Raw genomic sequence first — 56,236 nt, forward strand, 5'->3', positions numbered from 1 at the left:
GGCAAGGGATGAGAGTCCGAAAGCGCTTACGGATGAAATTCAAAAAAATGGTTCGCTAACCTATGACTTACATCTATTTTCAGCGAACCAAAAAATTCCCACAAAGTCTTGACTGACTCGTTATATGGAATTTAATTTACAATTAACCCTATATGTGGTAATATAGGGAATTAAAGGGGCTTGTATAAAATTGCTAATTTAGGAGGTAGTAACAATGAAGCAATGTGTAGACCTGAAAAAAATTGTGATTTTAGGATTACTTGCTAGTCTTTTAACTTTTGCATTAGGTTTAATGTCAGCTCAAGTTACTACTGAAATAGGAACTGTAAATTCATCTTTCGCATTATTAGCTACTAAACTCGGAATTAAACAGGCTACAGCAGGGCTTATTATTGATTTGGTTTCTGGAGGTTCAACCCTTTGGTCAATTGTTGCGGCAGTAGCTGGAATTAGCGGCGCCGGATTAATTGCAATTGGAGGTATTACTGCAATTAAAGCCGTTATTAAAAAGTCAGGAAGAGACTTTGCTATTTCTTGGTAATTAAAGCTGGAAGATTACAAGCCCCCTCTTTTTTCTGTTTACCTAGTCAGGAGGTGCCAGTTAAATAATGTTTACTAGTAATTCTGTCTTTTCTTTTTTAGATAAAATGATCAATATAATAAAATATAACAGAAAATCTGCTCTGCGAAAATTTTTAGTAGACTGGCAGCTGGATAAAATTGATCTTAGAAAGATATATGCATGGATTACACTCATTATGATTTTTATTATGAGTGCTTTGTTTTTTTTAACAGTATTTTTAACTGGTTATATCATCAAGGATCTAGATGCAAATACATGGTTAAATGTCTTTTTGAGCTTTGTAATATTTCTTGCTTTCTTCAACTCATTAAGTTTCTTTAATAAAAAATCTTCTGTTTTTTATTATGACACGACAAAAATGTTGTCTCAATTAAAAAGTTATAGAGTGTTGCAAGTCATTGCTTCTATTTATGGTGACTCATTGAAAAATACAGTGATAATGTGGTTCGTTTTGTTAATGCCTGTAGTTTTAGGGATACATATAAATTACTCAAGTTTTGAGCTGAAATTTTTGATTTACTATTTTCCGCTAATTATTCTATTAAGTTTAATAATGACTATGTTTTTTTCATACTTCCGCTTTTTGTTTTCCCATTTTTTTTATATACAATCACTGCGTTTATTAAATCGCTTTTTTCTATTTATAGTCGTTGGGCTCTTATTTTTTTTATTACCCTTCACGATCGCTTCACTGTTATTCAATTCACAAAAATTTGGAATTAAATTAGCAGATATTGTGATAAAATATCAGTCTTTTTTAATGGAACTCGGTCTGCCTAAGGACATATATAATCTCGAGTTTCATAAACTTTTCATCGTTTTTCTTTTCATGCTATTCATAGCTGGTGTATTCACTTTGATATGGATCAAAACATTAAATCATTTAGATTTAATACCTTATTACCAAATTCGTACCCATAAAAGCTCTATATCTGATAAAGATAAGTTCATGAATACGAATAAATATTTTTTTGTAAAAGACATACTTCATATTAAGCGTGTTAGTTCATGGTTTATTGGGCATATAGGAAAAACTATATTTGGCTTGCTAGTATTTATCGGAATCGCCTTGCCAGTCGTACAACATTTTATTGATTCAACATCACCGTTGTTTTTTTTATCCATTATAACAGTATTTGCTTTTGCCATATTTCAAATTGTTGGCGAATCACTAAAAATGATATTAGCGATTGATACAGAGGCCAAGAATATACACTTGCTTGTTTATACCAAATATACAATGTGGGATATTGTCAAAGAAAAATGGTATATATATTTTATTTTTACATTTCTAGTCACTTTTTTCGTCGTCTTATTATCTTCTGTTTTTATAAATGTAAATATTTTTCTGTATGCTTTATCAATCACTATTATGCTCACCTATGGTGGACTGAGTGGTTTATTTCAAATATTCTCAACAGCGTTATACCCACGGATAAATTGGGAGCATCCCTATGAAATTGGTGAATCCCATAAAGCTAATTTTATAGAAAGCATTTTAAATAATGGTCTAACTTATCTATACACGGTTTTCATAGGAGGATTACTGATCGCAGATCAATTTTTCGGATTAAAATTAAACACTATGGTTGCATGTATTCTTATATTAATTCTCGTTGCTTTTTTCTTTTGCGCTTATGCCATCGTTGCTGCGTATACTAAACAAATTTCAGTCAGGGAGGTTTTCTTAAAAAATGATTAAGGTGAAAAATTTATCTAAAAGATATGATGAAAATATCGTTTTAGATAACCTTAATTTCCAAGTGGATACGGGTTGTATCTATGGGATTGTTGGTACGAATGGTGTTGGGAAAACTACCTTTCTACGTATCCTTGCAGGTTTATCCAAACCAGATAATGGTGAAATATACATTGATAATATGAATCCTGTTGGTAATAAAAGCAATAAAAAAATAAGTTTTGTTCCTGATTCCGCTTCTTTATATGAATATTTAAGCGGGGAAGAATATCTTTTGTTCTTTGCATCTATTTTAGATGTTCCGAAAGAGTTGCGAAAAGATAAAGTTTCTTATTTAATTGACCTCTTCAATTTAACATCAGCAAAAGATGAATTGATTAAGACATATAGCCACGGAATGAAACAAAAGGTATCTATTGCATCAGCATTATTGAACGATCCAGATATATTATTATTAGATGAACCTTTGACAGGAATCGATTTAATCAATTCACATATTATAAGACAGTATATAAAAAAGTTTGTAAAAGCAGATAAAACAGTTATTCTAACGACACATTTACTTGAATTGGCACATTCTCTATGCGATAAAATAGGGATTTTACATAAAGGTAAAATTGTCGAGGAATTTTCAACCAATAAATTAAGTCTCGATTCAATAGAAAAGCGTATTACATCAGTTTACTTAGGTAAAAATTCTGGAGAAATGATGAGCAAATGAATTTTCAGGGAAGGGGTATAAAAGATGTTGTTCGTAAGCTTGTATCTAATAACAAAATATTGTTTGTCATTTCTTTACTTTTATTTTTTGGGGGGATGGCAGGGGGGTATTTGTTTAGAATAGATGCAGTAAGAGGAGACTTAAACTATATACAGGCTTCTGATGTAGAAAACTTACTTTTTAATAATATAAAGGCATCACTAGTTATTGCTTCAGGATTACTTTCTCTTGGTATTTCTACTGTTATATTTTTGATAACTAATGGGTTAATAGTCGGTTCCTCTATTCAGCAGCAATTGGAGCTTGGATTGTCTATTTCAAGTATTTTTGTAAAGCTAATCCCGCATGGAATATTTGAGATACCTGCGATATTAATAAGTGGAATCATTGGATTAAAAGGCGTATCAATTATTATTGAATATTTCCGTACTTCTTTAAGTGCAAAACAGCTAATAAAACAGACGTTATTTGAAATAACCCTATTAACCAGTATAATATTAATTTTCCTTACATTGGCAGCAATAATAGAATGGTATATAACCCCATTATAATATTGGAGGTCATGTCATGAGTGCAAAATTTGCAAATTTTCTATCAACTGCCCTTTTTTTCTTAGCATTGATCGTTATAGTACTAACTAAAAATCTATATTTAAGTTTATTCCCCTTAATTTTATCTATGTTTATTCTTGCTTGGCAATTAGGAGGAAAGATAAACAATAAAATGTTAAAATTCATTTTTTTGGGCTTTGAATTTCTGTTTCTTTTTATACTCTCATTTTTTTTAATAAATCATCTTCTTACGAGGGGTATATAAATGAATATTATGAATAAACCAAGTATCAAGTTAGTATGGTTTGGAATATTGGTAAATTAGTTATTGTTTAACATTTTATTTTTTACAATTAGGAAGTGCTCTTCTTTCAAACAGAATGCTGAATTTATAACCATTGACCAAGGAAGGCTTAGGCAGTATGTGATTTGCTTATCCCAAAAAGTATAGTCTTACATTGGTCAGTTGTGCAACTATTTTCGAATTAAAACAAAGTCATTATTGTTTTCAAAAATGATTTTGACTGAAAAATAACTGGCCAAATCACAAAATAGAGATGACGTTGATATTGAGCTGCCTGATGTTTTTGCAACGATAAAAGTTCAACTATTTCGCTCCGATTAATGTGTACGTCTTCATGACAAAATTCCATCCTGCATAGATAGCGAATCGGTCAAGGGGAAAATTGCCTTTGGCTGCGAGAAAGCCCAAGGAAGTTTCGGCATATTACCCTTTTTGGAAAAGATTATCCCTAATTTTTTATCGCCCATATTTTAGGTACAGGGAGATCTTTGGCTTTTTTATTTAGGTACTTGCACTACTAATACGTGTCTGCATAGATTATGGTGAAATATTTAAACACAAAGGATGAGTGCACATGGTTGCATATTTGGATTACACATCACCTAAAACGCAATTCACCTTCGATGTCAACAAGAGTAGATCGTTCACAAAGGATAAACACAACTTTATAAATATCTTGGGAATTAAACAGTTAAACACATTAGAAAACATATCTTTATTGGATATTTTTTTAAGCAAAAATAATGTTATAGAACCTCACTATCATCAAAATGCAGCTGAGCTGGTCTATTGTATTTCCGGTGCTGCCACTGTCTCGATGTTGAACCCATTTACAAAACAAATTCATAACTATCCAATTAAGCCGGGGCAGGTGGTAAATATTCCGCAAGCATGGTGGCATTACGAAGTAGCAACCAAGGATAATACACACCTTCTGGCAATATTTGATGCCCCGACTCCTGAGGTGATTTTAGGTTCAGATATCTTAAAGCTTACTCCGTCAAATATCATGGCGCATACTTATTGCCTGAATGAACAGGAATGGAAGAAAACTATAGCTCCTATTCAACCGAACACATTTATCGGCCCACATAAAAACTGTAAACGTAAGAAATATGAAAATGATCAAACTAGATCGACCCGCCAAAATCCAAATTATATCCATCATTACCATCATTACCCTTATAATTACCCATTCGCATCTTATAGTCCCAGCCTTTTCTAAGACAGAGCCTTTAAAGGAGGTATTTTTCCTTTGATAGGTTTTGTTTTGAAAATTTACTAAAAATTCCAGTCGTATGATACAGTTCCTGATTATAGAAATCTTATGGCAATTCTCTTTTTTGTTGAAACCATCTCTTAGATGAGGAAAAGGTGGTTGGAAACATTGCTTCGTAAGCTGTTGGGGTATAATCACCGGAAGAATATTTCAGGAAGAACTATGCTAAGCAAATATGCGGCTGTGAGCGACATGTGGTGTAGCTCCTCAACTCATAAATTCGTTTCGCAAATATTCTTAAACCCTTGGGCAATCCAGTAAAAGACTTTGCCCAAGGGTTTTATGTTTGCCGAAGGAGGTTTTCATGATTTGCCTTAAAAATCTTTATACATACTTTGCAACAGTTAGTTCCCAAAACGAAAAAAAGGCGGGGGTTTTTGCATAACTAAGTTGATTTTTGATCAAGCGGTGTTGAAGGGAGGGCTTCTCTGTTTGCAAATTGTCCAATTGTAACCGCAGGTTTAAATACTTTTTGCCAATTGGTTCGACCAGCAGCTTGAAAATAGAATAATCGAATGGCTTTCACTCTGTTGTGTCCGATAAAATAAAAAAATTTACACTTATCTACTGAATGAATCAATTTCTTCCTGTTCCATAGAATAACAGGAACGATTTCGAAAATCTATTAAAATATGTCTCCATCGTTAAAAGGTGAACAAGCTTGAGGAAGTCATGATGAGAACAAGGATTCAGTCTCCTCAAAAACAATTTGACAAAAGAAAAAGCTGCTAGCCGCTTGTCATCCATGTTTTATGTTTAATTTTCATTATCAGCAATGACAAGCTGGATATTGTGTTTTTTGGCAAATTCCTGGTATTGCTCGCTCGGAGCAGTGTCCGTAATAATATAATCAACCTCATCAAGACGGCAATAAGTCATTAAAGCGTATTTATCAAATTTATCATGATCTACCAATAAATAAACTTGTTCACTTCTTTTTACAATTGTTTGTTTTATTTCGCTTTCAAGCGGGGAAGAGTTCGTTACGCCATTTGAAATGGAGATGCCGGTTGATGCCATGAAAGCTTTATTAATATTGTAGCTTTGTAATATATCCATATTTTTGAGACTGACAAACGATTTCGTTTTACGTTCAAATACTCCACCTGTTGTCAGAACGTTTAAGTTTGGATAAGGGTACGAATTTATAATAAAGTCCAAATTGTTTGTGATGATCGTAACCTGTTTTGTTTGCAAATATTCCACCATTTCCAATGTTGTTGTTCCCGAATCAATATAAATAATATCGCCGTCCTCAACATATTTTGCGGCTGCTTTGGCAACGGCTTTTTTCTGCTTTTGATTGCGGGTTTGTCTGACCGTAAATGATTCTAATGTTGTATGATTAACAGCAACTCCTCCGTACACCTTTTTGATCGTTCCCCGTTCAACTAATTGTTGAACATCGCGCCGGATGGTGTTTTTTGACACATTGAATTCCTTAACAAGTTCGTCCAACGAAACGGTTTGATGTTCAAAAACATATTTTTCTATTTGTTCTATTCGTTTAGATTTTAACATGTGGATCCCTCTTGCTTTCTTTAGTTTTCACTGGCTAATATTTGAAACAAATTATAAAGTTAACCAAAACTTAACCATCAACGTTAATTATATCTATATTACCCTATAAGTTCAATAATAATGAAGATTTAGCCGATTAGTCGCAGAAATATTTTTAAATTTTTGTTGACTGAAAACGCTTTTAATATTATCATAAAAATCGAGATATAACCAAAATATAACTAATATATAACAATAATATCATCAATTTTTTAAAAAACATACCAACTATTTATGATCAACTAGTGTTGATGAATTAAGGGGGACAGAAAATGTCTAACGCATTAAAATTAAAAAATTACATTAATGGCGAATGGGTTGAAAGTAAAGCAACAAAATATGAAGATGTTTACAATCCTGCTACAAAAGAAGTAATTGGCCAAGTTCCGCTTTCTACAAAAGAGGAAGTGGATGAAGCTGTAGAAGTTGCCAAAAAAGCTTTTGAGGAATGGAAAAACGTCCCTGTTCCTCGCCGTGCAAGAATTCTATTTAATTTTCAGCAGCTGTTAATAAAGCATAGGGAAGAATTAGCGCGGATCATTACGATTGAAAATGGAAAAAGTTATTCTGAAGCATTAGGAGAAGTTCAGCGCGGAATAGAAAATGTAGAGTTTGCGGCAGGAGCGCCTACTTTAATGATGGGGGATTCCTTATCAACGATTGCGACTGATATTGAGGCGACCAATTACCGCTATCCGATCGGCGTGGTCGGCGGGATTACTCCGTTTAACTTCCCGATGATGGTGCCTTGCTGGATGTTCCCAATGGCAATAGCGCTTGGCAATACTTTTATATTAAAACCATCTGAAAGAACACCGCTCTTAATCGAAAAATTAGTCAACTTGTTTACAGAAGCGGGTCTTCCAAAAGGTGTATTAAATGTGGTAAATGGAGCGCATGATGTTGTCAATGGAATTTTGGATCATCCGGATATCAAAGCGATTTCGTTCGTTGGCTCCAAGCCGGTTGGCGAATACGTTTATAAACGGGCTAGTGAAAATTTAAAACGTGTTCAGGCGTTGACTGGAGCGAAAAACCATACGATTGTGTTAAAGGATGCCAACTTGGATGATGCTGTTACCAACATTATTTCTTCAGCATTCGGATCAGCAGGAGAACGATGCATGGCATGTTCAGTTGTGACGGTGGAGGAAGAAATTGCTGATCAATTTATCGCCAAGTTAAAAGAAGAAACAGAAAATATTAAAATGGGCAACGGCCTTGATGACGGTGTCTTGCTAGGACCGGTCATCCGAGAAGAAAATAAAAAACGCACGATCCGTTATATTGAAAAGGGTGTTGAAGAAGGCGCAACCTTGGTATGTGACGGACGCAATCGCGCAACTGACGACGGGTTTTTTATCGGACCTACGATTTTTGACAATGTTACAACCGATATGACCATTTGGAAGGACGAAATTTTTGCACCTGTCTTATCGATCATTCGGGTGAAACATTTAAAAGAAGCGATCGAAATTGCAAATAGATCTGAGTTTGCCAACGGCGCATGTATTTTTACAACGAACGCTCAAGCCATTCGCTATTTCCGCGAAAATATTGATGCAGGTATGCTAGGCGTTAACTTAGGAGTGCCGGCTCCAATGGCGTTCTTCCCGTTCTCCGGATGGAAGTCTTCGTTCTTTGGAACATTGCACGCCAACGGAAAAGACAGCGTTGATTTTTATACGCGCAAAAAGGTTGTAACAGCGCGCTATAAAACGCCAAGTTTTGAATAATAGATTGGTAATGTGATAGAAGATTCATCCTTCAGGCTCATTATTCAGCTTCATGAGCCTGAAAATGAATCGGAAAAGAGAGCGCGACGGCTTTGTCAAAAGCTTTAAGAAAACAATTGTTTTTTCGGTTTTCTTTCCTTTAAGAAAAAGAAAACCGCCGCCATGTGAGGGAGGTATATATGAGTCATTTGCTGCGAAAACCGAACAATAAAGAAATCGAAAAGGGAGTAATAGTTGTTCATGAAGTAACATCAGAAAACTCTCCTTTGGAATATGTGGGATTTAAAGTCATTGATTTAGATCCGAACGCAAAATATTCGGAATTATTAGGAAACCAAGAATGCTGCATCGTCGCCTTAACGGGAAAAATTAATGTTTCAGTCGGTGATGAAAATTTCAAAAATTTAGGCACGCGGGAAAGTGTTTTTGAAAAGATCCCGACGGACAGCGTATATGTTTCCAATCAGCGCCATTTTGAGGTTGAAGGAGTAACAAAAGCGCGCGTTGCCTTATGCTATTCCCCGTCTGAACGTCAGCTGCCTACGAAATGGATTAAAGCAGAAAATGTAGGAATCGAGCATAGGGGGATACTTAACAATAAACGTTTTGTCCACAATATTTTGCCTGATTCAGATCCAAGTGCGAATAGTCTTTTAGTGGTGGAAGTGTTTACGGAAAGCGGCAATTGGTCAAGCTATCCTCCGCATAAGCATGACCGTGATAACTTACCAAATGAGTCGCTATTGGAAGAGACCTATTATCATGAAATGGATCCGCCTCAAGGATTCGTTTTTCAGCGAGTTTATACGGACGATCGTTCACTAGATGAAACGATGACAGTTGAAAACGGTGATGTTGTCATCGTGCCGAAAGGATATCATCCGGTCGGCGTACCAGACGGTTATACCTCTTATTATTTAAATGTTATGGCAGGCCCGAAACGGATTTGGAAATTTTACAATGACCCTGATCATGAATGGATATTGAAACGTTAAAAAATACAAGGAGCTGTTTATCAAAGATGAGATATGATTTCAATACTGACAGAGAATTTGACATCATTGCAATTGGCCGTGCATGCATTGATTTAAACGCTGTGGAATACAACCGTCCGATGGAAGAAACGATGACTTTTACAAAATATGTTGGAGGCTCTCCGGCTAATATTGCCATTGGCTGTTCAAAATTAGGGCTGAAGGCTGGATTCATCGGAAAAATTTCAGACGATCAGCATGGTCGTTTTATTGAGCAGTATATGCGCAATGTTGGGGTTGACACATCCCATATGGTCGTTGATCAGGAGGGGCATAAAGCCGGATTGACTTTTACAGAAATTAAAAGTCCGGAAGACTGCAGCATCTTAATGTATCGTGAAAATGTAGCAGACCTCTATTTGAAACCGTCCGAGGTAGATGAGGAATATATCAAAAGATCCAAAATTTTGCTTGTTTCCGGTACGGCGCTATCTAAAAGCCCTTCGAGAGAAGCTGTTTTGAAAGCGATCTCTCTGGCGAAAAAACATGATGTGAAAGTCATATTTGAATTGGATTATCGCCCGTACACTTGGATATCTACTGATGAAACTTCTGTTTATTATTCATTGGTGGCGGAAAAGGCAGACGTTGTGATCGGCACCCGCGACGAATACGATATCATGGAAGGAACAAAAGACGGGAAAAACGAGGAGACCGTTCGCTATTTATTTCAGCATTCGCCCGACCTGATTATCATTAAGCATGGCGTTGAAGGCTCTTATGCGTATGCGAAATCAGGTGAAACATTTCAAGCGAATGCTTATCGGACAAAAGTATTAAAAACGTTCGGTGCAGGGGATGCATACGCTTCAGCCTTCTTGTATGCGCTAATTACAGGCAAGGACATTGAGACGGCTTTAAAATACGGGAGCGCCTCAGCAGCTATTGTCGTCAGCAGACACAGCTCTTCTGATGCAATGCCGAAAGCAGAAGAAATCGAACAACTCATTGCCGAAAGATCATAATTGAATACGATCAGGGGTGAAAAAGATGGGAACTATCCGGTTGACAACAGCTCAAGCTTTAATCAAATTTTTGAACCAACAATACATTCACGTTGACGGTAAAGAATTTCCCTTTGTGGAAGGAATCTTCAATGTGTTCGGACATGGCAATGTTTTAGGAATTGGTCAGGCGCTTGAGCAAGATCCCGGCCATTTAAAAGTAATTCAAGGGAAAAATGAACAAGGAATGGCGCATGCAGCCATTGCTTACAGCAAACAAATGCTTCGGCAAAAAATATTTGCCGTCACCACGTCGGTTGGACCGGGGTCGGCCAACTTGGTCGCGGCAGCGGGTACAGCTCTTTCCAATAATATTCCCGTCCTTCTGCTCCCTGCAGATACCTTTGCAACCCGCCAGCCTGATCCTGTTTTGCAGCAAGTGGAACATGAATATAGTACGGCGGTGACAACCAATGATGCGCTCAAGCCCGTATCAAGATATTGGGATCGGATCACACGCCCTGAACAGTTGATGTCAAGTTTAATCAGAGCTTTTGAAGTGATGACAGATCCGGCCAAAGCGGGTCCTGCGACCATCTGCATTTCGCAAGATGCCGAAGGGGAAGCGTTTGATTTTGATGAGAAATTTTTTGAAAAACGGGTGCACTATCTTGACCGCAAATTGCCGACTGATCGAGAGCTAAAGGGAGCTGCAGAATTAATAAAATCAAGCAAAAAACCACTTATCATTGTGGGCGGCGGTGCAAAATACTCCCAAGCGAGGGATATTTTAATCAAGCTTTCCGAGAAGCACGATATTCCGCTTGTCGAAACGCAAGCCGGAAAATCGACAGTCGAATCAACATTTAAAAATAATTTGGGCGGAATCGGAGTAACCGGAACATTAGCTGCCAATAAAGCGGCTAAAGAAGCGGATTTGATTATTGGAGTGGGAACAAGATATACAGATTTTACGACTTCGTCGAAAACAGCGTTCAATTTTGAACAGGCAAAGTTTTTGAACATTAATGTCAGCCGTTTGCAGGCCTATAAAATGGATGGTTTTCAAGTAGTCGCAGACGCCAAAACAACTTTGGAGCTGTTATTCCCGCTGTTGGACGGGTATAAAAGCGAATTCGGAGATCAAATTGTCGAATTAAAAGAGGAGTGGCTGAGAGAGCGCGACCGTTTAAGCAAGATAGTGTTTGACAGGGAAAACTTTACACCGGAAATAAAAGATCAGTTTTCCCAAGAAGTGCTGAATGAATATGCAGATGCGTTAAATACAGAATTGGCGCAGACCACTGCATTATTGGCGATTAATGAAGCGGTTTCGCCTGACAGTATCATCATCGGTTCAGCTGGTTCATTGCCTGGAGATCTTCAACGCTTATGGCATTCAACAGAACCTAACACATACCATATGGAATACGGGTATTCGTGTATGGGATATGAAGTATCGGGTGCTTTAGGAATCAAGCTTGCGCAGCCTAACAAAGAAGTTTATGCCATGGTCGGCGACGGCAGCTTCCTCATGCTGCATTCTGAACTGGTTACAGCCATTCAATATAATCATAAAATTAATATTTTGCTGTTTGACAACTCAGGATTTGGCTGTATTAGCAACCTGCAAATGGGCAATGGAATGGGAAGCTATTATTGCGAATTCCGAACACATGACAATCAAATCATGAACATTGATTATGCAAAAGTGGCTGAAGGCTACGGAGCCAAAACTTACCGTGCCAATACAGTCGAAGAATTGAAAGCAGCATTAGAAGATGCCAAGAAACAAAATGTATCTACTTTAATAGAAATGAAAGTGCTTCCAAAGACCATGACAAATGGCTATGAAAGCTGGTGGCATGTCGGGGTTGCGGAAGTCTCTGAGAAGGAAAGTGTGCAAAAAGCATTTAAAGAAAAACAAGAAAATTTAAAAACTGCCAAACAATATTAAAGAAGGAGACAAACAATGGGAGAGCAAGACATCTTATGGGGAATTTCGCCGATTGGCTGGAGAAATGATGATATACCGGAAATCGGAGCTGAAAATACGTTGCAGCACCTTTTAAGCGACATTGTTGTCGCAGGTTTTGAAGGCACCGAAGTTGGCAGCTTTTTCCCTGAGCCGAAAGTGTTAAACAAGGAATTGAAGCTGCGAAACTTAAAAATAGCAGGACGGTGGTTTAGCAGTTTTATTATCCGCGACGGCATAGAAGAAGCTAAACGGGCTTTCCATCAGCATTGTCAATACTTGTATGAAGTTCATGCAGATGTGGCAGTAGTTTCTGAGCAGACTTACAGCATTCAAGGTACCGATAAAAATGTTTTTTCCGAAAAGCCGCACTTTACAGATGCCGAGTGGACCCAATTGTGCGAAGGTCTGAACGAACTGGGAAAAATCGCTGTGCAGTACGGTTTGAAATTAGTTTATCACCATCATATGGGAACGGGGGTTCAAACCCTTCCGGAGATTGATCGGTTAATGGAAAACACTGATGCAAACTACGTGCACCTGCTCTATGACACAGGCCACATCTATGTTTCCGATGAAGATTGCCAGCAGCTATTAAACAAGCATATTGACCGCATAAAACACGTGCACTTTAAAGATGTAAGAAAAAAGATAATGGAGGAGTGCAAAAAAGAAGGAAAATCATTCATGAATTCCTTCTTAAGCGGAATCTTTACGGTACCAGGGGACGGCTGCATTGATTTTACCGTACTTTATCAAAAACTATTGGACCATCAATACAAAGGATGGATTATCGTTGAAGCCGAACAAGATCCGTCAATAGCCCATCCATTGGAATACGCTTTAATTGCTCGTAAGTATATAAATGAAAAATTATTAAACAACTCTTAAGCAGGGCATGGAGGATGAAACAAACAACAGTTTCGCTCTTTAAAAAAATGTCACCCGTTAATCGAAACAATCGATTCGTAACTTTGATTGTAATGGGATGCTGGGCGGTCATGATTTTACCTTTGCCGTTCAGAAAATTTTGTGAAAGGTGATCAAAATGGAAAAAGTAAAGTGGGGAATTATGAGTGCAGCTAATATTGCTTACGAGCAGCTTCTTCCTGCCCTGAGACAATCCTCTCGTTCCGAAGTTGTAGCGATTGCGAGCAGAAGCAAAGAAAAAGTCGCCCGATTCAATATTCCAAAGGTTTATAGTGATTACGATCAATTGTTAGAAGATGAATCGATTGATGTAGTTTATATTCCTCTTCCAAATGCCCTGCACGCCGAATGGGCAATAAAAGCTGCACAGAAGGGAAAGCATATTTTAGTAGAAAAGCCTGCAGCTGTTAGTACGAAAGAATTATTGAAGGTTCAGGAAGCTGTAGAGCAAAACAACGTAATTTTTATGGAAGCCTTTATGTATCAATTCCATAAACAACATGCACGTGTAAAGGATTTATTGGCTTCGGGGATGATCGGAAGCATATTGCATGTAAAATCACATTTTTCTTGGAGTTTGCAAGACCGGGATGATATTCGTTTAAACCCCGCATTAGGCGGAGGAGCTATGTGGGATGTCGGGTGTTACGGAGTTCATGCGATGAGCCAGATCATCGGAATAAAACCAGAGAAAGTTGTTATGTTGGGGGAAGTTGACCCTGAACATAAAGTGGATATGTTATCAACTTGTATTTTTGTAGATGAGTTTGGAAGAACAGCCGAAATTACCGCCAGCATGAAGCTGCCATTTATTAATCGGTATGAAATTATAGGAGAGCGCGGAACCATTTTAGTAGATTCCTCTTTTCGGCCTGATGTGTCATCAGATCAAAAGGGCAAAGTAATTGTAAAAGATGACAATAACGAAATAATACTGTTTGAAACATATAAAGATAATCAGTATTTCAATCAAGTGGAGCATGTAAATGATTGCATTATCAACGGAAAACAACCAGTTTATGGAATCCGAAATTCTATTCAAGTTATTCATTATATAGAAAAAGGTTATGAATCTTTGCGCAATCAATCCGTAGTAGCAAGTCTAAATAAATTTTAGGAAGGTAATGAAAATGAACAGAAAAATTCGCTGTGCAGTGATCGGGCTAGGACGTCTTGGATATTGGCATGCCGTAAACGTTAAGACAAAAATCCAATCCGCCGAACTAGTATACATTTGTGATAGAAATGAAGAGCTTGCCAAAAAAGTTTCCATAGAATTAGATGTTCCTAACTTCACTACAAATCCAAGTGATATTTTTTCCAATGATCGGATTGAGGCTGTTATCATTGCTTCTCCTACGAGTACGCATTTTGAACTGTTGAAGGAAGCAGCTTTTAGCAATAAAGCAGTTTTTGTTGAAAAACCGCTTGTCAGCAATTTAGACGAAGCGAAAGAAATTTTTGAAATAATGAAGCGGCATAACACAATTTGTCAGGTCGGCTTTATGAGACGGTTCGATCCAGCGTACGCTGAAGCCAAAAAAAGAATTTTAAGAGGAGATATCGGAAAACCAATTTATTTTCGGGGAATTTCCCGAGATCCAGCATCGCCTCCTGAAGAATTTATAAAAAATAGCGGCGGTATATTTATTGATATGGCCATTCATGATTTTGACATTGCAAGGTATTTAATGGAATCAGACGTTGAAGCAGTATCAGCTCACGGCAAAGTTTTAAAATATCCGTTTATGTCCAAATATCAAGATGTGGATCAATCTCTCTGTTATTTAGAATTTGAATCGGGAGCCGTTGGTGACGTTGAATCCAGCAGAAATGCCCATTATGGCTATGATATACGTGCGGAAGTAATAGGTACGGAAGGAACGATTTTTATTGGCGGCTTGCGTCAACATAACATTCAAGTTTTGACCAGTTCTGGCGCAGTTCATGATATTGTTCAAGATTTTCCGACCAGATTTAAAGACGCCTATTATCTCGAACTGGAAGACTTTTTCAATGCTTTACTAGAGGGGTATCAACCTAAAGTAACTGTTGAAGATGGAGTAAAAGCTCAAGAAATTGCTGTTGCGGCACAAGAATCGTTTTTTAAGCAAGAAAAAGTTTCCTTGAAAACATCTAAAATATTATGATTTTGTCTTCAGAATAGCTGTTGATTCTCTTAATAGATTAGTTCCTATACGCAGAGAAAGGAGGAAAAAACATTGGCTAGTGCTGAAGGAAGCTTACTGGTGATGAAGGGCATTAAAAAAAGCTTTTCAAATAATCATGTTTTGAAGGGCATTGATTTTGAAGTGAAACCTGGGGAAGTTCATGTGCTGTTAGGCGAAAATGGGGCTGGTAAATCAACGTTGATTAAAATTTTGACGGGAGCTTACCAAAAAGATGAAGGAGAAATTTATTGGGAAGGCCAGCCGGTTCAAATCAGCTCACCTTTGGATGCCATGCAGCTTGGAATAGCAACGATATACCAAGAACTAAACGTGATTCCAGAGCTGAAAGTCTATGAAAATATATTTTTAGGCCGGGAAATTAAAGGGAATGGAAAATTTTCATTTATCAACCACAAACAAATGAAAGAAAGCGCGAAGCAATTTTTGCAGATGCTTGGACAAGATCCAGCTATTGCAGAGCAGCCGCTCGGTTACTTAGGAATAGGTCAGCAGCAGCTAGTTGAAATTGCGAAAGCTCTTACTTTAGATGCGAAATTAATTATCATGGACGAACCAACAGCGAGTTTGAGCCAGTCGGAGGTAGAACAGTTATATAAAACGGTCGAACAATTAAAAGAAAAAGGAATTGCTATCATATTTATTTCTCATAGACTTGAAGAAATTAAACGAATTGGCGATCGAATCACTATTTTAAGAGACGGCTTTAAAATCGATACACTTCCAGTAAAGACAACGAGCACGGATCATTGGATTGAACTGATGGTAGGTAGAACTCTTGAAGAAAAATATCCAAAACAAACCTTTACGTTAGGGGAAGAAGGCTTTCGAGTCGAAGATTTAAAAGTTAGCGGCTTTAAAGAACCTGTCAGCTTTAGTATTCGCCGCGGCGAAATTGTCGGTATTTCCGGACTTGTTGGTGCCGGCAGAACGGAGCTGGCAAGAGCCATTTTTGGTGCAGATAAAAAGGAAAAAGGGAAGATCTATGTTGACGGAAAATTAGTCGACATTAAATCACCTAGGGACGCCATCTCTGCCGGAATAGCCTTTATTACAGAGGATAGAAAAAGTGAAGGTTTGCTGCTGGATCAACCGTTATACATGAACATTGTCCTTGCTAATATGGATAACTTTAGAAAAAAGAGCAAATTAATAGATTTGAAAAAAATCAAGCAGGGAGCCATGGACTATGTAAAAGAATTGAAAATCCGCCCGGGAAATATTGAACTGAATGCAAGAAAGCTGAGCGGAGGAAACCAGCAAAAAGTCGTTATAGCCAAATGGCTTTGTACAAAAGCGAAAGTCTTTATATTTGATGAACCGACACGTGGTATCGACGTTGGCGCTAAAGTGGAAGTATATCGGTTGATGAATCAATTAGTTGAAAATGGAGCCATCGTTTTAATGATTTCGTCTGATTTGCCGGAAATTTTGGGAATGTGCGATCGCGTACTTGTGATGTCTGAAGGAAAAATAACAGCAGACTTTCCTATAAATGAAGCTTCGCAAGAGAAGATCATGAAAGCGGCTACAGGAGGGAGTAATTGATGAGAGAGTTAGCGGTGAACAGCTCGGAAACGAATGTTGAAAAGAAATCTGTCAAGCATTATCTTAGTAAGTTTGGCGCTCTGATCGGGCTTATCATTTTATGTACAGTTCTCACGATTCTATCGGATAAGTTTTTAACCATCAACAACATCATGAATATCGCCAGACAGTCATCCATTAATGCATTGTTGGCTTTAGGGATGCTCTTGCCGATTTTGACTGCAGGTATCGACTTATCGGTCGGATCCATTTTAGCTATTTCAATCATGTTAATGGGGATTGTTTCCGTTAATATGGGCATGCATCCCATTTTAGGAATTCTTGTATGCTTATTAGTTGGGTGTTTTTTTGGGTGGTTAAACGGAATATTGCTGACAAAGCTTAAATTGCCTCATCCGTTTATTTCTACTCTTGGAACAATGAACATAGCACGTGGTTTAGCGCTGATTGTAACAGCAGCTGCACCAATTGCCGGATTTCCGTATTTAATTCAATTTTTGGGGAGAGAATTTGTCGGTCCAATTCCTGTGAGCTTTTTGCTAGTTATCGTGATGTATATCATTTTCCATATATTTTTAACTAGAACAAAAACCGGAAGATATATTTATGCAATTGGAGGAAATAAAGAAGCAGCTCATTTATCTGGAATCAATGTTGATCGTGTTCTTGTCATAGTTTATACAATCAGTGGTTTTATGGCATCGCTGGCAGGATTAGTTATGGTAGGAAGAGTAAATTCTGCCTTCCCGCTTGCAGGTTTATCATATGAGTTGGATGCCATTGCAGCGGTAATTATTGGCGGAGCAAGCTTTTTTGGTGGAGTTGGAACAGTTTGGGGAACTCTGATAGGAGCTTTAATTATTGCTGTGTTGAGAAATGGCCTTAACTTATTGAATGTTTCAGCCGATTTTCAAATGGCAGTCATAGGATTTGTTATTATAGCGGCTGTTTATGTAGATGTGATTAGACAGAGAAAAAGCAAGAAAGACTAACTTTTTTAAAAATAGTGTTAATATTTAAAATTTATTTATAAATTCAAGGGGGATGATTTTATGAAAAAATGGGTGAAATCTTTAGGTGTTGTAGCAATGGCTGCTAGCATGATTATTGCATCTGGATGTGGGGGTGAAAAATCTTCAGGGGGAAGTAGTGAGAAAGAAGGCAACGATTTAGAAGGTAAAACAATATCAGTCGTTTTAAAAACGTTAAGCAGCCCATATTGGAAATATGTAGAGGCTGGTGCGAAAGCAGCTGGAAAAGAATTGGGTGTTGAAGTAAATGTTGTAGGACCAGCTTCAGAGTCTCAAGTGATCGAACAAGTAAATATGATTGAGGACCAAATCAATCAATCGCCGGGGGCATTAGTTGTTTCGCCAACTCAGCCTTCAACTGTTGTTCCTTCACTAGAACAGGCTACACAACAGGGCATTCCTGTATTGCTCATTGATACAGACGCAGAACTGAAAGATAAAACAACATTTATTGGAACAGAAAACTTCACAGCTGGTCAGGAAGCTGGAAAATTGCTTGCATCAATGTTGAATAAAGGGGATGAAGTAGCTCTTATTAGCGGTGCTCTTGGGAACACTGCAACAGATGAGCGTATAAAAGGAGCCAAAAAAGCTTTAGAAGATGCTGGGATGAAAGTAGTAGCTGAACAACCGGCAGATAGTGATAAATCAAAAGCGATGTCAGTAATGGAGAATATATTACAGAACAATAAAAATATTAAAGGTGTATTTGCTGCAAACGATGATATGGCACTTGGAGTGCTCCGGGCAGTTGAAGCTAAAGGAATGAAAATCCCGGTCATTGGCACAGACGGTACAGTTGAAGCTGTTGAATCGATTATAGCCGGAAAATTAGCCGGAACAATTGCTCAAAGCCCTTATGACATGGGATATTTAGGAGTTGAAAATGCAATTAAAGCTATAAAAGGTGAAAAAGTTGAAAAAAGAATTGACAGCGGCATTGATGTCATCACAAAAGAAAATGCGCAAGAAAAATTAGAATTCTTGAAAAGCATTACGAAAGAATAAATTTTTGTTAACTGATGAAAAGATGGTTGTTCGCAACAACAAGTGTGTCGGACACGTAAAACCATTAAATAGCTCGAGCTTCTTTAGCTCGAGCTCATTAATATAATGATCCTTTATTTACTTAAATAAAAAACTTTTAATGATGAGCAAGCAGATTTCATCATGCCAAATGATGGTCATTTTCTTGGTGAAAATGGAGGAGATCGGAACATGATAAACATTGGAATTATTGGAGCAGGGAGAATCGGGCGGCTGCATGCAGAAAACATGCAGCATATACCAAATGTAAAGATTAAAGGAATATCGGATGTAATGATTGCTCAAATGGAAGATTGGGCAAAAGAAAAGAACATTTCAATAGTTACGGATAATTATGAGGATCTTTTACGTGATCCGGAAATCCATGCCATTTTTGTTTGCTCTCCAACTTCTACGCATGCCGAAATTATTAAAAAGGCTGCGGCGGCCGGTAAGCATATCTTTTGTGAAAAACCGGTTAGTTTTTCAGTTGAAGAAACAGTAGAGGTAATTAATGAAGTTGAAAAGGCTGGCGTCAAATTTCAAGTAGGATTTAACAGACGCTTTGATCCGAATTTTAAAAGGCTACACGATCTTGTTCAACAAGGACAAATTGGAACACCTCATATTTTAAAAATTACTTCAAGGGATCCAAAACCGCCAACCATTGATTACGTGCGGACTTCAGGCGGTTTATTTATGGATATGATGATCCACGATTTCGATATGGCTCGTTATATTGTAAACAGTGAAGTAGTTGAAGTTTTTGCTCAAGGAGCCGTTTTAATAGATTCAGAAATTGGCAAAGCCGGTGATATCGACACGGCAGTTGTAACACTAAAATTTGAAAATGGTGCATTAGGTGTCATTGATAATAGCAGACAGGCCGTTTATGGATATGATCAGAGAGTAGAAATTTTTGGAGATAAAGGGGCGGCAACTGCTGATAATTGCCGGCCGACAACAGTTGAATTATCAACATCTGACCATGTTGTGAAGGATAAACCGCTCTATTTCTTTCTTGAACGTTATTCTGAAGCCTATATTGAAGAAGTTAAGCAATTTGTTCATGCTTGCATGGATAATGAATCTGTTTTGTGCAGTGGATTTGATGGTTTGCAAGCACAAAGAATTGCCAAAGCTGCGCAAGAGTCATTTGAAAAAGGAGTACCGGTGAAAGTCGAGTTTTAACAAACCATTTAAGAAAAAAATTCGTTGTTTTTCATTGAAGATCTTGTATAGAAAACGTAATAGCAAGTACAGATTTTCCCCAGAAAATAGTCGGTATAGGAAAAGGATGATGAATAAATGCCTTTAGTGACAATGCGAGAGATATTCGCAAGTGCGGAAGAGGACAATTTTGGAATCGGCGCATTTAGTGTTGCAAATATGGAAATGGTTATGGGGGCGATCCAAGCGGCAGAGGAATTACGATCGCCCATTATATTGCAAATTGCCGAAGTTCGTTTGAAGCATTCTCCGCTTCATTTAATCGGCCCATTAATGGTTGAAGCTGCGAAACAATCTGTTGTCCCAGTAGCGGTTCATTTTGATCACGGTTTAACTTATGAAAAAATTAAGCAGGCACTTGATATCGGCTTTACATCTGTCATGTATGATGGATCACATTTACCTTTAAAAGAAAATATAGAAAAGACAAAAGAAATTGTTAAACTGGCGAACTTCTACGGTGCAACCGTTGAAGCTGAGATTGGAAGAGTCGGAGGAAGCGAAGATGGGTCAGAAGATATCGAAATAATTATTACAGGGGTTGAAGAAGCTGAGAAATTTGCGGAAGAAACAAAAGTAGATGCATTAGCAATTGCGATCGGAAACGCCCACGGCGTATATAAAGGTGAACCAAATTTGCGGTTTGACCGTTTGAAGGAAATTGATGAGCGAGTTGAAATACCGCTTGTATTGCACGGTGGATCGGGAATCGAAGAGAATGATTTTAAAGAATGCATTAAGTTAGGAATTAGAAAAATTAATGTTGCTACTTCAACCTTCAACAATGTTATCAATCATATAAATAAAAATGTCCAATCTTCTTGCTATACAGATTATTTTGTGTTTCATCAAGATGTTATCCGTGCCGCATATGAAAATGTCAAATACCATATTGAGATTTTCGGAAGCTCCAATCGAATAGAAAAATTGATGCAAAAAATATAGTTTTCTGTACGCTTATTCCCAAAAGATTTATTCCTGCCGGGGAATCGAAAAGCTCATCCAAGAAAATATGGAGAAACTGGCGGCTTTTTCTTTACCCATGCTGAAAACAGTCACAGGATATGGCAGTGAAGAAAACTATATGCAGTTGGTGTTGAGAAAGAGCCTCGATTTGATTTTCTGATTCCTTATGGAACCTACGTACAAGAACAACACACAAATACAAAAAGACATCAAAATTGCGAAAAACTGGACGTATTGTGAGCAAGATAATTGTTTTATCTGCCCAAATGGAAGGAAAGTTGCGTTTCAAAAATACCAAAACAAAAAGGACCCGTCTGGTTATGAACAAAGCTTCAAAATCTATGAATGTGAAGACTGTCGTCATTGCCCTCTAAAATCAAAATGCACGAAAGTGAAAGGGAACTGTAAAATTATTACAATAAAAGGATATGTAGGGTGCATGTAATAAAATCTGACCACTTTTTTGAGAACTGGTCTATAGAATAAGTGAGGACTACTTCCTTACTAAGAAGAAAGGAGGTAGTCCTTTTTTGTAGTCAAATTTCCTATCGAGAAGTACTGTTAGAAGGATTGAAAATTTAACTAAATTTTGATGAGCTAATCCATGCATTACACAAACTTTTTTGTTCATTCCTTCGTACAAAAATCCAATAACATAATAAGTTTTTTAAAACTTCACTTTCCTTTGCATAATTGTATTTCAATCAATCCATATTATCTAAAGAATGGTGATATATGAATTTTGTTAGGAGGTTTATTATGGGAATTTTAAGCGGTAATCCAAAAGAAGAGCCAATGCACTACGGAGAAATATTTGGCGTATGGTCGTATTTACAAACGGCTAAAGGATTTGTTGCCGGATATCAAACATTGCTCAACCACACAGGCGATAAGGATTTAAAACGTTTTATAGAGGATAGCATCGAAAACGTTTTAAAACCGGAAATACAAGAAATAGAAAACTTGTTAAAAGAAAATGGAATAGCACTTCCGCCATCACCCCCAGAACGGCCAAAAGCATGTTTGGAAGATATTCCAGCTGGTGCGAGATTTGCCGACCCGGAAATAGCTGCAATGCTTAGCAAAGATATTTCTGCTGGTTTAGTGGCATGCAGTACAATTATAGGAGAGTGCATCAGGGAAGATATTGCTTTAATGTTTGGTCAATTTCACGTAAAAAAAGCGCAATATGGTGCTAAATTGCTTAGAATAAACAAAGAAAAAGGCTGGCTAGTTCCACCGCCGCTCAACGTGAAAAGTTCGGATTGCTAAATATGGAAAAGCTTGCGATGCCGCAAGCTTTTACTTTTTAAAAATCGTCTTTTGTATGCCAACCATTCATCACGTTTGTGGAATAACAGTAAATCCCCAATCCCTGCCTTAAAACATTTGATAATAGCTTCCCTTCTTTTATAGAAGATATATACCTTGTAATTGCATTCATTTCTCTTTTTTTACCATCTATTTTTTCTTTAACGCACTCGTTTATTGAATTGAATAGGTTTAAAAATGACGCCCTAAACGGCTTCTATATCTAAAGAATAATTGTTCTTTTGATGGACATATTAAATGTTAACAATTATTAAAAGGAGGTGAAAACCATGTTAAAAAAAATTCTCAATTCATTTTGCGCTCTATCAGTTGCGTTGATGCTTTTTGGGATAGTTGCCTACGCTGAAAATGACAGCATAGACGTCAATAACAACACAAACAAAATTACTCAAATGGCTCAAAATACAGATGTTGATAATAGCGATGATAATGAAGATACAGATTGGGGATGGATTGGTTTAGTTGGTCTTGCAGGACTGTTAGGGTTAAGAAGAAATGACAGAAGAGATTAGACCCAATATATTTATTAAAAATCAATAAATGTTTTTTTTTTTGATCTTTTTTAAATATTTCGAGAAATAAAAATTGGTCCGGTTTAGTTTGTTACCAAACTAGGGATTCTTTGGCTGAGAATGGCAATATCAAGGTGTTTATGACTTCGAATTAATCGTACTTGGCTGTTCTCGGATATGCGGAATTTACAAACCTATATGAATAAACAGAAACATTAATAAAACGTCATATAAAGCTTCATTTTCTTACTTTTACAGACAGATTCTCTATGCCAATACGAAAAACGTTGCTCTGAAACATCGTCCAATTCAATTTAACTGGACACATTTTGGAGATTTTCAGCGTGAAGAAAATCCGATTGTATTAGCGGATCGAATTTTTTTCCGGCTGACTTGATTACATCGGCTAACAATCAAAAGGGTTATTTGAACTTGAGGCTGGCTATAATCTTTCCTTTCCATCCGTGTGTCGGAACAGGTAAAATAGATGATCGATGGAAATTATCGAAAAAAGAATGAAGATGGAAGAAGTCGATTAAAAAGGAATTAAATGATAAGTGAAAACTTTTAAAAAACGCACCTGAAAAAAAGATGGAAGTTTTCCTTTCAGGTGCGGAATGTCATTTTTAATGCTTCTGTCAAATGTACAATAAACACGTATCCAGCATAAGTGTAAGCAAAATTTATGAAATTCCGGCAGCTTCGGCCAAATATTCGACTAGATGCAATGCCCGCACAGAATCAGACAGTTTTTCGCGTTCGATACCAAGCTTCATCTGTATGAGACATCCTGGGTTGGTCGTAATCACGACTGATGCTCCGGTCGCTTTCGTATGCTTCATTTTCTCATCAAGGATGTCCATTGAGGCATCATAGTTAATAATATTATAGATTCCTGCTGAACCGCAGCACATGTTTGCTTGCTCCATCTCAACAAAATTAATTCCTGAAATACTTTTTAGAAGGTTTAAAGGCTCCTCAGTCACTTTTTGAACATTGGTCATATGACACGAAGGCTGATATGTGACTCGTTCTTCCGGATTTGACCGAAGATTAGGCAGTCCGCCGCAAGCGACTAGCACTTGGCTGATATCTCTTGATTTTGCAGTGAACGCAGCCGCTCTATCAGCCCATTCTGGATCATCTGCGAGCAGGTGGTCATATTCATGCAGCATAGCTCCGCATCCTCCGGCATTATTCACAATAAAATCAACGTTCTCTTGTTCAAATGCGGCGATGTTTTGTTTTGCGAGACGCTTGGCTTCCTCTATTTCACCAGAGTGCGCATGCAGTGCGCCGCAGCATGTCTGATTAGGGATGACAATGACATCACAACCCGCTTCTGCAAGCAGCTGTACAGACAACCGGTTGATGCGATGGAACATAGCATCCATGATACATCCGGTGAAAAATGCAACTGTATATTTTTTTTCACCTTTTGCTTTCGCTTTGGAAGGAGCTTGTTTACGCTCTGCTGGTGAAACTGCCTGAGACATTGTCGCTTCGAATTCACCTAAATGATAAGGCAGCTTTTTCATAATACCAGTTTTGCGCATCGCTTTTTGCAATCCGCTTTTCTCATAAAGCCAAAACGTATTGCCGATCACATTCATGGCTGTTTTACTAGGGAATACGTTCTGAAACATTGTCTTTCTCAGCAGACGAACAGGAGCTTTAAATTTCTTGCGTTTCACAAGTGCAGCCCTTGCTGATTCAAGGATGGAACCATATTCCACTCCAGTCGGACAAGCCGTTTCACAAGCCCGGCATCCAAGGCATAAATCCAACGGCTCTTCAAGCACTGATAGATCCGTGATTTTTCCTTCGCCAACCATTTTGACTAAATTAATACGTCCGCGCGGTGAATGTGTTTCTATTCGCGTAGTTACATATGTCGGGCAGACGGGCAGACAATAACCGCACTGTACACAGCTGTTCGTTTTATTATATTGAAATTCTTCCCTTAGTTCTTCTAGAGATTCTTTCATGTTAACTCAACTCCAATTTCTGCCCCTTTTCGGGGAAAATTTTTCCTGGATTCATGATGTTATTTGGATCCCAAACTTTTTTAATCCGCTTCATCATATCCAGACCGACTGGTCCTAATTCCATTTCCATAAAAGGAGCCTTCATAGTTCCGATGCCGTGTTCGCCTGAAAGCGTTCCGCCAAGTTCAACTGCTGCTGTGAAAATTTCAGCGACAGCTTGTTCTACGCGGCGCATTTCTTCTATGTCGTTTTTGTCGCAAATAATGTTTGGATGCAGGTTGCCATCACCTGCGTGACCGAATACGACGAGGTGAATATTATATTTATCTCGAATTTCCTGCAATCTTGCGCACATTTGAGGTATTTTGCTTCGTGGTACGGTGGCATCTTCTGAAATTTTGGTCGGTTTTATACGTACGATAGCCGGAGATACCAGCTTTCGAGCTTTCCAGATCTCCGCTTTTTCCGCTTCATTTTTTGGAATGCGAACAGCTCTTGCTCCGACAAGATAACATAGTTCCGCTGCTTGTTTGATCTCATCCTTTAAAGCTAAAGGATGGCCGTCGAGCTCAATGAGAATAATCGCTTCTGCATCTACAGGCAGGCCTAAAGGCTCGTAATTTTCGACCGCCACAATCGAAGCTTGATCCATTAACTCCATTTTGGCAGGCAAAATACCTGACGATAAAATTTTTGAAATGGCGCTTCCCGCATCAACAAGGCTGTCAAATACCGCCATAATGGTTTCGGAAGCGGGCGGCTTTGGAAGAAGGCGCAAAATTGCTTTTGTAATGATGCCTAAGGTTCCTTCTGATCCGACAATGAGTTTTGTTAAATCATAACCGGTTACATTTTTTACAGTGCGTCCGCCAGTATGAATGATTTCACCCTCAGGAGTGATAACCTCCAAACCAATCACATAATCTTTCGTTACTCCGTATTTTAATCCTCTTGGACCTCCAGAGTTCTCAGCTAAATTTCCACCAATAGTAGACACATGTGAACTGCTTGGATCTGGAGGATACATTAATCCTTTTTTCTCGGCTGCTTTGTGAATATCCGCTGTTAATACTCCCGGGGATACAACGGCGATTAAGTCTTCTTCATGAATTTCAAGTACATCATCTAATACCGATAAATCCAATACCATACCGCCTTTGACAGGCAGCGGGCCGCCGCTTAATGATGTGGCTTGACCGCGAGGATAAACTGGGATCTTCTCGCGATTGGCAAGCTTCACAAGGGATGCTAATTCTTCCACGCTCTTTGTTTGAATGACCACATCCGGCAGAAATGTTCCGAAAGAGCCGTCAAATGAATAGCTGAAACGGTCGCTCTCATCAGTGAGTACTTTACCGGTTTTAACTATTGATTTAATCTCTTCAATATGACTCGGTGTAACTACCTTCATATGAATCTCTCACTTTCCAATTTTCTATATCGTATAATCTCTTAAAAGCAGACTTAATTTTTTCTCAGCATTTTTTAAATGGATGAGACATTGGATTTTGGCGAGGTCCGGTTCTTCTGCTTCGATTGCTTGTAAAATATTGTAATGTTCTTGATATACAGCTTTTCGTTTTTGTTTTAACTCCACGTTAGGTCGCAACGTAATCTTTAATGTTTTTTCATAAAGAGAGGATAGATTTTCAAGTGTTTGAATTAAAACTGGATTATGTGTAGCCAAAATAATCGAACGATGGAATTCGATATCGGCCTCTGTTGAAATGTCTCCTTCTTCTAAAGATTCATTTTCCATTGTTTTTAAAATTCGTTTCATTTGCTCTAGCTGTTCAGGTGTACGTCGGAGTGCTGCTAAATATGCTGCTTCCGGCTCCAAAATTTTTCTCATTTCAAATAAATATTTAATGCTGTCCACATCATCGCTCTCAATTCGAATACGCTGTAATAATGATGAATTTGTTGATTCTTCTACATAACTCCCGCCGCCTTGACGCGAGGAAATGACACCTGCTGCACGCAGCATACTTAAAGCCTCGCGAATAGGTACTCTACTTACACCGAATTGAGCAGCCAACTCCATTTCTGTCGGCAGCTTAGAGCCTGGTGGAAATTTTCCGATTTCAATTTGTTTCAATAATTCACGAGATATCATTTGCGAAACTTTTTCTTTTTTGGCCATGACTCCCTCTCCTTTCGTAGTTCTAAAATAGGGAATGGACGAAATTTGTATAACAAATTTATTGATTTATATAACAAATTTATAATAATTTTTTTGAAATTTTAATTTACAACACGCTATTTTATGATTATAATAATCAAAAAAAATAAAAAACACAAGATATACAGTGAAATTTGTATTACTAATTTGTATTACAAATAACAAGTTGTTAGAACATGTTATTTACATTAGGATCCAACACAAAATAGGGACCCTTTATTCTAGTCTGAAAATGTAAACACTTACATTTTATAAGATTTTTTGGCCTTCAGCCTGTGTACTTTAAGGTGTGTTGATTCCTAATTGTAAATAAAGTGAAGTAATTTCGTTTCAATAATTTTCGGAACATTTACTTCATTCAATCTATACAGTTTTTTCTATATTCATTTTAAATTTAGGGGGAGTGGGTATGATGAATGACGCAGTGTCTTTGGAAAAGCAAACAGTGCGAAAAGTAACAAGGAGGATTATTCCATTTGTATTTTTCCTTTATATTATTTCGTATTTGGACCGGGCTAACATTGGTTATGCCGCTTTGGAGATGAATGATGCCCTTGGTTTGACCAGCCAGGTTTTCGGTCTGGCAACTGGTATATTCTTTATCGGCTATTTTCTTTTTGAAGTACCAAGTAATATTTTGATGGAGAAGTTTGGCGCCCGTGTCTGGATTGCGCGAATCCTCATTACATGGGGAATTATATCGATGGCGACTGGGTTTGTACAGGAAGCAAGTCATCTTTACATTATTAGATTTTTGCTCGGTGTTGCAGAAGCTGGCTTTTTCCCGGGAATTGTTTTGTACTTAACATATTGGTTTCGGGCAAAAGATCACGCAAAAACCATTGCCATGTTAATGAGTGCGATTCCTGTATCATATATTATCGGTGCTCCACTTTCGACATGGATTATGGACAACATTCATTGGTTCAATGTTGAAGGCTGGCGCTGGATGTTTTTAATTGAAGGTGCTCCGGCTGTGATTTTTGGGATCGTGACCCTATTTTATTTAGCGGATAAACCAGAGGATGCAAAATGGCTCACCGAAGAAGAAAAGAATTGGCTAATTGCTGAATTGGAAAAGGAAAGAGTAAAAGAAGCAGATGGCAAAAAGGGTTCTGCAAAGCATAGCGGACATATAGAAGCTCTTCGTGATGCAAAAGTGTGGTACTTTGCCATTATTTATTTTGTTTATATTGCCGGTACTCTTGGTGTCAGTTACTGGATGCCGCAAATTATTGATGGAATGTCAGCGTCTTTATCTAATACACAAATTGGTCTAATTGCTACCATTCCTTATATTGTTGCTACTATTGCCATGAACTGGTGGTCAGCCCGCTCTGACCGCAAAGGAGAAAGATGGCTTCATGCTGCCTTGCCGCTCTTGGTAGGGGCAATAACATTGATAGGCGCTGGAGTAACACTCCAACCTGTATTGGGCATGTTATTCATCACTTTATCACTTACAGGCATGTATTGTTATAAAGGTCCTTTTTGGGCGCTGCCTACAACAATGCTTAATCCAGCAAAAGCAGCTGTTGGGATAGCTGTAGTAAATTCGATTGGCAATCTTGGCGGTTTTATCGGTCCATATGCAGTAGGAGCATTGAAAGATTTGACGGGAGGAACAAGTGCCGGGTTGTATTTCTTAAGCGGCTTACTTGTGTTTGCTTTCTTTATGTTACTTGTCAAACGAGAAAAACCTAGAGCTGACATCCAAAAACAAGCAGTATAAGTGATGTCTGGCACTGCTCGAAGAGGAAAAGGACAAGGGAGAAAATTCCTTATCCTCAGGCTGTCGAGAAACTTCGACAGCCATTATTTTTATTTATAATCTTTATCAGTTTACCGTGTTAATTTATTATAATATTAGTTAGGAGGATAATAACCATGTGAACTACAAATAAAGAGAGTCAAAATGAATATAAATTTGTTGTATTGAGGAACTTGTACCGGAAGATCACCTTTTACGAAAAATAGATCAATACATATATCACTGAAAAGGTTAAGGATTTGTATTGCCCGGATAACGGAAGACCTTCTATTGAGTCTGTTCTCGGTCCGTTAGAGTTTCGGAAGCATTGGAATTTGGCATCGTCGGTTTGAACGATTCGATTCCTGCTGTCGCCCAAGCGCCATTTGGAGGCGTGAAAGAGAGCGGAATAGGCCGAGAAGGGGGACACCATGGAATAGACGAATATTTAGAAGTTAAGTATATTTCGATGGGTGTTTAAACGGTTCTAATGCAAAAGGAAGACAAATAGATAAGAAGCAGATTCATCCGTTTAGGGCAGCAGCCTGGACAGCTTTCCTGCACATTTTTGGCATAGCAGACCTTGATGAATCTGCTTTTTTATTCATTTTTACAAATTGGACGGAAAAGGAATTTTCCTTCTTTAAGTGCAGCCGCCGAAAGATGTCTTGTAAAAAATTTTTAATAGACGATGCGAAGAATGAAACATAAATTGATGTGGGGTCATACTTGGGCTTCCTCGAATTCGAGTCAGCGGTCTACAATACATTGAATTGGAAAAAATGAATGTACAACAATTAAAACATAGCAAGTGATAGACAAATATTTACAGCTTTTGAAGCAATAACGACTCATAAATTCGAATGCGCTGCAGCTACAAGCGCTGCCTGCCCGAGACTAATGCCGCCGTCGTTAGGTGGAATTTCTTCACCGATCCAGATATGCATATCGCTTTCATAAAATAACTCTTTCAAATCAGCTAACAAAAGCGAATTTTGAAATACGCCGCCGGACAACACAACAGTGTCAATTTCATAGGCCGCTCCTAAAGAACGAACACTTCTAAATATGCCTTCTGCGACGCTTCGATGAAATGCGCGAGCAATCACCGCTGCATCTTTTCCTTTTAGACGGTCTTCTGTCATTTCCTTTAAAAAAGGACGGTAGTCTAGCTCTTTTCCATTCCACGGGAAAGAATATACCTTCTCTAATGGAGCTGTACGTGCTAAATGCTCCAGCCAAATGGCTGCTTGTCCTTCAAATGAGATAGGACCGGTAAATCCTAAAAGGGCCGCTGCTGCATCAAACAAACGGCCGACGGACGTTGTTGGAAAGGTGCGCAATTGTTTCTCTACCATCTTCACTGCCGTGAAAAATCGTTCAGGAAACGAAAGCTGCTTGCCGACATTTATTGCCCATTTCGGATCATCCACAAAGAAACCAGCTAGCGCTTGAAGCGGCATGCGTGCCGCCGCATCTCCGCCGGGAAGCATGGCGTAACGAAGATGTCCGCGCCGTTTTAGACCTTCCGCAGCGCTTCCGACAAACAGCTCGCCGCCCCAGATCGCTCCATCGTCGCCAAAACCTGTTCCATCAAACGCCACTCCGATCACCCGTTTGTCCAATGCATTTCGCTCCGCCAGCACGGACGCCACATGAGCGCGGTGGTGCTGGATGCCAATATGTTGATAAGCTTCTAGATTGTGAGCAAAGGCGGTAGATTGGTAGTCGGGATGAAGATCGTACGCCACAATCGTTTCTTGCAATCGAACATCATACATCGACAAAAGATCATGGACCGTTTGCTCAAATGACATATATGCTTCGTATTTCATCAAATCTCCTAAATGCTGGCTCATGATCGCCTGTCCGTTGACCACTAATGTAATGGTATTTTTTAGGTCAGCTCCAACCGCAAGAACAGGCCGATCACTGGGCAATTGGGCAGCAGGAAGCGGCGCATACCCCCGCGCCCGCCGAAGTACAGTAGGGCCAAATGGGCTGACGCGAACGACGGAATCATCGACGCGGCGGGCAATAGGGCGCTCCCCAATAAGCCATGCGTCCGCAATGCCTTCAAGTGCCTTGATCGCTTCTTCATCATCATAGATGATCGGTTCACTGGAACGGTTAGCACTTGTCATTACAAGCACTTCTGGTGCGTCGAAATGAAACAGCAAATGATGGAGAGGGGTGTATGGAAGCATTACTCCTAAATCGGAATTATCAGGAGCTACTCCCGGCAGCAATCGGCGAGCCCGTGCCAACACGATGGGTCGGGCGGAAGATGTAAGGAGATTTTCTTCTTCCGCACATATATCGATAAACGCCCTTGCTGTCTCGAGATCTTTTACCATTAAGGCAAACGGCTTTTCCCCGCGTCGTTTCCGCCTTCTAAGCTCCCATACCGCTTCTTCGTTTTCAGCATCACACGCCAAAAGATAGCCGCCAAGCCCCTTGATCGCAACGATGCGCCCAGAACGAAGGAGCTCGGCCGTTTTTTTGATCGCTTTTTCATCACCATGTATTTCTCCATCCTGTCCCTGCACATGATAATGAGGACCGCAATCGGGGCAAGCAGTTGGCTGCGCATGAAACCGTCGATCCGCCGGATCATAATATTCCGCTGAACAAGCCGGACACATAGACCACATATGCATTGTCGTATAAGGCCGGTCATACGGCAGCCGCTCAATGACCGTATATCGTGGACCGCAATCCGTGCAATTGATGTATGGATAAAGGAATCGGCGGTTAGCTGGATCAAACAATTCTGACAAGCATTTCGGACAAACCGCAAGATCAGCAGGAATTTGCACTGTCGGCCGATTATGGAGCGTGCTGGCCAAAATTTCGAAATCAGCTGCTTCTTGTAAAGGCGCATCTTTAATTTCCAAATTGGTTATTTTAGCTGAGGAAGGGTATCGATCTGTAATGTCTTGAACAAATTGTTGAATGGCATCTGCGTCCCCTTCCACATGAATCTCCACGCCGCTTTCTCCATTGCGCACCCATCCGCTGAGCTTCCACCGCTTTGCTTTACGAAAGACAAAAGGACGAAAACCGACCCCTTGCACAACACCATATATTAGAATACGCTGCGCTATTTTCATGATGAATCACCTGCTTTCGTTATAAAACGGGAGATTTTGGAGCTTTCAAACAGATAAATAGAGCTCAGTGGACCGTCCGAACTTTGAATAAGAAAACATTGTCCGTTGAACTTAATGCGCTGGCATTTAGCTTTATTCTCGCATTCTGAACTGAAGGCGTATACATAACAGAACCTTTCATGCCGACATATTCCACTTTCCTAGAGATGTATCCGTTTATTTTGCATGTATCTTACCTAAAGAGAAGAGAGGGGGCGCCCGTTTAAGATAACGGCTTCTCCTCCTTTGCGGACGGCAATGCAACCATGCATCCGCGGCCGGAAACTCCTATTTGAATGACCTGCCCGTCTTCTACTAAGACTGGAACAGTACCTCCTCCCGTCAAAACAACAAGCTGCTTTAATGCCGCTTTGTCTTCTTCGACATCATACTCGACAAATTCTTTTCCGTCCCATAATAAACTTTCCCGCAATTCCTTCGTGTAAGGACATCCTTTCGCACCATAAAGCTCCAGCATTATTTCTCATCCTCCAAAGAGATGATTTATTATTAAGCATTTTCATGATTGATTAACAGATGCGAGGCAACGGATCGCCAATCAGCATATCGATCAAGCGTGTACCTCCATATTGAGAACGTGCTAAAACTGCTTTTTTTGGCTCTGCTTGTATTTCACCAATGCACTTCGCATTCTCCCCGCCCGGCATGCTTTTAAGTGTTTTTAATGCGATATCGGCATATTCAGGCGAAATGACGGCAAGAAACTGCCCTTCATTGGCAATATGAAGGGGATCCAATCCTAAAATTTCGCAGGCACCGCGCACTGCCGGGCGAACTGGAATTGCCTCTTCATCGAGTATAACAGCTACTTGAGCGTCTCTTGCCAATTCGTTTAATGCCGTAGCTACACCGCCTCGGGTTGGATCGCGCAGCCATCTAAGCCCCGGCGCCGCCGCCTCAATAAGTGCCGATACGAACGGCCAAACCGCCCGAGTATCGGAAGTAAGGTCAGCTTCTAAATCCAACTCCCCTCTAGCCAAGAGAACGGTAATCCCATGATCACCAATTGCACCAGACAAAATGACATGATCACCCGGTTGAACGTTTCTGGACGAAAGAGAAACGCGCGGATCGGTAAGGCCGATACCGGCTGTCGTGATGTACAGACCGTCCGCTTTTCCGTGCTCCACTACTTTCGTATCTCCCCCGACCACAGGCACTCCGACACGTTGAGCTGCCTTGGCGATAGCCGCCACCTCCCGTTCCAACTCCGACGTTGCCAATCCCGCTTCGATAATAAGTGTTGTCACCAAAGCCAACGGCTTTGCTCCCCCCATCGCCAAGTCGTTTATAGTCCCGTTGACGGCAAGTTCGCCGATAGATCCCCCTGGGAAGACGAGTGGATTGACAACAAAGCTGTCTGCAGTAAACGCCAATCGGCTCCCATTTGCCTCAACATATGCCGCATCATTTAATTCTGCTGGTTTGTCTCCCATCATATAGGGAACCAACAGTCCTTCGATCAGTCTTCTGCTTGCTTTCCCGCCAGCGCCATGAGCCAATTCGATATAAGAATCAGTAAAATTCACTTTGGCTGTCTTCATGCTTGTTCCTTCCTTTCTTCCTGATGCAACGATTAATTAAGAAGTTCAGTGAGAGTCTCCCAAATCATATAACGTCTGAAAGTAAGCTGATGAACCCTGCCACTGCCCGAATTCGAAACGCATTGTATTTCACCTAACAGGGAAAACCAATCTATATAATTTCCTCCTTTTTATTCACCCACTGCTTCTTGCAAATGAACGTAATGATAATAGGCGGCGCATGCCCCTTCTGACGACACCATAAGAGCTCCCACAGGATGTTCCGGAGTGCATTCTTTGCCAAACAGCTGGCATTGATGCGGTTTCAATATACCTTTTAATACTTGTCCGCAAGGCGCCATTTGCGGATCACTCACACGAGCTCCCTCGACTTGGAAACGAACTTCCGCATCCCACTTGGCGAATTCAGGCCGCAATTTGAGCGCAGACTGCTGAATAGCCCCAAGTCCCCTCCATTCAAAAAGAGAGCGGACTTCAAAAACTTCTTTCATTACATCAAGTGCAGACATATTTCCTTCGTAAGGAACGACGCGGCTATATTGATTTTCTACTTCAAACCGCCCCTCGCGCATTTGTTTTACAAGCATGAGGATCGATTGCAGTAAATCGAGCGGTTCAAAACCGGAGATAATTATCGGTTTTTGGTATTTTTTTGCGATGCTTTCATAAGGACGGGCGCCGATTACAGATGAAACATGACCAGGTCCGATAAACCCATCAATGCGCATATCCGGAGAATCCAATATTGCCTGCATTGCCGGTATAATTAGGACGTGATTGGAAAATACAGAGAAATTGGGCACATCCAATTCACGTGCGCGCATGAGCGTCAATGCTGTTGATGGGGCGGTAGTTTCAAAGCCAATCGCAAACAGCACAACTTGCCGGTCAGGATTCTTCATCGCTATGTTTAAAGCATCTAAAGGGGAGTACACCATACGTATATCAGCCCCTTTAGCTTTTAGTTCGAGAGGCGTTCCATGTTTCCCGGGAACGCGCATTACATCACCGAATGCGGTAAAAATGACGTCCTGCTGCTTGGCAATCGAAAGTCCATTGTCCATACGTCCCATTGGAAGAATACAGACAGGGCATCCCGGTCCATGGACAAGCTCAATGTTTTCAGGCAGCAGATTCTGCAATCCAAATCGAAAAATCGAAAAGGTATGTCCTCCGCAAACCTCCATAAAACGATAGTGATAATCTGGATCGACGTGGCGGTGGATTTCTTCCGATATTTTGCGGATTAATTCCGGATTGCGAAACTCGTCAACATATTTCATCGTCGTCATTAAACTGCACCTCCTAAAATTAGATCAACAACGACTGCCTGCATGCATATCGTCTTTTTCGGAACGGGTTATGATTGACCAATCATATGCCTTTTGTTGCCTTAAGTCTCCAGCGCTGTGTATTAACATGTTTAAACTTTTTCGTTATCAAATTGGTAACCTTGTACTTCCTCGATCGCTTCATCCGATTCATTTAACATGCTTAGCAAATTCAATTGTTCATTTGCTTGTTCTTCACTGATTTTGCTCATCGCAAATCCCACATGAATAAGCACCCAATCTCCAAGAAGGAGATGTTCATTTTTTAATAAGTCAATGTTAATTTTGCGGCGCACACCGCAGACATTCACCACAGCATAATGGCGGTCACCATCTAACATTTCTACAATTTGGCCTGGAATAGCTAAACACATGGATGAATCGCTCCCCCCGATTTGCAATAAATATGAAAATTTAGATATTTTATTGTCCGTAAAGAAAACTAGAAGTTCATTCGAACACTAAAACACTGAAACTTTTGTTAGAGATTCTTTAGAACAATCATGTAAATTCAAGGCGCCAAATGATGACGCGGTTATTTCCTGAATCAGCAATTGCCAGACGATTTTGATGACACCAAATCCCGTACGGCCAGCAAAGTGAATCCCTTGTTACGGCTTTCCAGCGATTTTCTCCCATTCCTTCGAAATCTGCTTGGCCAATAACATACGAAGCAGGATGATACGCTCCTTTTCGCGGCGACTCAGTAAAAAGAAGGATGCGGTTGTTTGCCGTGTCAGCCACCGCTAGCAAATTGTCGTATTGTGCGATCCCGTAAGGAAACCGGAAGCGCCGGGGTCCTTGCGGTACATGGGGAAGTTCAAATGACTGAGTAAAATCTTGTTGACCGAGAACTAACTCAGCTGGGCGGTCCGTCTCTGGAGGCGGCGTATAACCAAGAATGCGGTGATTGCCCGCATCGGCAACGTATAACGTATTTCCGTCGCCGGCAAGAGCGTGAGGCCAGCGATACGTATCCGTTCCTACGCCTTTTCCCCTATTCTCACTGTTTACATAACCATTCGGTTGACCAAGAATGACATCAGGAACACGCCCATCTTCCGGTAAACCTTTCCATCCCAAAACTCGGCGATTCCCCGTATCCGCTACGTAAAACCATTCATCAATGTATGCAAAATTATATGGCCAATAAAATCCAGTCGGACTAACTTTTCCTCCTCGATTCGGGGATGTCCCTGACAGATCCTCTTGTCCCAAGACATAATCGGGAGGCTGGTTATTTATTTTCGGCAATGTTTCCCAAATGAGCAGACGATGGTGCCAAGCATCTGCGACAAATAGCTTTCCTTCAATGACCGCAACGCCAGTTGGGAGATGAAACAGCTTTGGTCCTTCTGTTTCAAAATCAGGCTGACCTAACACGATGTCAGCTGGCGCATGATCATTTTCCGGCCAACTGTACCAAATGAGTACGCGATGGTTGCCGCTGTCGGCCGCCACTACAATATCATCGTCTACATACACTCCCCTTGGTGCATAAAGATGAATCCTGTTTGGATGGGCAGGGGGCAGCACAAGACCGCCTGGGGCCGGTCCCCCTAACCACCGTTCGGGATATGCGGTTAACTTAATCGTATCCATATTTTTTCATCCTCTACCCGAACTGGAAAGGGTTCTAGCTGCACGTGAGGTGCCGTCATGCATTCCCCGGTGGATAAATCAAAACGGAAGCCGTGCCATGGACAAGTAATAATAGAGTTGTCCACCAGTCCTCCGTCAAGAGACATCCCCATATGAGGGCATTGATTGCGAAATGCCATTACTTTTCCTTCTAAGCGAACCAGCAAAACATCGAGCTCCTCATGCGAAAAGCGAACAGGACTCCCTTCTTCCAGTTCCGAAGCGGATGGACCTTGCACCCATCCGTTTTGTTCTAAATTTCCAGTATCATTCATAGCGTGAAATGGCATGTAGCCGGAGGTCACTTCCTCTTCGACCATGACAACATGTTCAATTTCTGGAACGCGGGCTTTAATTGCTTCCTCAATCCCATTTTTCAACGTCATAGCGGATAGCGAGCAACCGGAACAAGCTCCTTGAAGGCGGACATAAACTGTATTTCCTTCCACTTTAACTAGCTCCACGCCACCTCCGTGGGAACGCATATAAGGACGCACTTCTTCTAACGCGGCGGCGGTACGGGTAAATAAATCTTGTTTAATGATTCCGTGCATCAAAAACATCGCATAAATAGAAGGGTCTTCTGCAGCTTTCAACAGCAATTCTTTTCCCGCCTCCGTTTCACGAAACGTGCGAACGAGTTTTCTAAGAGCATGTTCGTGAAAGGCTTCAATGGCTTTTTTCAATTCCATTGCTTTCATCCGAGCGTCTTCTGGCAGACCCTTTATCGAGTCCAGCACGCGATCCACCCGTCCAGCCAAAGCTTGAAAATCCTCTTCCTGCTGAACTTTCATGATCACTCACCTCCAAAAGCCAATGTTTGCTCCAGAGCTTCTTCGGTTTTCCGATATAATAAAGCGGCAAATGTTTGTTTGGCCATCTCCTGCAGCATTTCTTCAACCGTATTACGGTCAACAATGTTAATAAAATCATTGACGCGATGATTGGCTAAAGCCTGCAAAATGAGGCAAGAGCCCGCTGGATTATCAAGAAGGGCATCGCGAAAGAAAGCGTCCACAAATTCGTTCAGCCAAATTCCCTCACTTTGAGGATTTGCGCGAAGCCGTTCCAGAGCTTTTTGAGCTCCTTCATTGCGCTGGATGATACGTTCACAAAAGCGGTCAACCGCCATACCCAACAAAAGATTAAAATATTGCTGTTCGTGGGGATTCATGCAATCCTTCCTCTCTTTCGCACATTTTACTGTTCCATTTTTTCATTGACTGCTGCTTGCTTCCGCTTAAGGGCAATTTCCGCTAATACGTCTTCGATGGCACTCGCTGCCTCATGCTCTCCATATTTACGAAACAATTGACTGGCCTCTTCCAACCGAGGTACCGCTCGGGAAAACGCACCTAGATGTGCCAACGCATTCCCTTGATTAGCTAAAACGCGGGCATATGCTATTGGATCGTCTTTAGAGCGGCGTACTTCGAGCACATCTTCATAAAGAGCTACTGCTTCCCAAAGATTATCTTCAAGATGAGAGGATTTTACATGTTGCAGCGCATTGGCTAGATTGACCGTGGCGCTTGCCCAAAGCTCAGGGTGTTTATCTTTTTTAAAAATGCGTAAAGACTCTCTTAATGACTGGATCGCTGTCGCTGTGCGCAAATAGGCGCTGCGGTCTAAAGACGGAATGGCTAAATACGCTAAAGCAAGATTCATATGAACGGTAGCATACTCTTCTGGATAAGTGTCTTTCCGATATACTTTTAGTGCTTCATGATAACATCTGACTGCTTCTAGAAGAGAACCTTTCCGTCCATCCGCGCCAGTTTGATGTACTGTGCCTAATTGAAACCACAGTTCAGCCCTTGCTTCCTGAAAGGAAGACGTTTCTAAAAGAGAGAGGGCTTTCCGGTATCCTTCTACTGTCTCCTTCCCGCGATCACCAAGCATTTGTTTTGTCGCCGCATATTCCGCGTAAAGCCGAGCGGAAAAAACAGGTGACACGTTTTCTACTGTAGCGGCGGCTTCGGAAAGAAGCGAAAGCCCAGTCGGCCAATCCTTTTGTTGAAACGCGTCGTACGCTTGAGTCGCCAATAAAAACGCCCGTATTTCTCCTGACGCATCGCCAAGCGGTGGGGGAGTTTCAAACAGTTTCAGGCGCCACGCCGCTGCATCCAAAAGCAAGGAGAAATCGTCTGGGAGCACTTCTTTGGCTAAAGTGTATGTATATGTTTGTGGATCTAAAATAAATCGGTTATAAGCAGCTTCCGGTCCTTCCGGCAATAATGTTAGCACCTCGTCTTCGCTTTTTCCCTCAATCGCCGCAGCAAAAAAACGCCAGTTCTCCGGCCAACGATCAGGAAAATGTCCGCGGAGAAGAAGGGATATGAATTGATCTGCATTTGGAACAGGTGGTAGAAGAAAAAAACCTGCCGCTCCAGGAAAAACACCGATTGGCTGTGGCTGCAGCACTGTTATTCCCCCTTTTAAAAACTGTAATTGGAAAAACAACGAAACCTCTAAATAACTAAGATCGGCATGTTCTAACGTACTAACGATTATTGTGCAATTACTCACTCTCGTTTCATTTAGTATGGATATCATCTTATCGTCCTGTCGGCCAGGTCCAAAACTGTTTCTTCATCATGACCATTCAAGTCAAGGGATGAAGCGGCTTATATACTTTTACTTCTCCGACATCGCACAGGAACAAAAAAGTGGCATGCGAAGCGCTCCATATCGTTCATCCCATACAGCGTCACGAATTCCCGGCTGCACACCTTCAGGCAAAATTTCTTGGACAAACATGCTTCGATCTCCACGAGAATTGCGCAGTTTTAACAGCAATCCGCCCGCTCCCAAATGACTTACCGGCATCACCCACAGTTCTTCGTCACGTATTAAAACGATGGCTGTTCCTGTAGGAAACCGCACCGTTTCTTCGGCGGGAATATGAAGATAGCCAGTTGGTGTCAGTTCAAGCTTCACTTTTTTTCCCTCCTAAGCGCTGAAGCAGCTCATCCGCTAAACGATCTAAGGCATTGTCCACCGTTCGAGACAATCCAAATCCGTACGATATGTTTTCGGCTTCGATCAGGAAAACGGTCACTTTCTTCGGGAAGCGGCTTTTTAAAAGCCATCGGCCTAAGGCAATCGCATGATCCCAGCGGAAATCGTGAAGATTAACATCTTTTAGCGGAGGAGTTTCCACCTCTTCACCTGGAATTTCAAAAATCGTGCCCGGTTCATCTCCTGATTTACAGGCATCTACTAGAATCAGCTCCTCTGCATCCCCGATTTGAAAAGCTACATCCATGCCAGCAGTTCCGCCATCAGCCAAACGGACTCCCGGTGGGACCCCATGTTCCCACAATTTGCGGATCAACATGGGTCCCGCCCCATCATCACTTCGCAGCAAATTGCCACATCCAATAATCATAACGTTCATACAAAATTCCTCCTTCTGCAGGCGTACCGTTCCCATTACCATTCTTTGTCTGTTTTACTCGACTATTAGTTTTACAGTTGTATATGAAACGTCTGCTGATATGCTTGCACTGCAGAAAAACACGTCACTTAAAGTTGCATATTAGAGATATCAGCATATATTTATCACTTTATATTTGGCTAACTCTTTATGCGACTTGGCATCATAAGCATGAACGGTGCAAACAAGGCATGAATCATAGCTTTGGGCAATATGAGCCAATTCGACCGGATCTTCAGGATTCTTAATAGGTACGCCGATCATCGCTGTTTCGATAGGTCCGCGCTGACCGTGACGATCACGCGGTCCAATGTTCCATGCTGTCGGAGTGACGACTTGATAATTTTCAATTTTTCCATCTTTAATTTGAATCCAGTCAGCCAAAGCGCCGCGGGCTGCTTCTGTAGCTCCGAATCCGCGTCCTTCAGGCAATTCTTTCGGCTTGATGTAAAATTTTTCGTTTAAATCGATTTGCTTCAACCACTTCTTCATGCGCAAATAATATTTCGCGGCTTCGTGAAGGCGAGCCAACACACGCACCATCGAACTTGGCCCGATTTCTTTAATCAAGTTCAAAAAGAGAGGATCATAATCTTGCCACTCCTCAGCACCAGAGCGGCCAGCAATTACTTGGCGGGCCAACGGACCTACCTCCAGAGGAGTTTCTCCGATGCCTGGAATATCATACCGCGGTGCTTTAGCAAACGTATATTTTCCTTCTTTTTGCCCTTCGATCGGATCCACCGGATCGGTTACTCCTTCAAATGGGTGGTAAGAACCGCTGCCGCGATAGAAAGAATGGGTATGATCCTCGCGTATCCGTGCTTGATCAAAATCATGGAAATTTTCCCCATCAAATATTCCCGAACGGGAAACCAGCGCTGCGTTGCGTCCTTCAATCGTCGGATAGCGGTATTGCTGCGGGTTAAAAAAGCTTCCAGTGGCTAAATAGCGGCCCGGCCCCGCTCCGTATTTGTCCAATCCGATTTCCATGCTATAGCGAATGAATAAGCCAAGATCAGAATTGCGATGTTCCGGCTTCTCATCCAGCCATGCAAGAACATCGTCCCAAGTCTTGTTTTCCAGCCAGCGTTCAGCGGAACAACCAAGAAGAACTTTCTCCAGCCAGTTTTCCCGATAATATTCCAAAATCGAGATAGAGCGAGTAATATCGGACAATGTCGGCGAGCTGACAACGCCTCCCGGAACCATGAAGCTGGAATGCGGCCATTGTCCGCCAAAGATTGCGTAAATTTCCACCGGCTTAGCTGAAACAGTGACGCCAATCTCATAATGCTCTCCCTCAAAAGGAGCCCAACGGCGAACCACTTCATCGTACAGCTTAGAAGAAGCGTAATGTCGATGAGTTAAACCAATTGCGAACAAAGCATAAAACCAACGCGGAATGCTTTGAATCGTTTCCGCCGCTTGAGCAATATTGCGGATGAGCGTAGCATTCGGCGGTACTTCCGTCCCCCAAGCCGTATCGAGCGCATAAACTGCTTTCGTTAGATGGCTGCCGCCGCAAATGCCGCAGATCCGAGGAGTAACAATCAAACCGGCCTGCGGATCTTTTCCTTTTAAAATCATCTCGAAACCGCGGAACATCGTTGCTTCCGTCCAAGCATCTACAACAACGCCATCATCAATGGCTACTTTTACATCCAAATCTCCTTCTACACGACCGAGGGAATGTACTTTAATTTCCAGTTTGTTTGTTTTTACAATAGCCTCTTGCTTTTTCATGTTCTTTAGGCACCTCGTTTCTAAAATGGTTTCCATTAAAAGATATCTGAATCACAGTAAATGGAAATCGTCGATTTCAAACATACAAAATAACTTTCTTCATGCCTTTGTGTAGACGAGACGGTCACTTTTTCCGTTAAGCAACATCAACAAACGGCTTATTCGTGCTTCACCTATGTTCGGTTCCCACTAGATGCTGATGACAAAAGTCGTGATTTTCATTAATGATCATGATCATGGAACAAGCTTCACGTCTTTGTGTAGATAGTCACTTTTTCCGTTAAGTAAGATCACAAACGGTTTATTGGTGCTTCGCTCATATCCGGTTCCACTTCATCCTGATGACAAAAGTTGCGAATTTTGTTAATGATCACGGAACAAGCTTCACGTCTTTGTGGAGATGTCACTTTTTCCGTTAAGTAACATCACAAACGGTTTATTGGTGCTTCACTCATATCTGATTCCACTTCATCTTGATGACAAAAATCCGAATTTCGTTAATATCACGGAACAAACATATCTTCTTTCGCCCATTTCGGCGCCACAGCACGTGCCAATGCCGCATTCACAGAGTAGCTGAGCGGATCGGTGCCTTGTGGTACTTCTTTTGGAATTGAGCCGAGAACTTTTTGCGTTTTAAAAACTGTTCCAGGTGCTAGGTCAAAGAACGGGAACTGAGGCTCCGTACAGCCAATACAAGGCATTCCTGCCCGAGTTTTGGAAGATTGACGGTTCCAAAGAATGCGGTTGCATGGCGAATGAGTCATTGGACCTCGACAGCCTTGCTCATAAAAGAGACATCCTTTTCGCGTACCTTGTCCGAACTCTTCCACCGGCTCTTTCCACTCGAAATACTGCACACGCGTACAGCCCGTTTGGGTGAACGTTTTAAAGAACGTTTGCGGACGTTGAAGATCGTCTAAAACAACATCTTCCAAACGGCCAGTAGCAATGGCTACAAGAATTTGCGTCACCCAGTCGGGATGAGCCGGACAACCAGGAATGTTAATGACTGGGAGTCCACCTTTCGAACGGAACTGTGTACCAAGAAATCCCCCGCGTTCTTCTTTCATATATTGAAGACCAATCGATTCAGACGGATTCGGTTTTGTCGCCGGAATTCCACCCCAGCACGCACAATCACCGATTGCGACAACGTATTGCGCTTTATGGGCGAAATCCCAAATCCAGTTTTTTTTCGGACGGTCCATAAGCATATCATAGTGCCCTGTTCCGTCAGGTCCCTGAATAATTGTCCCTTCTACCACCAAGATATCCAGCGGGATTTCGTCATTGAGAATTTGCTCATAAAGGCGGCGAACTTGCTCACCGAACTCCATCGACAAAGAATGGTGATACAAAATGTTAATGCCAAAATCGGTTACTAAATCAATGATCGTTGGCTCTTCCGCATTTAAAAATGATTGAGTGTTTCCATTGCACGCACCGCCGTGCATCCAAAGGAGATTCACCATTTTCTCCACCTCCAAAAAGTTTTTGGCAAGATTTTTCAATTTCAATACCTTTGCGCAACGAAAGTCAGAAGGTTCTGATATTTTAAAATACATCTTCGTATAGACGCTCTCCTGTTTAGATGTCTCACTGGTGTTTGGCGACTTGTCGGCTTGATTCAAATCGTTTTCTATTTCAACCAAACGACTCAAAATCATAGTCTTTCGCAGCGTTCTATTCATCTAAAATTTTGCTTATAGAGAGCCGGACGAATGAATAAATGCTGATTTATCCGCTTCCAGCTGTGAAATCCATTCGTCAATTCCTTCTCCTGTGCGAGCAGAAACTTCGTGAATGCGAATGCCTGGGCGCACCTCATTCAATGCTTCATAAAATCGTTTTCGCTGAAAATCTACCGCTTCCGCTAAATCAATTTTTGTGATAATCGCCGTATCAGCACTGTTGACAATAGTCGGATATTTTACCGGTTTATCCTCGCCCTCTGTCACGGAAAAAAGAACTACACGCTGGTTTTCTCCCAAGTCATAACTTGCGGGACAGACGAGATTTCCAACATTTTCGATAAAAAGGAAATCAAATGTTTCCAACTCCCAATCTTGCAACGTTCGCTCAATCATTTCCGCTTCCAGATGGCAAACTGTGCCAGTAGTAATTTGGCGCACTTTTGCTCCACTTTGCCGCAAGCGGTCCGCGTCGTTTTCAGTTGCTAAATCGCCAACTAAAGCGGCTGTTCGATAGCGTTTGCCAAGGCGGGTAAGCACTTCTGTAAGCAGCGTCGTTTTTCCCGCTCCAGGACTGGAAACGAGATTGACGACATAAACGCCCACGTTTTGAAACCGCTTTCTTAATTCTCTAGCAAGGAGATCATTTTTCTTCAAAACATTCTGGCGAATTTCAACAATTCGAGGATTCAAGGTCAAATCATGCATTTTCTTCTCCACCTTCCAAAGCGTACAATTCCATCTCTCGTCCCGCAAGGACTTGGCCAGTTTTTGTGCCGCACGTAGGACAGCGCATAGGAAGCGGTTCAGGCAAAATCCGTTCTTCTTGGCAGTTGGGACAGAAAATGGTCACGGGGACATCTTCAATAATAAGTTTAGCCCCTTCCAAAGAAGTTCCCTGAACAACCACATCAAAAGAAAATTCTAAGGCTTCTTTTACGACACCTGATAATACTCCAAGCTTTAAAAACAGCGCTTTAACTTTCTTTATTCCCGAATTTTCCGCCGCTTCTGCCGCCAATTCAACTAAGCTTTGGGCAATAGACAACTCATGCATCGCTGATCTCCTTCGATAAGTTTCGTGCAAAATTAAGGACGAAATTAAGTGCAGGCTGTACTTCCGGATCGCTTAATGTCCGCATCAGACCAATAATTCCCACACGTTTTGTTCCCGTTTCCGCTGCTTCTTTAGAGGCTTGATACAATGAACGCGACACCTTTCCAATTACTTGCACCGAGCGCACGTCCAAAACATCGGACTTGATCAGCTCTTGAACTTGCGGAGAATCGAGGAATTCTTGCATTTTATGCAACGCGGTTAAAGCATTCTCAAAACGCGTAACATATTCTGGTCTAGATATGCTTTGTCGCAAAAGAACGACAAGTTCATTGATCGAATCAGCAAATTCCGGTCCGCGTTGAAGGAAATTTTCCAGCATATCCAAAAGGAACGTTACATTCTCCAGCTTATCAAGCAAGTGGATTAGCTGCTCCATCGTTCGCGGATCTGAAAGCTTTTCAACCAACAAGTGATCAATGGACGTCTCCATAACCGCTCCTTTCCCGGCCTCCCCCATTTCGATTCCTCCTTCTTGGTTTTTACAGAAAAAAGTGCGTCATTTTGGAAACATTGTTGTCTTTTTTTGCTAGCTGTTAAAATAATAATACAACAATTCAGAATATTTTAACACCATATTTTATAAAAACTATTTCAAGTTTTTGCTTCTTTGCTAATAGAATCATTCGTTGACCATACTGGATATGAAAATATGCAAAGAGGTGAACGAAATAAAAAACTATCAAGTAAAGTTGTTTCAAGAATAGTGATAAGTTGTGGAATAAAATGATGAAAACTGATCAATACCTTTACCGATAAGGGTTAAATAGAATGGGTTTAGTAAAGAGCTTGAAAATTTTAGTATTTTTTGATTCATATTTTCCAAAACTGATCCGGCTCTACACAAGAAACAGAAAGGAATTTTATGGAACATGGATGGAAGGAACGTATTTCAACTCGATTGAAACGTTCTTAATGCTTTCCAGGAGGGTTTTACACATTGCGTTTGCAAGCTTCTTGAAGTGTTTGACATAAGTCAGCCGTCGATTAGCAAGCATCTTCGCAAATTAGATTAATATAATGCAGCAAAACTTTATTTATCAGCATCTAAAGCAAATTAGCAGTTGGATCCTCTATAGACTATAAAATGGGCTTGGACAGTTCCAGTTACTTAAACTATACTGAATGTAACCAATAGAAAGTGTAGCAAAAAATATTTTTCAAAGCGCAGTTTTTGAACTGCCGTGTGAAAAAATAGCAGGTCAATTTCAAAGCGGGGTAGAATGCAGATGGCAGAAGAAATGGAGATCATTGATAAAATCATATCAGATATTCATTCTGGCAGGTATGGGGCCAATGATAAATTACCATCCGAAAATGAGCTTGCTGACTATTTTAACGTTCCGCGAATGACAATCCGCAAAGTATACGAAAGGCTTCAGGAGATGGGATATATTTATTCAAGACAAGGAAAGGGCAGCTATGTAAAAGATCGGCAAATGCAGATTCCGCTTGTTCTTTCCGGGGATGAAAGCTTCAGCAGGAAAATGATTAGACTTGGGCACCATTTCCGATCGAAAAACATTTTTTGCGAAGAAATCGGCTATAATAAAGCAATCTTTCATTCTCTCGGTGCTGAGGAAACGGATCGAGTATTTAAAATAGGCAGGCTGCGCATTGTCAATAATCGACCAATTGCCTTGCATATTTCCTACGTGGCGAAATCCGTATTTGATGATATTGATTTGTATGGCAAGGAAATCACGTCCATGTTTGATTATTATCAAAAGAAAGGCTTCACTGAATTTGAATCGAAGTCAAGCGTGTTAAAGGTTTTATTTCCGACTAAATTCCTATGGGAAATTCTTGAATGCACCAGTTTAATTCCGCTTTTAGTGTTGGAGACAGGATGTATCGATAAAAAAACCGGAACGGTGCTTGAACATACAGAAATTTTTTATCGGAGTGATTGCTTTAACTTTGTTATATAAAAAACTTTTGCTTTTGGGTATGTCCGATAAGTCCCTAAAATCCAACAAGTAGAGGAAAACATGCGTTTTTCTCTTCTTGTTTTTATATGCTTTCGATTTTGGATTGAAAGCAGCAGAGAGATTCATTCAAGGAATCTCTCTTTTTTTGTGTGCTCATTAACATTTTCTTAAAAATGCGTTTGCAAAAAATTAATAGAATTTACTTTTTTTTAAATTTTTTCCACTTGGCAACAAGATATGCTTAAATCAACGGAAGCAAAAAATCATGATGGAGGGGCGGAAATGGAAAGAAGGCGAAGAACAGAAATTTTAATCAACGGAAATAAGAACGTTGCCGCCACATTGGCACAACAAATTTTAGCTAAGTATGAGGTAAAAACGATTGAAAAGCCGAACAACGGTTTAGTAATGGTAAAAGTTCGGGAAACGGCAAAGAACAGTTTGTTCTACTTAGGAGAAGTTTTTGTAACAGAATGTAAAGTGGAAATTAGCGGGTATATCGGCTTCGGCATATTAAAAGGACATGAGCCGGAATTAGCATACCATTTGGCTGTGGTCGATGCAGCTTACAATGCACAATTGCCAGAAACGGAACGATGGAATGAAGTTTTGTTGAAGGAGGAAGCAGCAATTCATGAGCAAAGAAAGAACTCCTTTATGAAAATTTTGAAGACAAAAGTAAATTTTGAAACGATGGATGTTTAAAAGGAGCAGAGGTTGAATGAAATTAGATTTTATTCACGATATTCAACGTGCATATCGAAAAGTTGTTGATTCCATGTCTAGGCCCGGATTGATAACAAATTTAAAAGATGAGGCGGCCAAAGTAGATCTTGAGGCTGGCTGTTTTCCCTCGACACTTGTTCTGGCTGCAATGCTTCTAGATACTGAAGTGACCTTTAAGGTAGTTTCCGAGAAGGAAGAAGAGACAACTCGCTGGATAAACCAACTAACCTATGCAAAAGCTGATGCAGCAGAACGCGCTGATTTCGTTTTTGTACTTTATGACAAAGCTGAAGATGAACTTGGGCAAATATTACGGCGAGTAAAAACCGGCAGTCTCATCGATCCCCATGATTCAGCAACCATTATTGTTGAGGCAGATGCTGTTACGGATGGATGCGATTTCAAATTAACAGGTTCGGGCATTGAAGAAGCAAATTATGTAAATGTTTCAGTAAATGGGAATTGGATGGAAGTTCGACAGCAACAAAACGCTGAATTTCCAATGGGGGTTGATTTAATTTTTGTGGACAAAAATCATCATCTCTTATGTCTGCCAAGGACGACGCAAATTTTATCAGAAGGGAGGAAGCTTTGATGGGATATGTGGCAGTGAAAGGCGGAACAATTGCCATTGAGGAGTCGATTAAACGGCTGAAATATGAGCGGTTAAAAAAAGGAGTTGTTCTTGACATTGGCAGAATTGAAGCTGGCCTGCGGGGATTGATTGATCAGGTGATGTCAGAGAGCAGTCTATATGACGAAACCCTTGCGGCGCTAGCGATCAAACATGCTGAAGGCAATCTTGAAGAAGCGGTTTTTCTGCTTCGTGCATATCGATCCACTTTACCGCGCAAGCATTATTCGCAAATAGTTAATACAAAGGACATGAGTATCGAAAGAAGGATTTCAGCTAGTTTTAAAGATATACCAGGCGGCCAAATTTTAGGAGCTACAACTGACTACACTCATCGTTTGCTCGACTTTGACCTCATGGAGGAAACAGATGAAGATGCAGTAAATTGGCTTTCGGCCTATGAGAAGGAAATGCTCGATGAAGTGGATGAAAAACATTTTGGCAAACTGCCAAAAGTAAGTGATTACTTAAGAAAAGAAGGTTTGTTCTCGGAGTGTGTAATGGACAATACAGAGCCTGATGATGTAACGAGAAAAAGCTTGACGTTTCCTTCCACCCGCAGTCAGCGTCTCCAAGTTTTAACAAGAGGCCAGACAGGGGCGGTGACTTCATTAGCTTATGCCGTCATTCGCGGATATGGAAGTCTTCATCCAACAGTAGGTGAACTGCGTGTCGGCTATTTGCCGGTTTACATCGATAGCCCTTTTCATTCATTTAATAGAGAAGACGATGCTTATTATATTGGGGAAATTAAAGCAACCGAAGTCGAAATGTTAATTCCGGAAACAGTTGAGATCGGGGACGGGAAAAAGGAAATTAAGTTTGAAATCGGATATGGTCTTTGCTTTGGTCAAAATGAAACGAAAGCAATCGCAATGGGAATTTTAGACAATAGTTTGGAGAAAGGAAATAGGGACTATCCGACAGGAGACGAGGAATTTGTCCTTTATCATATTGATTCGGTTGAATCCACCGGGTTTATTTCACATTTGAAGCTGCCTCACTATGTCACTTTCCAATCGAAGCTTGATATTGTACGCAAATCAAAAAGCAAGCAAGAAATGTAAAAAGGAGAGGAATTCATGCAAATCCATTATAATTTTGCTTTTTTCGATGAAGGTTCCAAACGGGAAATTCGAAGAGCCACATTAAAAGCAATTGCCATTCCGGGCTATCAAGTTCCATTTGCATCAAGAGAAATGCCGATTGCACGCGGCTGGGGAACAGGTGGACTGCAATTAACCCTTTCTCTCATTGGCAAAGATGATGTTTTAAAAGTAATCGACCAAGGCTCTGATGAATCCGTTAATGCGGTAAACATTAAAAAATTGGTGATGAAAACGGCGGGCATTAAAACGACGGAGGAGACGCAAGAAGCAACGATCATTCAATCAAGACATCGAATTCCAGAAATTCCTCTTACAGAAGGCCAGATACTTGTATTACAAGTACCACTGCCTGAACCGCTGCGCGATTATGAACCGAGCGAATATAATACGAAAAGGCTTCATGCGGAGAAAGAATACAGCGGCGCATGGCTGATGCTTTTTGAACAAATCATGAAATACGGGCATATGGCTTCGGATTTTGATCATCCTGTGATGGTGGAAAATCGGTATGTCATGGCGCCGAGTCCTATACCAAGGTTTGATAATCCGAAAATGCACTATTCAAAGGCATTAATTTTGCTTGGAGCCGGTCGTGAAAAGAAGATATACGCTGTACCACCATACACGAAAGTCGTTTCACTTGCGTTTGACGATTATCCGTTTGAAGTGGAGAGCTTTGAAGATAAACATTGCAGACTGTGCGGCGCTACGGGAGTATATTTGGATGAATTGTTTAATGAGGAAACAGGTGAAACCTATTACCAATGCAATGATACAAGCTATTGTTTATCAAGATTAAATGAGCAATCAGAATCAAGAGGTGTTCAACATGGATGATTTAAGCAATCCAGTATTATCGGTCAAAAAGTTAAACAAACAATTCGGACCTGGATGCAGCCAATGCGGAAAGGCGGATTCCGCCGTTTTGGTGAAAAACTTTTGCCCTGTCTGCGGTACGGTATATGCTTGCCGTGATATTTCGTTTGATCTCTATCCCGGTGAAGTATTAGGCATTGTAGGTGAAAGCGGCAGCGGTAAATCAACATTAATGAGACAGCTATATTTTGATCAAGAGGCCACAAGCGGTGAAGTGTATATCCGATTTTATCATGATGGAAAAAAAAACGTATTAAACGAGTCCTCCCAACAAAAACGGTACATTCGCAACCATCTGATGGGGAAAGTTTACCAAAATCCGCTTCTCGGCTTGCGCATGAACTTTTCCTCCATCGGCAATATTGCTGAAAAATTAATTGCGGCAGGGAACAGGAATGTTGGACAGATGGTGTTAAGAGGACAAGTGCTGCTTGAGGAGGTAAACATTCCGCTATTTAGGATGAAGGAGGAGCCCCAAAAATTTTCGGGGGGCATGCAGCAAAGAGTTCAAATCGCCAAAGCATTGTCGAATAATCCGCCGATTCTTCTTCTCGATGAAGTAACGACCGGTCTTGATTTGTCCGTTCAAGCAAATGTTTTAGATTTGATACGGAATTTACAGAGGGAACTGAAGATAAGCATGATCGTTGTTTCCCATGATTTAGGCGTTATCAGAATGCTTGCAGACAGAACGTTCGTCATGCTGGAAGGAAAAATTATCGAGCAAGGGTTGACCGATCAAATTTTAGAAGATCCACAGCATCCTTATACACAGCAGCTCGTCCATTCATTATTATGATCAATTTTTTGGACTTGTGAGAATGGAGGAAAAAACGTGTATCTCATAACAAACGGAAGAATTATAACGGAAGAAACCATTCTCGATGGTTACGATCTTCTTATTGAAGGAGATAAAATTAGCAAAATTGATGGCAAAGGGAAAATCGCTTGGAAGGAAGGAATGGAAGTAATCGATGCGGCGGGCGGATATGTCTCTCCTGGGTTTATCGATCTTCATTCTGACTATATTGAACATATGGCAGCACCAAGACCGACATCGTTAATGAATTTTCATTTAAGTCTTCGCGAAGCGGAAAAAGAATTAATCACCCATGGGATTACAACAATGTTTCATTCACTTTCTATTTATAAAAGCTCGGAATTTTCACATAAACCGATCCGTGAGCCGGAAAATGTCCGGAAATTTATTGAAATGATCCACCAAACTCATCATACAAAGCATTTAATACGACATCGGTTCCATGCACGGTTTGAAATTGACAGCACCGAAGAAGTTGAAAACTTAAAATCGTACATTGCTGAGAGCAAGGTGCACTTAATTTCGTTTATGGATCATACCCCTGGTCAAGGACAATATAGAGATTTAGAGATTTACAGAAAAACGATAAAAGGCTACCAAGAGCTCAGTGATGAAGAGATTGATAGAGTCATTACAAAACATCAGCATAAGGAAAAATTAACATTTGAAGGAATAAAGGAAATTGCAACGCTGGCACAACAAAAAGGTATTGCTATCGCTTCTCATGACGATGACACGTTGGAAAAACTTGAGCTTGTCCAAAGCTTTGGGGCTTCGATTAGTGAATTTCCAATCACCTTGGAAATTGCTAAAAATGCGAAAAAGAAAGGAATGCTGACGGTGGCCGGGGCTCCGAACGTTCTTTTGGGAGGTTCCCACAGCGGAAATTTATCTGCACAAGAAGCCATTCAACACGGGTGTATCGATATTTTATGTAGTGACTATTATCCTCCATCGCTGCTTCATGCTGTTTTTAAAATGAGCGAAAAAAGCGATATCGACCTAGTCGAAATGTTTAAGCTTGTGACGATTAACCCGGCCAAAGCTGTCAAACTGGATGATCAAATTGGATCAATTAAGGAAGGAAAAAAAGCGGATATAGTCATCATCGAAAAAATAGACTTAGATTTTCCGGTTATCACGTCTTGTTTTGTGGACGGCCGTTTAATCTTGAAAACAAATTATAGAATTTAAAGATGATGGAAAGGGAGTTTCTATGATCGAGAAAAAGCTGTCAAAAAAACCTTATATCCATGAACATTGCCAGTTGTTTCATACAGAATTAGGTGAATACACAGAAATAGGGGCTCACAATTATTTAGAAAATGTAAAAATGGGGGATTTTTCTTATACAGGGCAGTTTTGCATCCTGCAAAATGTTGGAGTTGGAAAATTTTCCAATATTGCTGCGATGGTGCGAATTGGTCCAACCGCTCACCCGATGAATCGCCCTACTTTGCATCATATTACGTATCGGAGAAAAATGTATGGAGTTGATACTCATGACGATGAAGCGTTTTTATCATGGCGCAAACAACAAATCACCTATATCGGCCATGACACATGGATTGGCCATGGGGCCATCATCATGCCTGGTGTAAAAATCGGCAATGGTGCAGTAGTCGGCAGCGGAGCTATTGTGACAAAGGATGTAGAGCCTTATACAATCGTTGCTGGAATACCAGCCAAACCGCTAAGGCGCCGATTTGATGAGCAAACGGTTAAACGATTGGAACAAATCAAGTGGTGGGACTGGTCGTATGAAACGTTGAAAGAACGAATCGACGACTTGTCTCAACATATTGAAACATTTCTAGATAAGTATGAGGGAAGAAGGGAATTCAGTGGAAAACATTTTAACGGTTGAGAGCCTGTCCAAAACATTTCGATTGCACAGTGTAAACAAGGAAATCCGCGCCATTAACAAGATTAGCTTTGTTGTAAAAGAAGGAGAATTTGTCGGTATTACCGGTAAAAGCGGCAGCGGTAAATCAACCATTTTAAAATGCATCTATCGCACATATTTGCCTGAAAGTGGAGACATCTGGTACAACTCAAAAAAGTTTGGCCTAATCAATTTGCGAGAAGCGACGGAAAGAGAAATGATTTATTTACGAAAGCATGAGATCGGATACGTATCGCAGTTTTTAAATGCTTTGCCGCGTATAACGGCCAGGGAAATAGTCAAACAAGCGATATTAGAAATGGGGCATAACGATAAGTATGCGGAGGAAGAAACAGAAAAAATATTGACGCATTTTGAACTGGATCCTCAGCTTTGGGATAGTTATGTTGCTACTTTTTCCGGAGGTGAAAAACTGCGGTTGAACATCGCTAGAGCAATGGTAAAGCGTCCGAGACTACTTTTATTGGATGAACCGACGGCAAGTTTAGATGATGAATCGAAGGAAAAAGTAAGAGTATTGATGGAACAGCTCGTTCGCGAAGGGACAACAATGCTGGGAATTTTTCATGATATGTTGTTCATGCAAAACTTATGTGATGTAGAATACCGAATGCTGGACGGGGAAATCATCAAGTATTCTGAAAAAAATCCCTTTACAAAACATTAAAAATTCTTTAGTAATTCAACGGTATGAATTAACAGTTCCTTTACATTCATCCTTTATATTCAATTATAAATGGAAAAAAATCTATTTTGACAAGAAAAGGGGTAATGAATATGAAAAAAATGATAAGGTTTATGAGCATCGCTTTCATCTTGGTCATCTTTTTATCAGGATGTTCATCATCTGCAGGAACAGAAAGCGGTTCCGCTCAAAAAAACGGCGACGATACGCTTACAATTGCATGGTACCCGAATGAATCCGGTGAAGATTTGAAAGCGGCACGTGACGAAATCGCTAAGTTGATTGAAGAAGCAACTGGAAAGAAAGTCGAGCATAAGACGACAACTGATTACATTATTGCCATTGAGGCGATTGCAAACGGAAATGCTGATTTAGCGTTTATGGGTGCACAGGGATACATAGAGGCTCATGACAAAAATGAAAAAGTGCTTCCTCTCGTTGTTCCGAGCGGTGAATCCGGCACACTTGATGATGCCATGTACTACAGCTGGCTTGCCGTAAATAAAGGGGATGAAGACGAGTACAAAAGCGGCTCCGGGTTTTCCATTGATAATATAGCTGGAAAGAAATTTTCATTTGTGTCTAACAGCTCCACATCAGGCTTTAAAGTTCCATCGACCGAAATCGTTTCGTACTTTAGCCAAAAAGAAGAGTACAAAGATTTAACTGCTGAAGATTTATTAGAAGGCGGCGAGGGCAAGTTTTTCAGCGAAGTGCAATATGGAGGCTCTCATCAAGGGTCTGCGGTTAACTTACTGTCTGGAAAAGTAGATGTAGCAGCATTTTGCGACACATGTGTGAACAACTATATTGAATTAGTTGACGGTGAGCAAAATAAACCGGGAGCGGTATATAAAGTCAAAAATGATGCTGCTGAGCCGTTTCATACTGTGCCTGGAAAGGAATTTGTCTTAATTTCAGTCACACCGGTATTGAATGCTCCGTTTGTTGTCAATACGGAAACCGTATCTGAAGAAGATCGCAAAAAGCTTGTGGAAGCTTTTGTTTCTGATGAAGTAGCCAACAATACGAAGATTTTCGTGCCGGAGGATTCTGATTTTAGCGGTTTGTTTACGAAAAAAGCTAATGAGCGTTTCGTTGAAGTAGAGGATTCTTGGTTTGATCCGATCAGAGAATTGTCTAAATAAGGATTTGGTGAGGGATAAACGATGACAGCCATTTTAACATTAAATAACGTGTCAAAACGTTATGGAACCAATACAATGGCGCTTCAAGACATGAACTTTTCTGTAAAAGAAGGGGAATTCGTTTCGATCATTGGTCCATCGGGGGCGGGGAAATCAACCCTCCTCCGGTGTATTAACCGCATGATCGAAGCGTCTAGCGGTGAAATCATATTTGATGGTGTCGACATTTTAAAGCTTGGCAAAAAAAGCTTAAGAAAAGTGAGAGCAACCATTGGAATGGTCTTTCAGCATTACAATCTTGTCACTAGATTAAGCGTAATTGAAAACGTGCTCCACGGAAGGCTCGGCTACAAGTCAACTTTGGCAGGAGCATTCGGTTTATACAGCGAGGAGGAGAAAAAGCAGGCGGTTCATATTCTCGGATTGTTGGGGCTGGAGGATCAAGTGTATAAACGGTGTGATCAGCTAAGCGGCGGACAAAAACAGCGCGTCGGAATTGCCAGAGCCTTAATTCAAAATCCGAGAATGCTATTGTGTGATGAGCCGATTGCCTCCTTAGATCCAAACTCAGCCAAAATCATTATGGATCATTTAAAAAATATTTCTTCTACACTCGGAATTACTTGTATTGTCAACCTGCACCAAGTCGATGTCGCTTTGAAGTACTCTGATCGAATTATCGGTATTAATAATGGAAAGAAAGTGTACGATGGCTCGCCGAAACAAATAACAGAAGATATTGTTCGCAATATTTATGGGTCTGAAGTAAAGAATCTGATTCTTTAATGTAGGTGAAGATCATGCAAGCAGATATCTTTGTAAAAAGAAGAAGAAGCTTCTCCTTATTTTTTTTATTGTTGATTGTGTTAACGTATCTTTCTATGTTTATAACAGATTTTCAGCTTGTGAAAGGACTCGCCTCTGTTGCAAAGGCAGTAGAGTGGGGAGTGACAAATTTTTTTCCTGATGCAAAAGCGATGGAAAAGCTTCCGGATATTTTAAGTAAATTACAAGAAACAGTTTTAATATCAGTCGCTTCCACGACAACAGCAGCTATTTTTGCAACTTTTTTCGCAATATGCGGTTCGAAGACGACGAAAGTGAATGGTTTATTAAGTGCAATAAGCAGAGGAATTGCAACTGTTTCTCGTAATATTCCGGTAGCTGCATGGGCATTGATTCTGCTCTTTTCTTTTGGACAAAGCTCCATTACCGGATTTTTTGCTTTGTTCTTCGCCTCCTTTGGTTTTTTAACGCGAGCATTTATAGAAACGATCGATGAAGTTAGCAATAGTTCCGTTGAAGCATTGCGTGCAACCGGCGCCCAATTTTTTTCGATCATCTTCCAGTCGGTCATTCCATCCAGCCTTCCCCAGATGATCAGTTGGGTATTATTTGAAATTGAAACGAATATTCGCAGCGCGACTTTAGTTGGAATTTTAACCGGTACTGGAATTGGTTTTTCTTTTGACTTGTATTATAAAAGCTCCAATTATAGTGCAGCGAGTTTGGTTGTCATGACTATCATACTGACGGTATTTGTCATTGAATCATTAGCATTGCATAAATATAGTTAGAATTTTCTGTTAATTAATTTTTGTGAATTTGTGCCAAAAAGACAAAACCTAAAGAAAGGTGGCACTGCC

54 protein-coding genes and 3 pseudogenes are annotated in these 56,236 nt (G+C 40.5%); 36 read left to right on the top strand and 21 right to left on the bottom strand.

Annotated features, from left to right (window positions below; translation table 11 throughout):
- Positions 1 to 214 precede the first annotated feature (214 nt).
- The 5 genes from FB379_RS13885 (at position 215) to FB379_RS13905 (ending at position 5,083) form a co-directional block, all read left to right on the top strand.
- Positions 215 to 541, top strand: coding sequence for a circular bacteriocin, circularin A/uberolysin family (locus tag FB379_RS13885; RefSeq protein WP_144598225.1), 327 nt, complete (start codon positions 215 to 217; stop codon positions 539 to 541).
- Between the two features lie 67 nt (positions 542 to 608).
- Positions 609 to 2,285 (top strand): hypothetical protein, encoded by a 1,677-nt coding sequence (locus FB379_RS13890; protein WP_144598226.1) that lies wholly within the window; start codon positions 609 to 611, stop codon positions 2,283 to 2,285.
- The gene (locus FB379_RS13895; protein WP_117017319.1) at positions 2,278 to 3,003 is read left to right on the top strand and encodes an ABC transporter ATP-binding protein; all 726 of its coding nucleotides are present in this window, start codon (positions 2,278 to 2,280) and stop codon (positions 3,001 to 3,003) included. The genes FB379_RS13890 and FB379_RS13895 overlap by 8 nt, the downstream gene beginning before the upstream one ends.
- Entirely contained in the window at positions 3,000 to 3,554 is a 555-nt protein-coding gene (locus FB379_RS13900; RefSeq protein ID WP_130158051.1) for a stage II sporulation protein M, read from the top strand. Before FB379_RS13895 ends, FB379_RS13900 begins: the two co-directional genes overlap by 4 nt.
- 878 nt (positions 3,555 to 4,432) lie before the next feature.
- Entirely contained in the window at positions 4,433 to 5,083 is a 651-nt protein-coding gene (locus tag FB379_RS13905) for a cupin domain-containing protein (RefSeq protein WP_066248124.1), read from the top strand.
- A gap of 439 nt (positions 5,084 to 5,522) precedes the next feature.
- Here FB379_RS13905 and FB379_RS18490 read toward each other — a convergent pair whose 3' ends face one another.
- Both FB379_RS18490 and FB379_RS13910 read right to left on the bottom strand, forming a co-directional pair.
- On the bottom strand, positions 5,523 to 5,663 hold the full coding sequence (locus tag FB379_RS18490) for a hypothetical protein (protein WP_158640204.1): 141 nt from the start codon (positions 5,661 to 5,663) through the stop codon (positions 5,523 to 5,525).
- Between the two features lie 230 nt (positions 5,664 to 5,893).
- Positions 5,894 to 6,658 carry a DeoR/GlpR family DNA-binding transcription regulator gene (locus FB379_RS13910; RefSeq protein ID WP_063387636.1) on the bottom strand — a complete coding sequence of 255 codons (765 nt, stop codon included), beginning with the start codon at positions 6,656 to 6,658 and terminating at the stop codon, positions 5,894 to 5,896.
- 311 nt (positions 6,659 to 6,969) lie between these two features.
- Here FB379_RS13910 and iolA point away from each other — a divergent pair, with 311 nt between their 5' ends.
- The 15 genes from iolA (at position 6,970) to FB379_RS13985 (ending at position 23,150) form a co-directional block, all read left to right on the top strand.
- A complete protein-coding gene (gene iolA, locus FB379_RS13915) occupies positions 6,970 to 8,433 on the top strand; it encodes a methylmalonate-semialdehyde dehydrogenase (RefSeq protein WP_063387635.1) in 1,464 nt (487 codons plus the stop codon).
- A 179-nt stretch (positions 8,434 to 8,612) separates the two neighbouring features.
- Positions 8,613 to 9,428 carry a 5-deoxy-glucuronate isomerase gene (iolB, locus tag FB379_RS13920; RefSeq protein WP_144598227.1) on the top strand — a complete coding sequence of 272 codons (816 nt, stop codon included), beginning with the start codon at positions 8,613 to 8,615 and terminating at the stop codon, positions 9,426 to 9,428.
- A gap of 26 nt (positions 9,429 to 9,454) precedes the next feature.
- Positions 9,455 to 10,432, top strand: a complete 978-nt coding sequence (iolC, locus tag FB379_RS13925) for a 5-dehydro-2-deoxygluconokinase (RefSeq protein WP_094245022.1) — start codon at positions 9,455 to 9,457, stop codon at positions 10,430 to 10,432.
- A gap of 25 nt (positions 10,433 to 10,457) precedes the next feature.
- Positions 10,458 to 12,368 carry a 3D-(3,5/4)-trihydroxycyclohexane-1,2-dione acylhydrolase (decyclizing) gene (gene iolD, locus FB379_RS13930; protein WP_144598228.1) on the top strand — a complete coding sequence of 637 codons (1,911 nt, stop codon included), beginning with the start codon at positions 10,458 to 10,460 and terminating at the stop codon, positions 12,366 to 12,368.
- A gap of 15 nt (positions 12,369 to 12,383) precedes the next feature.
- Positions 12,384 to 13,277: a myo-inosose-2 dehydratase gene (gene iolE / locus FB379_RS13935; RefSeq protein ID WP_144598229.1), complete on the top strand. Its 894-nt coding sequence runs from the start codon at positions 12,384 to 12,386 to the stop codon at positions 13,275 to 13,277.
- A 157-nt stretch (positions 13,278 to 13,434) separates the two neighbouring features.
- Entirely contained in the window at positions 13,435 to 14,433 is a 999-nt protein-coding gene (locus tag FB379_RS13940; protein WP_066248129.1) for a Gfo/Idh/MocA family protein, read from the top strand.
- A gap of 13 nt (positions 14,434 to 14,446) precedes the next feature.
- A complete protein-coding gene (gene iolG, locus FB379_RS13945; RefSeq protein ID WP_066248131.1) occupies positions 14,447 to 15,466 on the top strand; it encodes an inositol 2-dehydrogenase in 1,020 nt (339 codons plus the stop codon).
- A gap of 102 nt (positions 15,467 to 15,568) precedes the next feature.
- Positions 15,569 to 17,053: a sugar ABC transporter ATP-binding protein gene (locus FB379_RS13950; protein WP_063387651.1), complete on the top strand. Its 1,485-nt coding sequence runs from the start codon at positions 15,569 to 15,571 to the stop codon at positions 17,051 to 17,053.
- Positions 17,053 to 18,045, top strand: a complete 993-nt coding sequence (locus tag FB379_RS13955; RefSeq protein ID WP_063387628.1) for an ABC transporter permease — start codon at positions 17,053 to 17,055, stop codon at positions 18,043 to 18,045. Before FB379_RS13950 ends, FB379_RS13955 begins: the two co-directional genes overlap by 1 nt.
- A gap of 60 nt (positions 18,046 to 18,105) precedes the next feature.
- Positions 18,106 to 19,092, top strand: coding sequence for a sugar ABC transporter substrate-binding protein (locus FB379_RS13960; protein ID WP_063387627.1), 987 nt, complete (start codon positions 18,106 to 18,108; stop codon positions 19,090 to 19,092).
- Positions 19,093 to 19,302: 210 nt separating this feature from the next.
- Positions 19,303 to 20,301: an inositol 2-dehydrogenase gene (gene iolG / locus FB379_RS13965; RefSeq protein ID WP_242009336.1), complete on the top strand. Its 999-nt coding sequence runs from the start codon at positions 19,303 to 19,305 to the stop codon at positions 20,299 to 20,301.
- 117 nt (positions 20,302 to 20,418) lie between these two features.
- The gene (locus FB379_RS13970; RefSeq protein WP_144598231.1) at positions 20,419 to 21,285 is read left to right on the top strand and encodes a class II fructose-bisphosphate aldolase; all 867 of its coding nucleotides are present in this window, start codon (positions 20,419 to 20,421) and stop codon (positions 21,283 to 21,285) included.
- 187 nt (positions 21,286 to 21,472) lie between these two features.
- Positions 21,473 to 21,751 carry a transposase gene (locus FB379_RS19290; RefSeq protein WP_082829449.1) on the top strand — a complete coding sequence of 93 codons (279 nt, stop codon included), beginning with the start codon at positions 21,473 to 21,475 and terminating at the stop codon, positions 21,749 to 21,751.
- A gap of 314 nt (positions 21,752 to 22,065) precedes the next feature.
- Positions 22,066 to 22,578, top strand: coding sequence for a DUF3231 family protein (locus FB379_RS13980; protein WP_066248132.1), 513 nt, complete (start codon positions 22,066 to 22,068; stop codon positions 22,576 to 22,578).
- 329 nt (positions 22,579 to 22,907) lie between these two features.
- Positions 22,908 to 23,150, top strand: a complete 243-nt coding sequence (locus FB379_RS13985) for a WGxxGxxG family protein (RefSeq protein ID WP_066248133.1) — start codon at positions 22,908 to 22,910, stop codon at positions 23,148 to 23,150.
- A 683-nt stretch (positions 23,151 to 23,833) separates the two neighbouring features.
- Here the strand turns inward: FB379_RS13985 and FB379_RS13990 are convergent.
- From FB379_RS13990 to FB379_RS14000, 3 genes are read right to left on the bottom strand one after another with little or no spacing between them, the layout of a single operon-like run.
- Positions 23,834 to 25,138 (bottom strand): (Fe-S)-binding protein, encoded by a 1,305-nt coding sequence (locus FB379_RS13990; RefSeq protein WP_066248135.1) that lies wholly within the window; start codon positions 25,136 to 25,138, stop codon positions 23,834 to 23,836.
- A 1-nt stretch (position 25,139) separates the two neighbouring features.
- Positions 25,140 to 26,549: an FAD-binding oxidoreductase gene (locus FB379_RS13995; protein ID WP_066248137.1), complete on the bottom strand. Its 1,410-nt coding sequence runs from the start codon at positions 26,547 to 26,549 to the stop codon at positions 25,140 to 25,142.
- 24 nt (positions 26,550 to 26,573) lie between these two features.
- The gene (locus tag FB379_RS14000; protein WP_063387623.1) at positions 26,574 to 27,281 is read right to left on the bottom strand and encodes a FadR/GntR family transcriptional regulator; all 708 of its coding nucleotides are present in this window, start codon (positions 27,279 to 27,281) and stop codon (positions 26,574 to 26,576) included.
- Positions 27,282 to 27,729: 448 nt separating this feature from the next.
- On the opposite strand from FB379_RS14000, the gene FB379_RS14005 reads away from it, so the two are divergent.
- From FB379_RS14005 to FB379_RS14010, 3 genes and pseudogenes are all read left to right on the top strand, one after another.
- Positions 27,730 to 29,052, top strand: coding sequence for an MFS transporter (locus FB379_RS14005; protein ID WP_066248139.1), 1,323 nt, complete (start codon positions 27,730 to 27,732; stop codon positions 29,050 to 29,052).
- A gap of 164 nt (positions 29,053 to 29,216) precedes the next feature.
- Positions 29,217 to 29,375 (top strand): annotated as a pseudogene (locus FB379_RS18810) (transposase); the annotation flags it as partial.
- Between the two features lie 11 nt (positions 29,376 to 29,386).
- Positions 29,387 to 29,551: pseudogene (locus FB379_RS14010) on the top strand (aldehyde dehydrogenase family protein); the annotation flags it as partial.
- Positions 29,552 to 29,921: 370 nt separating this feature from the next.
- Here the strand turns inward: FB379_RS14010 and hypF are convergent.
- The 16 genes from hypF to FB379_RS14090 form a co-directional block, all read right to left on the bottom strand.
- The gene (gene hypF, locus FB379_RS14015; RefSeq protein ID WP_066248143.1) at positions 29,922 to 32,183 is read right to left on the bottom strand and encodes a carbamoyltransferase HypF; all 2,262 of its coding nucleotides are present in this window, start codon (positions 32,181 to 32,183) and stop codon (positions 29,922 to 29,924) included.
- Between the two features lie 262 nt (positions 32,184 to 32,445).
- On the bottom strand, positions 32,446 to 32,700 hold the full coding sequence (locus tag FB379_RS14020; protein WP_063387619.1) for a Uxx-star family glutaredoxin-like (seleno)protein: 255 nt from the start codon (positions 32,698 to 32,700) through the stop codon (positions 32,446 to 32,448).
- 52 nt (positions 32,701 to 32,752) lie between these two features.
- On the bottom strand, positions 32,753 to 33,787 hold the full coding sequence (gene hypE / locus FB379_RS14025; protein WP_066248144.1) for a hydrogenase expression/formation protein HypE: 1,035 nt from the start codon (positions 33,785 to 33,787) through the stop codon (positions 32,753 to 32,755).
- Positions 33,788 to 33,957: 170 nt separating this feature from the next.
- Positions 33,958 to 35,079, bottom strand: coding sequence for a hydrogenase formation protein HypD (hypD, locus tag FB379_RS14030; protein ID WP_242009337.1), 1,122 nt, complete (start codon positions 35,077 to 35,079; stop codon positions 33,958 to 33,960).
- A gap of 131 nt (positions 35,080 to 35,210) precedes the next feature.
- Positions 35,211 to 35,492 (bottom strand): HypC/HybG/HupF family hydrogenase formation chaperone, encoded by a 282-nt coding sequence (locus FB379_RS14035; RefSeq protein WP_063387617.1) that lies wholly within the window; start codon positions 35,490 to 35,492, stop codon positions 35,211 to 35,213.
- A gap of 127 nt (positions 35,493 to 35,619) precedes the next feature.
- Positions 35,620 to 36,720: an NHL repeat-containing protein gene (locus tag FB379_RS14040; protein ID WP_063387616.1), complete on the bottom strand. Its 1,101-nt coding sequence runs from the start codon at positions 36,718 to 36,720 to the stop codon at positions 35,620 to 35,622.
- Positions 36,702 to 37,553 (bottom strand): NifU family protein, encoded by an 852-nt coding sequence (locus FB379_RS14045; protein ID WP_066248146.1) that lies wholly within the window; start codon positions 37,551 to 37,553, stop codon positions 36,702 to 36,704. The genes FB379_RS14040 and FB379_RS14045 overlap by 19 nt, the downstream gene beginning before the upstream one ends.
- A gap of 2 nt (positions 37,554 to 37,555) precedes the next feature.
- Positions 37,556 to 37,933 (bottom strand): hypothetical protein, encoded by a 378-nt coding sequence (locus FB379_RS14050; protein ID WP_066248148.1) that lies wholly within the window; start codon positions 37,931 to 37,933, stop codon positions 37,556 to 37,558.
- A gap of 26 nt (positions 37,934 to 37,959) precedes the next feature.
- The gene (locus FB379_RS14055) at positions 37,960 to 39,183 is read right to left on the bottom strand and encodes a tetratricopeptide repeat protein (protein ID WP_240326800.1); all 1,224 of its coding nucleotides are present in this window, start codon (positions 39,181 to 39,183) and stop codon (positions 37,960 to 37,962) included.
- Between the two features lie 213 nt (positions 39,184 to 39,396).
- Positions 39,397 to 39,699: a hypothetical protein gene (locus tag FB379_RS14060; protein WP_063387613.1), complete on the bottom strand. Its 303-nt coding sequence runs from the start codon at positions 39,697 to 39,699 to the stop codon at positions 39,397 to 39,399.
- Positions 39,689 to 40,159, bottom strand: coding sequence for a hydrogenase maturation protease (locus tag FB379_RS14065; RefSeq protein WP_063387612.1), 471 nt, complete (start codon positions 40,157 to 40,159; stop codon positions 39,689 to 39,691). Before FB379_RS14065 ends, FB379_RS14060 begins: the two co-directional genes overlap by 11 nt.
- 150 nt (positions 40,160 to 40,309) lie before the next feature.
- Positions 40,310 to 41,944, bottom strand: coding sequence for a nickel-dependent hydrogenase large subunit (locus FB379_RS14070; RefSeq protein ID WP_066248150.1), 1,635 nt, complete (start codon positions 41,942 to 41,944; stop codon positions 40,310 to 40,312).
- A 503-nt stretch (positions 41,945 to 42,447) separates the two neighbouring features.
- Positions 42,448 to 43,608 (bottom strand): hydrogenase small subunit, encoded by a 1,161-nt coding sequence (locus FB379_RS14075; RefSeq protein WP_242009338.1) that lies wholly within the window; start codon positions 43,606 to 43,608, stop codon positions 42,448 to 42,450.
- 42 nt (positions 43,609 to 43,650) lie between these two features.
- The gene (hypB, locus tag FB379_RS14080; protein ID WP_063387610.1) at positions 43,651 to 44,346 is read right to left on the bottom strand and encodes a hydrogenase nickel incorporation protein HypB; all 696 of its coding nucleotides are present in this window, start codon (positions 44,344 to 44,346) and stop codon (positions 43,651 to 43,653) included.
- Positions 44,339 to 44,695 (bottom strand): hydrogenase maturation nickel metallochaperone HypA, encoded by a 357-nt coding sequence (hypA, locus tag FB379_RS14085; protein ID WP_063387609.1) that lies wholly within the window; start codon positions 44,693 to 44,695, stop codon positions 44,339 to 44,341. Before hypA ends, hypB begins: the two co-directional genes overlap by 8 nt.
- Positions 44,688 to 45,215: a helical membrane plugin domain-containing protein gene (locus tag FB379_RS14090; protein WP_063387608.1), complete on the bottom strand. Its 528-nt coding sequence runs from the start codon at positions 45,213 to 45,215 to the stop codon at positions 44,688 to 44,690. Before FB379_RS14090 ends, hypA begins: the two co-directional genes overlap by 8 nt.
- A gap of 460 nt (positions 45,216 to 45,675) precedes the next feature.
- Between FB379_RS14090 and FB379_RS19295 the strand changes: the two are divergent.
- The 13 genes and pseudogenes from FB379_RS19295 to FB379_RS14155 form a co-directional block, all read left to right on the top strand.
- Positions 45,676 to 45,771, top strand: a pseudogene (locus tag FB379_RS19295) (ArsR family transcriptional regulator); the annotation flags it as partial.
- 213 nt (positions 45,772 to 45,984) lie between these two features.
- Positions 45,985 to 46,686: a GntR family transcriptional regulator gene (locus FB379_RS14100; RefSeq protein ID WP_117017256.1), complete on the top strand. Its 702-nt coding sequence runs from the start codon at positions 45,985 to 45,987 to the stop codon at positions 46,684 to 46,686.
- A gap of 282 nt (positions 46,687 to 46,968) precedes the next feature.
- Positions 46,969 to 47,391, top strand: coding sequence for a phosphonate C-P lyase system protein PhnG (phnG, locus tag FB379_RS14105; protein WP_144598232.1), 423 nt, complete (start codon positions 46,969 to 46,971; stop codon positions 47,389 to 47,391).
- A 16-nt stretch (positions 47,392 to 47,407) separates the two neighbouring features.
- Positions 47,408 to 48,007, top strand: coding sequence for a phosphonate C-P lyase system protein PhnH (gene phnH / locus FB379_RS14110; protein ID WP_144598233.1), 600 nt, complete (start codon positions 47,408 to 47,410; stop codon positions 48,005 to 48,007).
- A complete protein-coding gene (locus FB379_RS14115) occupies positions 48,007 to 49,113 on the top strand; it encodes a carbon-phosphorus lyase complex subunit PhnI (RefSeq protein ID WP_063387916.1) in 1,107 nt (368 codons plus the stop codon). Before phnH ends, FB379_RS14115 begins: the two co-directional genes overlap by 1 nt.
- A gap of 15 nt (positions 49,114 to 49,128) precedes the next feature.
- Complete coding sequence (locus tag FB379_RS14120; RefSeq protein ID WP_063387915.1) at positions 49,129 to 49,992, top strand: alpha-D-ribose 1-methylphosphonate 5-phosphate C-P-lyase PhnJ; 864 nt, start codon at positions 49,129 to 49,131, stop codon at positions 49,990 to 49,992.
- The gene (locus FB379_RS14125) at positions 49,985 to 50,830 is read left to right on the top strand and encodes an ATP-binding cassette domain-containing protein (RefSeq protein ID WP_063387914.1); all 846 of its coding nucleotides are present in this window, start codon (positions 49,985 to 49,987) and stop codon (positions 50,828 to 50,830) included. Before FB379_RS14120 ends, FB379_RS14125 begins: the two co-directional genes overlap by 8 nt.
- Before the next feature lie 36 nt (positions 50,831 to 50,866).
- Entirely contained in the window at positions 50,867 to 52,045 is a 1,179-nt protein-coding gene (gene phnM / locus FB379_RS14130) for a phosphonate metabolism protein PhnM (protein WP_144598234.1), read from the top strand.
- A gap of 22 nt (positions 52,046 to 52,067) precedes the next feature.
- Positions 52,068 to 52,718, top strand: a complete 651-nt coding sequence (locus tag FB379_RS14135) for a DapH/DapD/GlmU-related protein (RefSeq protein ID WP_144598235.1) — start codon at positions 52,068 to 52,070, stop codon at positions 52,716 to 52,718.
- Entirely contained in the window at positions 52,696 to 53,424 is a 729-nt protein-coding gene (locus tag FB379_RS14140; protein WP_063387911.1) for a phosphonate C-P lyase system protein PhnL, read from the top strand. Before FB379_RS14135 ends, FB379_RS14140 begins: the two co-directional genes overlap by 23 nt.
- Before the next feature lie 110 nt (positions 53,425 to 53,534).
- Complete coding sequence (gene phnD / locus FB379_RS14145; protein ID WP_144598236.1) at positions 53,535 to 54,590, top strand: phosphate/phosphite/phosphonate ABC transporter substrate-binding protein; 1,056 nt, start codon at positions 53,535 to 53,537, stop codon at positions 54,588 to 54,590.
- A 21-nt stretch (positions 54,591 to 54,611) separates the two neighbouring features.
- Positions 54,612 to 55,376, top strand: coding sequence for a phosphonate ABC transporter ATP-binding protein (gene phnC / locus FB379_RS14150; protein ID WP_144598237.1), 765 nt, complete (start codon positions 54,612 to 54,614; stop codon positions 55,374 to 55,376).
- 14 nt (positions 55,377 to 55,390) lie between these two features.
- Positions 55,391 to 56,167 carry a PhnE/PtxC family ABC transporter permease gene (locus FB379_RS14155; protein ID WP_144598238.1) on the top strand — a complete coding sequence of 259 codons (777 nt, stop codon included), beginning with the start codon at positions 55,391 to 55,393 and terminating at the stop codon, positions 56,165 to 56,167.
- Positions 56,168 to 56,236 lie beyond the last annotated feature (69 nt).

Origin of the sequence: Aeribacillus composti (genome assembly GCF_007827555.1) — a bacterium.
GTDB lineage: Bacteria > Bacillota > Bacilli > Bacillales > Aeribacillaceae > Aeribacillus > Aeribacillus composti.

Excerpts from the sequence above, each read along its gene's own strand:
- FB379_RS13895 (WP_117017319.1), top strand. The coding sequence starts at position 2,278 with ATGATTAAGGTGAAAAATTTATCTAAAAGATATGATGAAAATATCGTT.
- FB379_RS13995 (WP_066248137.1), bottom strand. The coding sequence starts at position 26,549 with ATGAAGGTAGTTACACCGAGTCATATTGAAGAGATTAAATCAATAGTT.
- FB379_RS14125 (WP_063387914.1), top strand. The coding sequence starts at position 49,985 with ATGGATGATTTAAGCAATCCAGTATTATCGGTCAAAAAGTTAAACAAA.
- iolB (WP_144598227.1), top strand. The coding sequence starts at position 8,613 with ATGAGTCATTTGCTGCGAAAACCGAACAATAAAGAAATCGAAAAGGGA.
- hypF (WP_066248143.1), bottom strand. The coding sequence starts at position 32,183 with ATGAAAATAGCGCAGCGTATTCTAATATATGGTGTTGTGCAAGGGGTC.
- hypD (WP_242009337.1), bottom strand. The coding sequence starts at position 35,079 with ATGACGACGATGAAATATGTTGACGAGTTTCGCAATCCGGAATTAATC.
- hypB (WP_063387610.1), bottom strand. The coding sequence starts at position 44,346 with ATGCATGATTTGACCTTGAATCCTCGAATTGTTGAAATTCGCCAGAAT.
- hypA (WP_063387609.1), bottom strand. The coding sequence starts at position 44,695 with ATGCATGAGTTGTCTATTGCCCAAAGCTTAGTTGAATTGGCGGCAGAA.
- FB379_RS14005 (WP_066248139.1), top strand. The coding sequence starts at position 27,730 with ATGATGAATGACGCAGTGTCTTTGGAAAAGCAAACAGTGCGAAAAGTA.
- FB379_RS14120 (WP_063387915.1), top strand. The coding sequence starts at position 49,129 with ATGCAAATCCATTATAATTTTGCTTTTTTCGATGAAGGTTCCAAACGG.
- FB379_RS13940 (WP_066248129.1), top strand. The coding sequence starts at position 13,435 with ATGGAAAAAGTAAAGTGGGGAATTATGAGTGCAGCTAATATTGCTTAC.
- FB379_RS19290 (WP_082829449.1), top strand. The coding sequence starts at position 21,473 with ATGGAACCTACGTACAAGAACAACACACAAATACAAAAAGACATCAAA.
- FB379_RS13960 (WP_063387627.1), top strand. The coding sequence starts at position 18,106 with ATGAAAAAATGGGTGAAATCTTTAGGTGTTGTAGCAATGGCTGCTAGC.
- FB379_RS13885 (WP_144598225.1), top strand. The coding sequence starts at position 215 with ATGAAGCAATGTGTAGACCTGAAAAAAATTGTGATTTTAGGATTACTT.
- hypE (WP_066248144.1), bottom strand. The coding sequence starts at position 33,787 with ATGAAGACAGCCAAAGTGAATTTTACTGATTCTTATATCGAATTGGCT.
- FB379_RS13955 (WP_063387628.1), top strand. The coding sequence starts at position 17,053 with ATGAGAGAGTTAGCGGTGAACAGCTCGGAAACGAATGTTGAAAAGAAA.
- iolC (WP_094245022.1), top strand. The coding sequence starts at position 9,455 with ATGAGATATGATTTCAATACTGACAGAGAATTTGACATCATTGCAATT.
- FB379_RS13950 (WP_063387651.1), top strand. The coding sequence starts at position 15,569 with ATGAAGGGCATTAAAAAAAGCTTTTCAAATAATCATGTTTTGAAGGGC.
- FB379_RS13990 (WP_066248135.1), bottom strand. The coding sequence starts at position 25,138 with ATGAAAGAATCTCTAGAAGAACTAAGGGAAGAATTTCAATATAATAAA.
- iolE (WP_144598229.1), top strand. The coding sequence starts at position 12,384 with ATGGGAGAGCAAGACATCTTATGGGGAATTTCGCCGATTGGCTGGAGA.
- FB379_RS13985 (WP_066248133.1), top strand. The coding sequence starts at position 22,908 with ATGTTAAAAAAAATTCTCAATTCATTTTGCGCTCTATCAGTTGCGTTG.
- FB379_RS14020 (WP_063387619.1), bottom strand. The coding sequence starts at position 32,700 with ATGCTGGAGCTTTATGGTGCGAAAGGATGTCCTTACACGAAGGAATTG.
- FB379_RS14065 (WP_063387612.1), bottom strand. The coding sequence starts at position 40,159 with ATGAACGTTATGATTATTGGATGTGGCAATTTGCTGCGAAGTGATGAT.
- FB379_RS14040 (WP_063387616.1), bottom strand. The coding sequence starts at position 36,720 with ATGGATACGATTAAGTTAACCGCATATCCCGAACGGTGGTTAGGGGGA.
- iolD (WP_144598228.1), top strand. The coding sequence starts at position 10,458 with ATGGGAACTATCCGGTTGACAACAGCTCAAGCTTTAATCAAATTTTTG.
- FB379_RS13970 (WP_144598231.1), top strand. The coding sequence starts at position 20,419 with ATGCCTTTAGTGACAATGCGAGAGATATTCGCAAGTGCGGAAGAGGAC.
- phnD (WP_144598236.1), top strand. The coding sequence starts at position 53,535 with ATGAAAAAAATGATAAGGTTTATGAGCATCGCTTTCATCTTGGTCATC.
- iolG (WP_066248131.1), top strand. The coding sequence starts at position 14,447 with ATGAACAGAAAAATTCGCTGTGCAGTGATCGGGCTAGGACGTCTTGGA.
- FB379_RS13910 (WP_063387636.1), bottom strand. The coding sequence starts at position 6,658 with ATGTTAAAATCTAAACGAATAGAACAAATAGAAAAATATGTTTTTGAA.
- FB379_RS13905 (WP_066248124.1), top strand. The coding sequence starts at position 4,433 with ATGGTTGCATATTTGGATTACACATCACCTAAAACGCAATTCACCTTC.
- phnG (WP_144598232.1), top strand. The coding sequence starts at position 46,969 with ATGGAAAGAAGGCGAAGAACAGAAATTTTAATCAACGGAAATAAGAAC.
- FB379_RS13980 (WP_066248132.1), top strand. The coding sequence starts at position 22,066 with ATGGGAATTTTAAGCGGTAATCCAAAAGAAGAGCCAATGCACTACGGA.
- FB379_RS14115 (WP_063387916.1), top strand. The coding sequence starts at position 48,007 with ATGGGATATGTGGCAGTGAAAGGCGGAACAATTGCCATTGAGGAGTCG.
- FB379_RS14155 (WP_144598238.1), top strand. The coding sequence starts at position 55,391 with ATGCAAGCAGATATCTTTGTAAAAAGAAGAAGAAGCTTCTCCTTATTT.
- FB379_RS14100 (WP_117017256.1), top strand. The coding sequence starts at position 45,985 with ATGGCAGAAGAAATGGAGATCATTGATAAAATCATATCAGATATTCAT.
- phnC (WP_144598237.1), top strand. The coding sequence starts at position 54,612 with ATGACAGCCATTTTAACATTAAATAACGTGTCAAAACGTTATGGAACC.
- FB379_RS14045 (WP_066248146.1), bottom strand. The coding sequence starts at position 37,553 with ATGAAAGTTCAGCAGGAAGAGGATTTTCAAGCTTTGGCTGGACGGGTG.
- FB379_RS14135 (WP_144598235.1), top strand. The coding sequence starts at position 52,068 with ATGATCGAGAAAAAGCTGTCAAAAAAACCTTATATCCATGAACATTGC.
- FB379_RS14000 (WP_063387623.1), bottom strand. The coding sequence starts at position 27,281 with ATGGCCAAAAAAGAAAAAGTTTCGCAAATGATATCTCGTGAATTATTG.
- FB379_RS14090 (WP_063387608.1), bottom strand. The coding sequence starts at position 45,215 with ATGGGGGAGGCCGGGAAAGGAGCGGTTATGGAGACGTCCATTGATCAC.
- FB379_RS14035 (WP_063387617.1), bottom strand. The coding sequence starts at position 35,492 with ATGTGTTTAGCTATTCCAGGCCAAATTGTAGAAATGTTAGATGGTGAC.
- FB379_RS13890 (WP_144598226.1), top strand. The coding sequence starts at position 609 with ATGTTTACTAGTAATTCTGTCTTTTCTTTTTTAGATAAAATGATCAAT.
- iolA (WP_063387635.1), top strand. The coding sequence starts at position 6,970 with ATGTCTAACGCATTAAAATTAAAAAATTACATTAATGGCGAATGGGTT.
- FB379_RS14050 (WP_066248148.1), bottom strand. The coding sequence starts at position 37,933 with ATGAATCCCCACGAACAGCAATATTTTAATCTTTTGTTGGGTATGGCG.
- FB379_RS13900 (WP_130158051.1), top strand. The coding sequence starts at position 3,000 with ATGAATTTTCAGGGAAGGGGTATAAAAGATGTTGTTCGTAAGCTTGTA.
- iolG (WP_242009336.1), top strand. The coding sequence starts at position 19,303 with ATGATAAACATTGGAATTATTGGAGCAGGGAGAATCGGGCGGCTGCAT.
- FB379_RS14070 (WP_066248150.1), bottom strand. The coding sequence starts at position 41,944 with ATGAAAAAGCAAGAGGCTATTGTAAAAACAAACAAACTGGAAATTAAA.
- phnH (WP_144598233.1), top strand. The coding sequence starts at position 47,408 with ATGAAATTAGATTTTATTCACGATATTCAACGTGCATATCGAAAAGTT.